Source organism: Marinomonas sp. AWM4_232 (assembly GCF_056158325.1).
The window spans coordinates 2,628,530-2,683,444 of record NZ_JBSWTA010000001.1; the positions used below are offsets into that span (position 1 = coordinate 2,628,530).

69 protein-coding genes, 1 tRNA gene and 2 pseudogenes (1 of these 72 running past the window's edge) are annotated in these 54,915 nt (G+C 43.0%); 53 read left to right on the top strand and 19 right to left on the bottom strand.

Annotated features, from left to right (window positions below):
* A protein-coding gene (locus ACXAC1_RS12410) for an HD domain-containing phosphohydrolase (RefSeq protein ID WP_475061774.1) crosses the window boundary here: on the top strand, positions 1–992 show its 3' portion. It extends 10 nt beyond the left edge of the window; only the last 992 of its 1,002 coding nucleotides appear in the window; its start codon lies beyond the left edge, outside the window; its stop codon occupies positions 990–992.
* Positions 993–1,022: 30 nt separating this feature from the next.
* Here ACXAC1_RS12410 and ACXAC1_RS12415 read toward each other — a convergent pair whose 3' ends face one another.
* Complete coding sequence (locus tag ACXAC1_RS12415; protein ID WP_475061776.1) at positions 1,023–3,299, bottom strand: sensor domain-containing diguanylate cyclase; 2,277 nt, start codon at positions 3,297–3,299, stop codon at positions 1,023–1,025.
* Positions 3,300–3,497: 198 nt separating this feature from the next.
* Between ACXAC1_RS12415 and ACXAC1_RS12420 the strand changes: the two genes are divergently transcribed.
* Entirely contained in the window at positions 3,498–3,815 is a 318-nt protein-coding gene (locus tag ACXAC1_RS12420; protein WP_475061778.1) for a c-type cytochrome, read from the top strand.
* Between the two features lie 26 nt (positions 3,816–3,841).
* Here the strand turns inward: ACXAC1_RS12420 and ACXAC1_RS12425 are convergent, their stop codons facing one another.
* The 4 genes from ACXAC1_RS12425 to ACXAC1_RS12440 all read right to left on the bottom strand — a co-directional run bounded on the left by ACXAC1_RS12425 (position 3,842) and on the right by ACXAC1_RS12440 (position 7,814).
* The gene (locus ACXAC1_RS12425) at positions 3,842–4,822 is read right to left on the bottom strand and encodes an ABC transporter ATP-binding protein (protein WP_475061779.1); all 981 of its coding nucleotides are present in this window, start codon (positions 4,820–4,822) and stop codon (positions 3,842–3,844) included.
* Positions 4,819–6,507, bottom strand: a complete 1,689-nt coding sequence (locus tag ACXAC1_RS12430) for an ABC transporter permease (RefSeq protein WP_475061781.1) — start codon at positions 6,505–6,507, stop codon at positions 4,819–4,821. The genes ACXAC1_RS12425 and ACXAC1_RS12430 overlap by 4 nt, the downstream gene beginning before the upstream one ends.
* A complete protein-coding gene (locus ACXAC1_RS12435; protein ID WP_475061783.1) occupies positions 6,508–7,467 on the bottom strand; it encodes an ABC transporter substrate-binding protein in 960 nt (319 codons plus the stop codon). It lies immediately after the preceding gene.
* A gap of 270 nt (positions 7,468–7,737) precedes the next feature.
* A tRNA-Arg gene (locus tag ACXAC1_RS12440) sits at positions 7,738–7,814 on the bottom strand.
* 181 nt (positions 7,815–7,995) lie between these two features.
* Here ACXAC1_RS12440 and ACXAC1_RS12445 point away from each other — a divergent pair.
* The 6 genes from ACXAC1_RS12445 to aroQ all read left to right on the top strand — a co-directional run bounded on the left by ACXAC1_RS12445 (position 7,996) and on the right by aroQ (position 14,576).
* A complete protein-coding gene (locus ACXAC1_RS12445; RefSeq protein WP_475061785.1) occupies positions 7,996–8,886 on the top strand; it encodes a DUF4394 domain-containing protein in 891 nt (296 codons plus the stop codon).
* Positions 8,887–8,906: 20 nt separating this feature from the next.
* Positions 8,907–9,518: a methylamine utilization protein gene (locus tag ACXAC1_RS12450; protein ID WP_475061787.1), complete on the top strand. Its 612-nt coding sequence runs from the start codon at positions 8,907–8,909 to the stop codon at positions 9,516–9,518.
* Positions 9,518–11,890 (top strand): bifunctional diguanylate cyclase/phosphodiesterase, encoded by a 2,373-nt coding sequence (locus tag ACXAC1_RS12455; RefSeq protein WP_475061789.1) that lies wholly within the window; start codon positions 9,518–9,520, stop codon positions 11,888–11,890. The genes ACXAC1_RS12450 and ACXAC1_RS12455 overlap by 1 nt, the downstream gene beginning before the upstream one ends.
* Positions 11,891–12,015: 125 nt before the next feature.
* Positions 12,016–12,678: a glutathione S-transferase family protein gene (locus ACXAC1_RS12460; RefSeq protein WP_475061791.1), complete on the top strand. Its 663-nt coding sequence runs from the start codon at positions 12,016–12,018 to the stop codon at positions 12,676–12,678.
* 90 nt (positions 12,679–12,768) lie between these two features.
* The gene (locus ACXAC1_RS12465; RefSeq protein ID WP_475061793.1) at positions 12,769–13,989 is read left to right on the top strand and encodes an MFS transporter; all 1,221 of its coding nucleotides are present in this window, start codon (positions 12,769–12,771) and stop codon (positions 13,987–13,989) included.
* A 137-nt stretch (positions 13,990–14,126) separates the two neighbouring features.
* The gene (gene aroQ, locus ACXAC1_RS12470) at positions 14,127–14,576 is read left to right on the top strand and encodes a type II 3-dehydroquinate dehydratase (protein ID WP_133563182.1); all 450 of its coding nucleotides are present in this window, start codon (positions 14,127–14,129) and stop codon (positions 14,574–14,576) included.
* A gap of 53 nt (positions 14,577–14,629) precedes the next feature.
* Here aroQ and ACXAC1_RS12475 read toward each other — a convergent pair whose 3' ends face one another.
* From ACXAC1_RS12475 to ACXAC1_RS12495, 5 genes are all read right to left on the bottom strand, one after another.
* Positions 14,630–14,977 carry a PAS domain S-box protein gene (locus ACXAC1_RS12475; RefSeq protein ID WP_475061794.1) on the bottom strand — a complete coding sequence of 116 codons (348 nt, stop codon included), beginning with the start codon at positions 14,975–14,977 and terminating at the stop codon, positions 14,630–14,632.
* Positions 14,978–15,180: 203 nt separating this feature from the next.
* Positions 15,181–16,119, bottom strand: a complete 939-nt coding sequence (gene pcaQ, locus ACXAC1_RS12480; protein WP_133563176.1) for a pca operon transcription factor PcaQ — start codon at positions 16,117–16,119, stop codon at positions 15,181–15,183.
* 204 nt (positions 16,120–16,323) lie between these two features.
* A complete protein-coding gene (pepQ, locus tag ACXAC1_RS12485; RefSeq protein ID WP_475061796.1) occupies positions 16,324–17,610 on the bottom strand; it encodes a Xaa-Pro dipeptidase in 1,287 nt (428 codons plus the stop codon).
* Between the two features lie 122 nt (positions 17,611–17,732).
* Positions 17,733–17,882 carry an EAL domain-containing protein gene (locus ACXAC1_RS12490; protein ID WP_475063824.1) on the bottom strand — a complete coding sequence of 50 codons (150 nt, stop codon included), beginning with the start codon at positions 17,880–17,882 and terminating at the stop codon, positions 17,733–17,735.
* Positions 17,883–17,978: 96 nt separating this feature from the next.
* Positions 17,979–18,986: a GyrI-like domain-containing protein gene (locus ACXAC1_RS12495; protein ID WP_475061797.1), complete on the bottom strand. Its 1,008-nt coding sequence runs from the start codon at positions 18,984–18,986 to the stop codon at positions 17,979–17,981.
* A gap of 147 nt (positions 18,987–19,133) precedes the next feature.
* On the opposite strand from ACXAC1_RS12495, the gene ACXAC1_RS12500 reads away from it, so the two are divergent.
* On the top strand, positions 19,134–19,796 hold the full coding sequence (locus ACXAC1_RS12500; RefSeq protein WP_475061799.1) for a cytochrome b/b6 domain-containing protein: 663 nt from the start codon (positions 19,134–19,136) through the stop codon (positions 19,794–19,796).
* 31 nt (positions 19,797–19,827) lie between these two features.
* On the opposite strand, the gene ACXAC1_RS12505 is transcribed toward ACXAC1_RS12500, so the two are convergent.
* Positions 19,828–20,265, bottom strand: a complete 438-nt coding sequence (locus ACXAC1_RS12505) for a YebG family protein (protein WP_475061801.1) — start codon at positions 20,263–20,265, stop codon at positions 19,828–19,830.
* Between the two features lie 125 nt (positions 20,266–20,390).
* On the opposite strand from ACXAC1_RS12505, the gene ACXAC1_RS12510 reads away from it, so the two are divergent.
* The 5 genes from ACXAC1_RS12510 to ACXAC1_RS12530 all read left to right on the top strand — a co-directional run bounded on the left by ACXAC1_RS12510 (position 20,391) and on the right by ACXAC1_RS12530 (position 24,393).
* Entirely contained in the window at positions 20,391–21,245 is an 855-nt protein-coding gene (locus tag ACXAC1_RS12510) for a mechanosensitive ion channel family protein (RefSeq protein WP_475061803.1), read from the top strand.
* A 12-nt stretch (positions 21,246–21,257) separates the two neighbouring features.
* Entirely contained in the window at positions 21,258–21,842 is a 585-nt protein-coding gene (locus ACXAC1_RS12515) for a DUF1439 domain-containing protein (protein ID WP_133563161.1), read from the top strand.
* Positions 21,843–21,899: 57 nt separating this feature from the next.
* The gene (locus ACXAC1_RS12520; RefSeq protein ID WP_133563159.1) at positions 21,900–22,379 is read left to right on the top strand and encodes an FKBP-type peptidyl-prolyl cis-trans isomerase; all 480 of its coding nucleotides are present in this window, start codon (positions 21,900–21,902) and stop codon (positions 22,377–22,379) included.
* A 272-nt stretch (positions 22,380–22,651) separates the two neighbouring features.
* Complete coding sequence (locus ACXAC1_RS12525; protein WP_133563156.1) at positions 22,652–23,020, top strand: hypothetical protein; 369 nt, start codon at positions 22,652–22,654, stop codon at positions 23,018–23,020.
* Positions 23,017–24,393: a class II fumarate hydratase gene (locus ACXAC1_RS12530; protein ID WP_475061805.1), complete on the top strand. Its 1,377-nt coding sequence runs from the start codon at positions 23,017–23,019 to the stop codon at positions 24,391–24,393. The genes ACXAC1_RS12525 and ACXAC1_RS12530 overlap by 4 nt, the downstream gene beginning before the upstream one ends.
* A gap of 107 nt (positions 24,394–24,500) precedes the next feature.
* Here ACXAC1_RS12530 and ACXAC1_RS12535 read toward each other — a convergent pair whose 3' ends face one another.
* The 3 genes from ACXAC1_RS12535 to ACXAC1_RS12545 all read right to left on the bottom strand — a co-directional run bounded on the left by ACXAC1_RS12535 (position 24,501) and on the right by ACXAC1_RS12545 (position 26,658).
* Positions 24,501–25,850 (bottom strand): PepSY-associated TM helix domain-containing protein, encoded by a 1,350-nt coding sequence (locus ACXAC1_RS12535; RefSeq protein WP_475061807.1) that lies wholly within the window; start codon positions 25,848–25,850, stop codon positions 24,501–24,503.
* A gap of 58 nt (positions 25,851–25,908) precedes the next feature.
* The gene (locus tag ACXAC1_RS12540) at positions 25,909–26,286 is read right to left on the bottom strand and encodes a DUF2946 family protein (protein ID WP_475061809.1); all 378 of its coding nucleotides are present in this window, start codon (positions 26,284–26,286) and stop codon (positions 25,909–25,911) included.
* 102 nt (positions 26,287–26,388) lie between these two features.
* Complete coding sequence (locus ACXAC1_RS12545; protein WP_475061811.1) at positions 26,389–26,658, bottom strand: DUF3820 family protein; 270 nt, start codon at positions 26,656–26,658, stop codon at positions 26,389–26,391.
* A 712-nt stretch (positions 26,659–27,370) separates the two neighbouring features.
* Between ACXAC1_RS12545 and ACXAC1_RS12550 the strand changes: the two genes are divergently transcribed.
* From ACXAC1_RS12550 to ACXAC1_RS12620, 15 genes are all read left to right on the top strand, one after another.
* The gene (locus tag ACXAC1_RS12550) at positions 27,371–28,156 is read left to right on the top strand and encodes an HNH endonuclease (protein WP_475061813.1); all 786 of its coding nucleotides are present in this window, start codon (positions 27,371–27,373) and stop codon (positions 28,154–28,156) included.
* Positions 28,157–28,252: 96 nt separating this feature from the next.
* Positions 28,253–28,696 carry a GNAT family N-acetyltransferase gene (locus ACXAC1_RS12555; protein WP_475061815.1) on the top strand — a complete coding sequence of 148 codons (444 nt, stop codon included), beginning with the start codon at positions 28,253–28,255 and terminating at the stop codon, positions 28,694–28,696.
* A gap of 84 nt (positions 28,697–28,780) precedes the next feature.
* A complete protein-coding gene (locus ACXAC1_RS12560) occupies positions 28,781–29,059 on the top strand; it encodes a hypothetical protein (protein WP_475061817.1) in 279 nt (92 codons plus the stop codon).
* 112 nt (positions 29,060–29,171) lie between these two features.
* Positions 29,172–29,576 carry a DUF1801 domain-containing protein gene (locus ACXAC1_RS12565; RefSeq protein ID WP_475061818.1) on the top strand — a complete coding sequence of 135 codons (405 nt, stop codon included), beginning with the start codon at positions 29,172–29,174 and terminating at the stop codon, positions 29,574–29,576.
* A gap of 157 nt (positions 29,577–29,733) precedes the next feature.
* Entirely contained in the window at positions 29,734–30,498 is a 765-nt protein-coding gene (locus ACXAC1_RS12570; RefSeq protein ID WP_475061820.1) for a hypothetical protein, read from the top strand.
* Positions 30,499–30,566: 68 nt separating this feature from the next.
* Positions 30,567–30,938 (top strand): hypothetical protein, encoded by a 372-nt coding sequence (locus ACXAC1_RS12575; RefSeq protein WP_475061822.1) that lies wholly within the window; start codon positions 30,567–30,569, stop codon positions 30,936–30,938.
* 89 nt (positions 30,939–31,027) lie between these two features.
* Positions 31,028–31,687, top strand: a complete 660-nt coding sequence (locus ACXAC1_RS12580) for a hypothetical protein (RefSeq protein ID WP_475061823.1) — start codon at positions 31,028–31,030, stop codon at positions 31,685–31,687.
* 32 nt (positions 31,688–31,719) lie between these two features.
* On the top strand, positions 31,720–32,163 hold the full coding sequence (locus ACXAC1_RS12585) for a GNAT family N-acetyltransferase (RefSeq protein ID WP_475061815.1): 444 nt from the start codon (positions 31,720–31,722) through the stop codon (positions 32,161–32,163).
* 84 nt (positions 32,164–32,247) lie between these two features.
* On the top strand, positions 32,248–32,526 hold the full coding sequence (locus ACXAC1_RS12590) for a hypothetical protein (protein WP_475061817.1): 279 nt from the start codon (positions 32,248–32,250) through the stop codon (positions 32,524–32,526).
* A 112-nt stretch (positions 32,527–32,638) separates the two neighbouring features.
* Positions 32,639–33,043, top strand: a complete 405-nt coding sequence (locus ACXAC1_RS12595; protein ID WP_475061825.1) for a DUF1801 domain-containing protein — start codon at positions 32,639–32,641, stop codon at positions 33,041–33,043.
* 154 nt (positions 33,044–33,197) lie between these two features.
* Entirely contained in the window at positions 33,198–33,515 is a 318-nt protein-coding gene (locus ACXAC1_RS12600) for a hypothetical protein (RefSeq protein WP_475061827.1), read from the top strand.
* Between the two features lie 109 nt (positions 33,516–33,624).
* The gene (locus ACXAC1_RS12605) at positions 33,625–34,602 is read left to right on the top strand and encodes an alpha/beta hydrolase (protein WP_475061829.1); all 978 of its coding nucleotides are present in this window, start codon (positions 33,625–33,627) and stop codon (positions 34,600–34,602) included.
* 21 nt (positions 34,603–34,623) lie between these two features.
* Positions 34,624–35,220, top strand: a complete 597-nt coding sequence (locus ACXAC1_RS12610; RefSeq protein ID WP_475061830.1) for a hypothetical protein — start codon at positions 34,624–34,626, stop codon at positions 35,218–35,220.
* Positions 35,221–35,343: 123 nt separating this feature from the next.
* The gene (locus ACXAC1_RS12615; RefSeq protein ID WP_258511003.1) at positions 35,344–35,829 is read left to right on the top strand and encodes a GNAT family N-acetyltransferase; all 486 of its coding nucleotides are present in this window, start codon (positions 35,344–35,346) and stop codon (positions 35,827–35,829) included.
* 155 nt (positions 35,830–35,984) lie between these two features.
* A complete protein-coding gene (locus tag ACXAC1_RS12620; protein ID WP_475061832.1) occupies positions 35,985–36,401 on the top strand; it encodes a VOC family protein in 417 nt (138 codons plus the stop codon).
* A gap of 119 nt (positions 36,402–36,520) precedes the next feature.
* Here the strand turns inward: ACXAC1_RS12620 and ACXAC1_RS12625 are convergent, their stop codons facing one another.
* The gene (locus ACXAC1_RS12625; protein WP_475061834.1) at positions 36,521–36,811 is read right to left on the bottom strand and encodes a type II toxin-antitoxin system RelE/ParE family toxin; all 291 of its coding nucleotides are present in this window, start codon (positions 36,809–36,811) and stop codon (positions 36,521–36,523) included.
* Positions 36,804–37,025 (bottom strand): TA system antitoxin ParD family protein, encoded by a 222-nt coding sequence (locus ACXAC1_RS12630; protein WP_012518669.1) that lies wholly within the window; start codon positions 37,023–37,025, stop codon positions 36,804–36,806. Before ACXAC1_RS12630 ends, ACXAC1_RS12625 begins: the two co-directional genes overlap by 8 nt.
* A 186-nt stretch (positions 37,026–37,211) precedes the next feature.
* On the opposite strand from ACXAC1_RS12630, the gene ACXAC1_RS12635 reads away from it, so the two are divergent.
* The 20 genes and pseudogenes from ACXAC1_RS12635 (at position 37,212) to ACXAC1_RS12730 (ending at position 51,142) form a co-directional block, all read left to right on the top strand.
* Positions 37,212–37,943 carry an LEM-3-like GIY-YIG domain-containing protein gene (locus tag ACXAC1_RS12635; RefSeq protein ID WP_475061835.1) on the top strand — a complete coding sequence of 244 codons (732 nt, stop codon included), beginning with the start codon at positions 37,212–37,214 and terminating at the stop codon, positions 37,941–37,943.
* A gap of 97 nt (positions 37,944–38,040) precedes the next feature.
* The gene (locus tag ACXAC1_RS12640; protein WP_475061837.1) at positions 38,041–39,006 is read left to right on the top strand and encodes a hypothetical protein; all 966 of its coding nucleotides are present in this window, start codon (positions 38,041–38,043) and stop codon (positions 39,004–39,006) included.
* A 228-nt stretch (positions 39,007–39,234) separates the two neighbouring features.
* Positions 39,235–39,908, top strand: a pseudogene (locus ACXAC1_RS12645) (IS91 family transposase); the annotation flags it as partial.
* 298 nt (positions 39,909–40,206) lie between these two features.
* Positions 40,207–40,629 (top strand): gamma-glutamylcyclotransferase family protein, encoded by a 423-nt coding sequence (locus tag ACXAC1_RS12650; RefSeq protein ID WP_475061838.1) that lies wholly within the window; start codon positions 40,207–40,209, stop codon positions 40,627–40,629.
* Between the two features lie 105 nt (positions 40,630–40,734).
* Entirely contained in the window at positions 40,735–41,013 is a 279-nt protein-coding gene (locus ACXAC1_RS12655; RefSeq protein ID WP_475061817.1) for a hypothetical protein, read from the top strand.
* A gap of 112 nt (positions 41,014–41,125) precedes the next feature.
* On the top strand, positions 41,126–41,530 hold the full coding sequence (locus ACXAC1_RS12660; protein WP_475061840.1) for a DUF1801 domain-containing protein: 405 nt from the start codon (positions 41,126–41,128) through the stop codon (positions 41,528–41,530).
* A 150-nt stretch (positions 41,531–41,680) separates the two neighbouring features.
* Entirely contained in the window at positions 41,681–43,276 is a 1,596-nt protein-coding gene (locus tag ACXAC1_RS12665) for a hypothetical protein (protein WP_475061841.1), read from the top strand.
* 100 nt (positions 43,277–43,376) lie between these two features.
* The gene (locus ACXAC1_RS12670) at positions 43,377–43,817 is read left to right on the top strand and encodes an acetyltransferase (protein ID WP_475061843.1); all 441 of its coding nucleotides are present in this window, start codon (positions 43,377–43,379) and stop codon (positions 43,815–43,817) included.
* A gap of 73 nt (positions 43,818–43,890) precedes the next feature.
* A complete protein-coding gene (locus ACXAC1_RS12675; RefSeq protein ID WP_258511003.1) occupies positions 43,891–44,376 on the top strand; it encodes a GNAT family N-acetyltransferase in 486 nt (161 codons plus the stop codon).
* Between the two features lie 184 nt (positions 44,377–44,560).
* Positions 44,561–45,397 carry a macro domain-containing protein gene (locus ACXAC1_RS12680; protein ID WP_475061844.1) on the top strand — a complete coding sequence of 279 codons (837 nt, stop codon included), beginning with the start codon at positions 44,561–44,563 and terminating at the stop codon, positions 45,395–45,397.
* A 55-nt stretch (positions 45,398–45,452) separates the two neighbouring features.
* Positions 45,453–46,007 carry a TIR domain-containing protein gene (locus ACXAC1_RS12685; RefSeq protein ID WP_292570528.1) on the top strand — a complete coding sequence of 185 codons (555 nt, stop codon included), beginning with the start codon at positions 45,453–45,455 and terminating at the stop codon, positions 46,005–46,007.
* A gap of 90 nt (positions 46,008–46,097) precedes the next feature.
* Positions 46,098–46,541 (top strand): GNAT family N-acetyltransferase, encoded by a 444-nt coding sequence (locus ACXAC1_RS12690; RefSeq protein WP_474846762.1) that lies wholly within the window; start codon positions 46,098–46,100, stop codon positions 46,539–46,541.
* Between the two features lie 87 nt (positions 46,542–46,628).
* Positions 46,629–47,408 (top strand): alpha/beta fold hydrolase, encoded by a 780-nt coding sequence (locus ACXAC1_RS12695; protein ID WP_475061846.1) that lies wholly within the window; start codon positions 46,629–46,631, stop codon positions 47,406–47,408.
* 67 nt (positions 47,409–47,475) lie between these two features.
* Positions 47,476–48,225, top strand: coding sequence for a metallophosphoesterase family protein (locus ACXAC1_RS12700; protein WP_475061848.1), 750 nt, complete (start codon positions 47,476–47,478; stop codon positions 48,223–48,225).
* Between the two features lie 142 nt (positions 48,226–48,367).
* Positions 48,368–49,009, top strand: a complete 642-nt coding sequence (locus ACXAC1_RS12705) for a Vat family streptogramin A O-acetyltransferase (RefSeq protein WP_475063825.1) — start codon at positions 48,368–48,370, stop codon at positions 49,007–49,009.
* A gap of 37 nt (positions 49,010–49,046) precedes the next feature.
* Positions 49,047–49,343 (top strand): Dabb family protein, encoded by a 297-nt coding sequence (locus ACXAC1_RS12710; RefSeq protein ID WP_475061850.1) that lies wholly within the window; start codon positions 49,047–49,049, stop codon positions 49,341–49,343.
* Positions 49,344–49,412: 69 nt separating this feature from the next.
* Positions 49,413–49,568: a hypothetical protein gene (locus tag ACXAC1_RS12715; protein ID WP_475061851.1), complete on the top strand. Its 156-nt coding sequence runs from the start codon at positions 49,413–49,415 to the stop codon at positions 49,566–49,568.
* 25 nt (positions 49,569–49,593) lie between these two features.
* Positions 49,594–50,040 carry a GNAT family N-acetyltransferase gene (locus ACXAC1_RS12720; protein WP_475061853.1) on the top strand — a complete coding sequence of 149 codons (447 nt, stop codon included), beginning with the start codon at positions 49,594–49,596 and terminating at the stop codon, positions 50,038–50,040.
* Positions 50,041–50,342: 302 nt separating this feature from the next.
* The gene (locus ACXAC1_RS12725; protein ID WP_475061856.1) at positions 50,343–50,612 is read left to right on the top strand and encodes a type II toxin-antitoxin system TacA family antitoxin; all 270 of its coding nucleotides are present in this window, start codon (positions 50,343–50,345) and stop codon (positions 50,610–50,612) included.
* A complete protein-coding gene (locus ACXAC1_RS12730; RefSeq protein WP_475061858.1) occupies positions 50,609–51,142 on the top strand; it encodes a GNAT family N-acetyltransferase in 534 nt (177 codons plus the stop codon). The genes ACXAC1_RS12725 and ACXAC1_RS12730 overlap by 4 nt, the downstream gene beginning before the upstream one ends.
* A 334-nt stretch (positions 51,143–51,476) precedes the next feature.
* Here ACXAC1_RS12730 and ACXAC1_RS12735 read toward each other — a convergent pair.
* Positions 51,477–51,585: pseudogene (locus ACXAC1_RS12735) on the bottom strand (IS30 family transposase); the annotation flags it as partial.
* A gap of 264 nt (positions 51,586–51,849) precedes the next feature.
* Between ACXAC1_RS12735 and ACXAC1_RS12740 the strand changes: the two are divergent.
* From ACXAC1_RS12740 to ACXAC1_RS12750, 3 genes are all read left to right on the top strand, one after another.
* Positions 51,850–52,302 carry an STM2901 family protein gene (locus tag ACXAC1_RS12740; protein ID WP_475061860.1) on the top strand — a complete coding sequence of 151 codons (453 nt, stop codon included), beginning with the start codon at positions 51,850–51,852 and terminating at the stop codon, positions 52,300–52,302.
* Positions 52,293–52,640 (top strand): DUF1493 family protein, encoded by a 348-nt coding sequence (locus tag ACXAC1_RS12745; RefSeq protein WP_475061862.1) that lies wholly within the window; start codon positions 52,293–52,295, stop codon positions 52,638–52,640. Before ACXAC1_RS12740 ends, ACXAC1_RS12745 begins: the two co-directional genes overlap by 10 nt.
* 219 nt (positions 52,641–52,859) lie before the next feature.
* Positions 52,860–53,486 (top strand): FMN-binding negative transcriptional regulator, encoded by a 627-nt coding sequence (locus tag ACXAC1_RS12750; RefSeq protein WP_475061864.1) that lies wholly within the window; start codon positions 52,860–52,862, stop codon positions 53,484–53,486.
* Between the two features lie 3 nt (positions 53,487–53,489).
* Here the strand turns inward: ACXAC1_RS12750 and ACXAC1_RS12755 are convergent, their stop codons facing one another.
* Entirely contained in the window at positions 53,490–53,753 is a 264-nt protein-coding gene (locus ACXAC1_RS12755) for a Txe/YoeB family addiction module toxin (RefSeq protein ID WP_067210041.1), read from the bottom strand.
* The gene (locus ACXAC1_RS12760) at positions 53,746–54,000 is read right to left on the bottom strand and encodes a type II toxin-antitoxin system Phd/YefM family antitoxin (protein WP_475061866.1); all 255 of its coding nucleotides are present in this window, start codon (positions 53,998–54,000) and stop codon (positions 53,746–53,748) included. Before ACXAC1_RS12760 ends, ACXAC1_RS12755 begins: the two co-directional genes overlap by 8 nt.
* A gap of 435 nt (positions 54,001–54,435) precedes the next feature.
* Between ACXAC1_RS12760 and ACXAC1_RS12765 the strand changes: the two genes are divergently transcribed.
* Complete coding sequence (locus tag ACXAC1_RS12765) at positions 54,436–54,843, top strand: GNAT family N-acetyltransferase (RefSeq protein ID WP_475061868.1); 408 nt, start codon at positions 54,436–54,438, stop codon at positions 54,841–54,843.
* Positions 54,844–54,915 lie beyond the last annotated feature (72 nt).

Genomic DNA, 54,915 nt, shown 5'->3' on the forward strand with positions numbered 1-54,915 from the left:
TAGACAAAGCTCTGCCTAAAATATTGATAGTCGATGATGAGCCTGCAAATTTAAAAGTATTGCGGCAAGTTCTACAGGATTTATATCGTCTATCATTTGCTCGCTCTGGGGAAGCAGCATTGGAGCTGTTACAGAAAGAAGAGATTGACCTGATTCTGTTGGATATCATGATGCCTGATATGACTGGCTTTGAAGTGTGTGAAAAAGTAAAACAGAATCCTAACACAGCCCGCATACCGGTAATTTTCGTGACGGCCTTAAAGGACACCATTGATGAGGAAAAGGGGTTCCAGCTGGGAGCTGTAGACTACATCACTAAACCGATTGTCCCTGCCATTGTTCGCGCCCGTGTGAAAACGCATTTGTCCCTGGTTCAAGCCGATGCGTTAAGAGAGACTCAGATTGATTTGATTCAGCGCCTGGGACGAGCGGCTGAGTATAAGGACAATGAAACGGGCATGCATGTACAGCGCATGAGCCGTTATTCATATGTATTAGCTGTTGCAGTAGGTATCGATGAAATGGCAGCGCATGAATTGCTACTTGCTGCGCAAATGCACGACCTTGGTAAAATTGCGATCCCCGATAATATTCTGCTGAAGCCTGGTCGTTTGGATGAAGGGGAGTTTAAGCAGATGAAGGCTCATGCTCAAATTGGCGCAGATATTTTATCGAATCCAAGATCCCAATTGGTTGCATTGGCACGTTCGATAGCGATTACACATCATGAAAAATGGGACGGTAGTGGTTACCCAAATGGGCTTAAAGGCTATGATATCCCGTTAGAAGGTAGAATTGCCGCCATTGCGGATGTTTTTGACGCTTTAACCAGTGAGCGTCCCTATAAAAAAGCATGGACGGTGGAAGAGGCTGTTGAATTACTGAAGGAACAGTCTGGTAAACATTTTGATCCCGAATTAGTGGAGATCTTTATTCAAGAGCTGCCTAAGATTTTAGATATCAAAATGAAGTTTGCTGAGCAGATACAATAAGCTCACTCGCAGCTTATTGATCCCCCTTCGTTATTTTTCTGCGTACCATTCAATTCGATTACGCCCGTTTTCTTTCGCTGTGTAAAGCGCTTTATCCGCATTGGATAAAGTGTTGCTAGTATCGGAATTTAAAAGTGGGGCGATGCCAATGCTGATCGTCACGGCAGAATTATCCGGCAATGAGAAATCTGTATTGCGTATCACATCCATTAGGGTTGTGAGCTGCTGAGTTGCTAATTCATTTGTTAAACCATTTAGTACGATGGCAAACTCTTCCCCGCCAATTCGGGCAGTAAAGTGAGAGGCGTCAATGGTATTTGTTAAGAGTGTACCTAAAAGGCGGATCACTTCATCACCAATGTCGTGACCGAAGCGATCATTTATGGATTTAAAGTAATCAATATCGATCATAGCGAAATAAGTTGCGCCATCTGTTGGCAAAGATGATAAGTATTCAATGAAAGCCCGTCGGTTATTGAGCCCAGAAAGGGTATCCGTCATAGCCATTTTGAGGAATTGATCCTCAGCCTCTAATCGTGCCTTTTCAAGTTCAACCGCATAGAACAAACCAGCTAGCGCATCTCGTAGGGGGATTAAAAAATCAGCGTCTTCCTCGGTGTAATTTGAAAACTTATTGGCGAGACCTATCATACCTGTAACTTCTCCTTGTAATTGAATAGGTAGCCCCATAAAACGGTATATAGGAGGGTGTCCTTTGGGAGTGCCCACTGACGCAGGGTGAGAGCCCAGCTGGTTACTAATCACGGTTTGTTCAGTCTTAATTGTTTCGCCAAACAAATTATCAAACGAGTCGAAGTACAGTTTACGGCCTTTATAGAGTTCAACTAGCGCTTCACTGGCGCTGTTCCAACTAAGCTCAGAAATAGCATGTATAAACAGTCTGCGTTTGTTGTTTTCAAACACGATCTGGCCAATAAAAGCGAACTGACTGTCAGCAATTTCGATAAGCTCCGGAAGAATTTTCTGACACGCATCAGATAAGTCGTGTGTTTCTAGATAAGCTGCACGAGCTTTGTTTATAAAACTCAAAAGCTGGCCTTGTTTCATTTGATGAATTTCAGCGAGTTTTCGTTCGGTAATATCCCTATGTGTTCCAGCAAGACGAAGTGCTCTACCTGTTTCATCCCTCTCAACCACTCGTCCATAGGTTTCAATCCATACCCAACTGCCATTCTCATGACGCATTCGGTATACCTCGGAGTAAACCTTACTTTCACCTTTGAGATGAGCTTCGATTTTCTTATTCACATATTGAAGATCCGCTGGATGAATACGCTGCCTCCAGAAACGGCTACTTCCGTCGTAGAATTCGTAATCGACACCAATGATGTCACACCAACGCTTGTTAACTTGAGTGTGATCAGTTTCGGTGTAATAGTCCCATGTTCCAAGCTCCGAAGCTTCGAGTAATAAACGCATTTGTCGGTTGGCGTCATTCAAACGCTGTTCGAAATGACGCTGTTCAGTATTATCCGTTGCAATGGCTTGAATAGTTAATAATCGACCACTTTCATCAAAAAAAGCTTTTGAAAGTATACGGACCCATACTTTTCGAGTTGTCTTTTTCAGCTCTAAATGGATCTCAGTCGTTTCCACTCCACTTAGATGATTCTGAATCATAAAGTGGAATTCTTCTTGGCTAGCTTGTGTTAAAAAAGACTCAAAACTTTGTCGGTATGTTGTAAGGTATTCATGACTCAACCCCAGAACATCTTCAACATTGCTGGTGGCACTCTGGAGTACTAAACCGTTTTCATAGCGCCAGCAGAGCATTACCGCCGGTGAATGATCCAACAAACTGTGTTCGTTTTGCAGCTGATAGTGCTCACGTTTTAGAGCAATGTGATCACTGATAAAAGAGCTAAGCTGATGCAGTGTGGCGCACTGTTGTTCTGTTAACTGGCGAGGTTTTGTGTCGATCAAACATACGCTGCCTATGACAACATCCTCAATGACTAGTGGCGTGCCAGCATAGAAGCGAAGTCCTGGGCGTTTTTCTATAAAATGGCTCTCGGTATAGCGTTTATCTTCTAGCAAATCAGAGATAACGACCTGTTTCTCTTCGTTTAGCACTAATACACACAAAGCATCTTCAAGTGGCGATGTGTCTATCTCTAAACCATATCGAGACTGAAAGACAAAGTGTCCTTTTTGTGCTATAGCTGTCATTGCAATAGGGACATCAAATAATTGAGCGATACTTGAAACTAAGTTATCGAGTGTTTCATCTGTTTTATGGTTTAGCCCATATTTATCGATCAATGCTTGGCGTTTTAGATGCGGCATTTTAACCCCTAGCCCTATAAAGTTGATTGATTAAAGCTTAGCTTGTACTGAGCATTTTTCAGATCCAGCTGTAACGAATTTCTACAAAACTAATCATGATCCTTACAGGTGGATAACGGAATCATTGAATATTAGACTGCACTAATGGCGTATGCTTTTGAGGAGCAGTATGAACTAAAAATAGCATAAGGTGGCCACATGAAAAGTATCTTCATGTTGCTAGGGATAGCTTTATTGACCGGGTGTTCAGATCAAAATACAGAGATATCAGATTTACAGAATGGCAAAGCACTTTATGGTCAGTACTGCGCTAGCTGTCACAAAGACTCAGGACGAGGCCAGTTTCTACTTGGGATTCCTCGAAATAAAGATACTCAGCTGAGCATTAATGAAATTGCCCACCTTATCCGCTCAGGCCACCCAAGCCTAGAAAAAATGCCTACTTTTCCACAATTGAGACCCTCGCAAGCTTACGCCATTGCCTCGTACCTAAAGCACAAACTTGGGGACCCATAAAACAGCCATTGTTAACTGATCACCAGTTAGTGTATCCAGTAGACGTCTTCTTTTCGGAAACTCATTTTAACGGTCGTTCCAGGAAGCAGGGCACGGTCTAAATAGGCTGTTATACCTACACCCTTAAAATCAATTGAAAGTTCGTATCGGTCACCATAGAACAGAGACTGCTTAACAGTTGCTTCAAACTCTCCGCTATCGCTTATTGCGATGCTGTTTCGTGGAATCATGGCAAATCCCTGTTTTTCACTGTCAATTAATTGAGCAGGAAGGATATTACCAGCATCAACAAACGACGCTGCCCAATAATCAATGGGTTGTTTAAACAGTTTTTCCGGTGTGCCAAGTTGATGAATGACCCCATCTTTCATCAGAGCAATTTGATCGGATAGTTGCTGAGCTTCTCTGCGGTCATGGGTGACGTTAATACATGTTAAATTTAGTTCTTTGGTTAGAGAGCGTATTTCTGCACCCAGTTCTTCACGTAGATTTGCGTCGAGGTTAGAAAGCGGCTCATCCAGCAAAATAAGTTCTGGTTTAGACGCGATGGCTCTTGCGATCGAGACTCGTTGTTTCTGGCCACCAGAGAGTTGGTTTGGTCGTTTCTTTGAGTGCGCGGTTAGTTGAACAGTCTCAAGAACCTCGGCCACTCTCAATCGTATGTCGGCAGACTGCCATTTAGCCATTTTTAGCGGGAAGGCGATATTTTCTTCTATCGTCATATGTGGCCACAAAGCATAGTCTTGAAAAACGAAACCAAGTTTTCGTTTTTGAGGCGGTTCAAATTTACAGTTGTTGTGATCAAAGAATAAGGTGTGTGCGGAGCTGACTTTACCAGCATCAGATGATTCAAGGCCGGCAATAATTCTCAATAGTGTTGTTTTACCGCATCCAGAGGGGCCAAGTAAGGTAACAAAGCTGCCTTTATCTATTTGCAAATTAATGTCTTTCAGAACGGGTGTTTTATCGAATCTTTTACAAACGCCCTCGATTTTTAGAAAACTCATTGTTTATAAACCTTACTTTGAAGTGTCTGGCCTAAGGTGATGATCGTTCCGGAGAGCACAATGACAAAAATACTCATGGCCATTCCCTCATTAATAGAGCCTTGATCAAATTGTGAGAAAACAAAAGTAGCGACAGTGGATACCCCCGGAGGAGCCAGCATTAAACTACTTACCAGTTCCCTCGTGCTGATAGCAAACACAATAAAGCCCGCAGCAAGCGCAATCGGCATCAAAAGAGGCAATAGTATTTTGGAGATGACTTTTATCTCAGAGGCGCCATTCATATAGGCTGCCTCATCAAGTGACTCGGGCAACTGCTTAAGTGCCGCTGACAGCATTCTGATAGGGTACGGCAGCATTAAACAGATGTAGGCAATCAGTAAAACCCAAATAGTGTTGTAGGGTGAGATAGGCCAGAAGCTTAAATTCCAAGTCAGAATTAACCCAACCGCGATGGCCATGCCTGGAATGCTGTTTGGCAAAATGGATAGGAAATCTAATATGAAGGCCCCACGCGGACGAAGTCTGATCAGAACAAATGTGACTATAAGCCCCAAGACAACAGTGATCAATGAAGCGCCAAGCGCCAGTGACAGGCTTGTATAAACGGCATTTAAGCCATCTGAGCCTTCTCTGAAAATAGCCTCGAAATTGGACCAGCCAAAGTTTCCTGAAGTGAGCCCGCCTGATACTCGCAACATAAACGCGCTTAGCAAGATGGAGATGATGGGCAATCCTACGGCCACGATTGCAACGATTAACAGGGGAAGATGATAGATCAGGCTGAAGTGGCTTGTTTGAGCATTATTGTTAGCGATCGATTGGCTATCAAGTTCCGTATTGAAACGACGACTCAGCACGTTTTGTATCTGAAGAGCACAAAACGCAATGAGGATTAGCAGCAGACTTAAAACGGCCGCTCCAGATAGGTCTATTGGCCAGTTAGTGAATTTGTCATGAATCGAGGTCACCATGACTTCTAGGCCAAAGCGGCGGCCTAAAATTTCAGGTGTACCAAACTCTTCGATCGTTAAAATAAACACTATTAATGCCGTCGAAAGAACGGCAGGCATGATCATAGGGAGTTCAATTCTCAAAAAGAGATTGAGCTTTGAGGCACCAAACACCTTCCCGACTTCGGAATAACGGCTACCAACCATTGCAAAGGCTTTGGATGCACTGAAGTAGATGAGAGGAAATAAATGTAAACTCATTACGACGACCAGGCCCATAAATGAGTACAGCTCGTCAGATAAGTTAAATCCTAAAACTTGTTCAACAAAGCCATTCCTTTGCAGCAACTGCATCCATGCAAGTGAGCCTATATAGGGTGGAATGAGAAACGGCACAAGAAATAAAAGATCCCAAATTTTCCCATATTCATTGCCAGCTTTTGCCCTCAAGTAACCCAGTTTAATACCCAGTAGAGCGCTTATTAGAGTGACTAGTGTTGCTAATTTTAGTGAATTGAATGTAGCTTCGGATAAGTCAGTGTCGTTAAAAATTGAAATAATTCGACTAAACGGTGCGGCAAATGATGACTCGTTAAGATTTGGGAAAATTGCGTAAAGAGCAATCGCCACTATGGGTAGCCCGATAATGACGCCCATGCTAACACTGGAAAATATAAAAAGAGGCAGCCTTAACGACTGCCCCTTGCTTTGTTTTACTGAGTTAGATTTCAACTACAGCCCCATTACTTCTGTAAATTTAGCTTTATCAACCGTTGCTTTTTTGGCTGCTTGAACTTGATCGAAATTGATGATGTTTAGCTCGTTGTAGCCAGGACGCTGCGCTTTGATGTCGGTGCGCGCTGGAAGAATAAGTTGATTGGACACCATGGTCTGACCTTCTTCACTTAGCACAAAATCGATAAACTGCTTAGCAGCATTCTGGTTATCTGAAGACTTAAGAATCATCATTGGACGTGGCGCGAGAACAGTCCCCTCAGAAGGGTAGATTACATCAATTGCTTCGCCTTTTGCCTTAGAGCCTAACGCAATGTAATCAACTGCCCCAAACACCACGCCTTTAGCCCCTTGTAAAACTGGGTTTAGTGCTGCTTTGTTCGCACCAGGGACGATCATGTCGTTGGCTTTCAATCCTTTGAAAAGGTCCCAAGCCGCATCACCGTCTTTATTCAGTAGGCCTTGTAGAAGGGTGAGTGCTGATCCTGAGGCTGATGGGTCAGGCATTGTTACCTGTCCTTTAAATTCTGGTTTAGTAAGATCGCTCCAGTTCGACGGTACTGGAAGATTAGAGTTGGTGTTGTAAGCGATAGCCAGTGCAGCAGCTCCTTGCGCTACATAATTCTCTGTTTTAAGGCTATCAGGAACATTTACAGCATTCGAAGAGGTGTAAGAAACTAGCTCATCTTTTTCTGCAAGAGTGATTGCATGGCCCCATGCAGCTGAAACGATGACGTCAACCTGTGGGTTGGATTTTTCAGCTTCGTATCGTGCCATAACCTTACCCGCAGTCGACTGAAATAGATCTACGTCGATGCCAGTTTTAGCCGTAAATGCTTTAGCTAATGCGCCTGATAGAGGTTTAGGACCAGCGCTATAAACGACTAAGTTATCAGAAGCAAATACAGGAGATAACATCGACACAGCAAGTGCTGCAGCCGTAATAATTTTTTGCATGATACCCTCAACAAATATGTATTTAATTTAAAATTATTACAGCAGAGGTATGTGTCACTTTAATGACGTACGCGTACACGAAGTGGGTGATACATATCGTTCGAGCTACATATGAACGTGACAGACTCAGCAAATCGGATCATGAAAACCTAAGTAAAATGAAGAGGCTATCACGAGTGAATATTTGGTTAACTGAACGCTAACTTGGATTTGGGATTCTTGGACAGATCAGAGTATATCTAAGGTGGAAGATTAGAAATTACTAGAAAATGGTACACCCGAAAGGATTTGAACCTTCGACCTCGCCCTCCGGAGGGGCGCGCTCTATCCAGCTGAGCTACGGGTGCATCACTTAGGCGGCGCATTATAAGGGGTTCGGCCGTAACTCACAAGAAGGATCGTTTCTCATCTTATAAAACTAAAGCAATTGCGTAGTTTTCATGTATAACTCTGTAGAATGTGGTAATTCTGAGAGCAAGCTTTACGCTAAGCTGAGTTCATATAAAAAGTTAAAAATTGTGGGGGATTATGTCTATCTTAAATTGGAAGAAAGCGCTGTGCTCTGTTGTTGTATCTGCTGCATTCGTATCTACAGCATCTAATGCGGCACCAAAATTGTCTAAACTGCCCACATCTGTGTGGGGGGTAAGTGATCAACATGTGCTATTCAATGTGAACCCTTACCAGCCAGACGTGGTCAAAAAGTCAGTATCGTTAACTGGATTAAAAGATAACGATCAATTAATCGGTATAGACTACCGTGTAGCGAGAGGTGACCTATATGGTCTTGCCAATTCAGGACGAATTTATGTAATTGATACATCTACGGGTAAAGCATCTTTAGTGCCTGGTTCAAGTGTGGTGCAGGAAATGGCTGTGGGACCTTATGGCTTTGATTTTAATCCCGCTGCGGACAAATTACGTGTCGTAGGAAACAAAAATCGTAATTTGCGGTTAGATCCAGACAGCGGTGCAATAGTAGATTTTGATACCCAAACAGCAGGCGTCCAAACCGACCCAGATTTAGCTTATGATCACCAAGATTCTGCAGCAGGAGAGCTTCCTGACATTGTTGCCGCCGCTTATACTTATAATCCAAATGATAGTAAGCTCACAACAAATTACGCTATTGATAGGCGCACTGGAAAACTTCTAATTCAAGGTACAAAAGAAGGTGAAGTGCCAGCTGTATCACCGAATTTAGGCGTGTTATACACTGTTGGAGAGTTAGGGTTAGGTCCATTGAAAGATGCATCATTGGATATTAGTGACATAAGTAATACGGCATTTGCGGTTTTACTTCCAGCTTCTGGCCAAACTACGATTTTGGTTGAAGTAGATTTAGCGACCGGGAATGCATCGGAAATAGGAACATTTGGTAACGGCTCGCATGTGGTAGGATTTGCAATTGAGCCATAAAATTTGGAGTGAAGTCCTTAATGGCATTAAATCTAAAGAAAATTGCTTGTTTTAGTTTGTGCTTAGCGCCGGTACTGGCATGGTCGGATATCGCTGTCCAAGTTACAGACTCTTCTGGTCAACCTTTAAGTGATGCGGTCGTTTTTTTAAAATCGCCTAGCATTCTTGCTGCAAGTAAGCCAATGTCGAATGTGGAAATGGCGCAAAAAGATCGTCAATTCATACCAGGCGTACAAATAGTGACTGTTGGTACTGCAATAGAGTTCCCCAATCTCGATGATGTCAGACATCATGTGTATTCTTTCTCTCCTGCTAAGATATTTGAGTTAAAGCTCTATGCTCAAAAACCTGAATCCCCTGTTGTTTTCGAAGAGACAGGTATTATTGAGCTTGGTTGTAACATCCACGATAGTATGCTCGGTTGGGTCTTGGTGAATGATTCTTCTGTCTTTGCGACAACTGATGGTCAGGGGCAGGCGACATTCTCTGGTTATAAAGCGGGAAATTATTCTGTTGATGTGTGGCACAAAAACTTTCCTTATGGTGCGCCGTTCGAGAGTTTTGAATTCGAAAACGCGGATTATAATAGCTTTCATACATTGAAACTAGAAACGCAGGGAGTTTCCTTTTAATGATGGCTTTGCCGCGTTGGGTACACGCTCGTTTGTCTGTCCGATTTATCCTCATGACATTGTTGCTTCTGTTGTTAATCCAGGCAATTGGCTTTTTGATTGTTCAAGGAGCAGTGGATCGATATGTTAGGGAGGATATTCAGCATTCCATTTCAGTGTCAGAGCGAGTTTGGAATAAGCTGATTATTCAAAATCATCAGCAATTAGTGGAAGGGGCTGAGTTATTGGCGTCGGATTTTGGTTTTCGCTCAGCTGTCGCGTCACAGGACGAAAAGACTATTTCGTCGGCGTTAGCGAATAGTGCCAAGCGTATTGAGGCTTCGGTAGCTATTTTGGTTGATCAGCAATGGCAAATCAAAGCAGCTTCAAAAGATATCCTGATGCGAACAGGCTCTGTCCCTAAACTCATAGAAGACTTAGCCTTAACACGAAAAGAAAAAGGGGAAAGTGCTTATCTTACGGCCTTGTATAATGCGGTACCAACACAGTTTGTGGTGGTACCTGTTAGAGCTCCAAGATTAGTAGGCTATGTCATTATGGGGTTTGCCATTGAAAGAGACCTAATTGCTGAGGCCAGCGACTTATCTGGTATCGATGTGGTCTTAATGTCTAATAACGGCAGCGCTCCCATTGGTATCCTCGCAAGCTCAAAACGCTTAGAGCAGCATTTCTTACAGGGTATACCGGGGAATTTTTTCCTTGATAGTTTAGCATTTGATATGCGTGTGGCAGAGGATACTTATGTCAGTGTTATTCACGGGCAGGAAGTCATTGGTGGCTTTTTAAGCTTGGCGTTTATGAAGTCTCTTGAAGAAGCGGGCACTCAGTTTGATGAGCTATTTCATCAATATTTAGTCATCACTTTAATTGGTTTGGTTGTCTTTGCTGTTACCGTTACTTGGCTATCTCGTCGTGTTACTCGGCCATTAGAGCGTTTAACAGATGCCACTGGGGCACTAGAGCAAGGGAATTATGATGTCGAAGTGAGCGGTGTTCGTCGAACCGATGAGGTTGGCGAGTTGGCGCGAAGCTTTGATGTCATGCGAAGTAGCATCAAGCAGCAACAAGAAACCATCACCAAACTGGCATACAACGATGCCTTAACAGGGTTACCGAATCGTCTCAGCTTTCGCAGCAAAGTGGCAAAAATGATTCAGTCTGGTGAATATGATGCCTTGAGTGTGATCACCATTAACTTAGATCGCTTCAAGCAGATCAATGATGTTCTAGGTTATGAAATGGGGGATGAAATTCTTAAGGCCACGGCAACTCGACTGTTGGGGGAAAGTTGCTCAGGTCATGAGAAACTAGCACGTGTCAGTGGTGACGAATTTTCGGTGTTAGTGTTGCCAAATGAAGACTCCGCAAGCCATGTGGCTAGCTCTTTATTGGCTCGACTGAATCAACCATTAGAAATTGATAATAACCTAATTGACCTCAGTGCAAGCATCGGTATTGCTACATGGCCGTTGGATGCTTCTGGCTGCGATGATTTGATCAATGCATCTCAGGTGGCGATGTATACAGCGAAACGACGCAGTGAAGACATTGTTGTCTATAAGAGCGACTTTGTGACGTCGACACCAGAGAGCTTGAGCTTATTATCAGAATTGCGCCGAGCGGTAACAAACAATGAGCTTCGAGTTTACCTTCAGCCGAAGGTGTCCACGGCCAATCATAAGGTAGTGGCTGCGGAAGCCTTAGTGCGTTGGCAGCATCCTGAAAAAGGTTTAGTACCTCCTTATAAATTTGTGCCCTTTGCAGAGCAAACAGGGTTTATACGTGAAATTACCAAATGGATGATTAGTGCGCTCGCGGAGCAATGGCAGACTTTACAGCAAGAAAATGGGCTATTTAGAGTCTCTGTGAATTTGTCGACGCGTGACTTGTTATCGCCGTCTTTCCCTGATTATGTTCGACAAACGCTGGATACTTTTGACGTGCCAACGTCGGGTGTGTGCTTAGAAATCACAGAAAGCGCCATCATGGATGATCCGGCTTTTGCGGAACAAACCTTAGCCAAGCTTTCGAATATGGGGTTTCGTCTGTCGATCGATGACTTTGGAACTGGCTACTCTTCGTTAGGCTATCTGAAACGGCTTCCAGTCAATGAATTAAAAGTAGACCAGTCTTTCGTATTCGGCATGATGGATGATGCTAATGACAGAACCATTGTGCAATCTACCATTGATCTGGCCCATAACTTGGGGCTGGATGTGGTCGCAGAAGGTGTAGAAACCGCGGAAATGTATAAAGTATTAGGAGAGCTTGGCTGTGAAGAAGCACAGGGGTACTTTATAGGTAAGCCGATGCCAATTGAAGCGTTTTTAACTTGGCGAGAACAGTGGCAAAAAGAGCACGTTGAAGCTTAATTTTGGGATCATAATGTACTATTTTAAAAGCGCTGCCTAACATGAAGGGAGCGCTTTTTTAATGTCTAATACAATCCGTTCATCTTCACTCATCGTATTCACTGAGAAGTACAAGGAGAAGATCAATGTTGCTACTACACCATTTGGAAAACTCGAGGTCACAGCGAATTGCATGGGCTCTTGAAGTACTAAAACTCGAATACGAAGTTAAGGTTTATCAAAGAACCTCTGGAAATACCGCACCAGAATCTCTCAAGCGTGTACACCCACTTGGCCATGCGCCCGTTTTACAGGATGAAGAGCTGACGATTGCCGAGTCTGGCGCCATTCTGGAGTTTTTGGCGGATGAGTACGATACGAACAATCAGTTAAGGCCAGTAGATAAAATAGCCCTAAGGAAATACCGCTATTGGCTTCACTTTGCCGAAGGCTCTTTTATGCCGCTGTTAGTCATGATGCTCGTGTTTCGCAAGATTCCAACTCAGCCGATGCCTTTCTTTGTGAAGCCAATAGCAAAATCCCTTTGTAATAAAGTGATTGATAGCTTCATCATGCCGCGTTTAGAAGATGTGCTCGCATTGGTAGAAAAACACCTTCAGGCAAATGAATGGTTTGCTGGCGAGGCTAGGAGTGCTGCTGACATGCAAATGAGTTTCCCCTTATTAGCAATGCGATCCGTTTCGGCAATGGATCAATACCCAAGTATTGAGCGCTGGCTTCAGATGATTCGTAAAGATTCGGATTATCAACGTGCGGTGGAGCGAGTAGGAGAATTTAAAGCGTTTTAGAACAATATTGCGCTTCTGCTACGCGGCTATTGTGATGGCACAAGAATTGGCGTAACGTCAGATTTTGCTTATTTCACACAAGGATTGACCGTGTCACAGCCTGTTAAGCTTCTCAGCATTGCCGTCGCATTTGCCTGCGTCCTATTGGCGCTCAACTTTGGTTTACGTTCATCAATGGGCTTTTTTATGGCCCCGATATCTGATGAATTTGGCTATGGTCGAGAAGTGTTTGCCATGTCTTTGGCTCTACAGAATTTATGGTGGGGGCTAACACAGCCGATTGCAGGGGCAATCTCGGACCGATTTGGTACCTTAAAAACAGTTTTGGCCGGCACGGTACTGTATGCTCTAGGATTGTATGTCACAGCGAATGCCAGTGGGGCAGCTGAACTGCATATAGGTTCTGGTTTCCTGATGGGAATGGGGATTGCTGCGACAGGTTTTGGCGTTGTGTTACCTGCGATGGCACGTATGGTCGCGCCAGAAAAGCGAGCGTTTGCTTTAGGGTTAGGCAGTGCGGCGGGCTCGGCAGGGCAGTTGTTGGTTGTGCCAGTTGCTCAGTCATTCTTATCGGCATACGGCTGGAGTTCGGCATTATTATTACTGGCGGCCTGTGCCCTGTTAATGATTGTGTGTGCTTTACCTTTAGCGCGTGATGGGGCGACTAGCAATAACACTGAAAGCAATTCCGGGCAAACCGCTAAACAAGCGTTACAAGAAGCGGGTGCTTACTCACATTATTGGCTGTTGGTGGCAGGCTTTTTTGTCTGCGGTTTCCAATTGGCGTTTATTACCGTACACATGCCAGCGTTTTTATCCGATAAAGGCTTCGAGCCAGATGTAGCGGTGATGAGCTTGGCACTCATTGGTTTGTTTAATATCTTCGGTTGCTTGCTCTCTGGTTCTTGGTCGGGTAAGTACTCTAAAAAAACAATATTAGCCTATATATATGGCATACGAGCCATTGTGATCGCCGTTTTTATGCTTTATCCGATGACAGCTGGCAGTGTTTATGTATTTGCTATCGCGACCGGTCTACTGTGGTTGGCGACAGTGCCGCCAACGTCTGGCCTTGTGGGGCAAATGTTTGGCCTTAAGCATATGGGCATGCTGTATGGCATCGTCTTTTTAAGTCACCAAGTGGGATCCTTCTGTGGCGTATGGTTAGGTGGCTACTTGTACGATACAACCGGCTCCTATGATGTTGTCTGGTGGGCCGCTTCTGCTATCGCTATGGTGACAGCCATCATTCATCTATTCATCGATGAGCGACCTGTTGCGCGCTTGCGCTCTGAGACATCACTGGCTTGATACTTAATTATTGAGCCAATTTTCAAATAAAAAAATCATATGAAAAATGAACGGCATCGTCCAGGTAAGTGATATATTTACCGCCTATTTTACAATCGATGCACTGCGTCAGGGTGCAATGTTATTTGGGAGTAAGTATGTCTACCATCATGGTACTAAACGGGCCAAACCTTAACTTGTTAGGGCAGCGAGAGCCACAAACCTACGGACATGAGACGTTGGCTGATGTTGAGGCAATGTGTCAGGAAGAAGCGGCTAAGCACGGTTTTAAAGTGGACTTTCGCCAGTCAAATCATGAAGGTGCGCTGGTAGATGCTATCCATGAAGCTGGTCAATTGATCAAAGCAGGTAAAATGTTAGGTGTTGTGTTTAACCCTGGTGCATACACGCACACGTCAATTGCCTTACATGATGCGATTAAAGGTGCCGAAGTTCCTGTGGTAGAAGTGCATATTTCTAATGTTCACGCACGAGAAGCATTCCGCCATCACTCTTACATTTCCCCTTGTGCGGTTGGAATTGTCATCGGCATGGGTGTTCAGGGTTATGTTTTGGGCATGCAAGGCCTGATTAAAAAGCTTTCTTAAAATACGCGGTCTCTGCAGCGTTAGTGACTTCTAACGCTGCAGAGCTTTAGGCTTTAATGTTTCTCAGCGCGTGCGACCAATTCGCCAATGCTTTTATAGGCTTCATTAGCGCCTTGTAAATCGTAAACCGGGTTATACGTCGCTTCGATCCATACATTATTGCCGTCTCGATCTCTGCGAAGAAATAGCCCTGATTTTGTTTGTCCAGAAGCAAGCTCCTGCCAAAAATGAGGGTGCTCTTGATAAAACTCATCATGGCAAAACATACGATGGTGCTTACCTTGTATGTCTCGAACAGAGTTATAGCCAAGTGTATCGATAAAGTTTTTATTAGCCGTGATGATGGTCCCATCCGGTTGAAACTCAATGGTCGCATTAGAGCGATCGATAGCGTTGAGCAAGGCATCCTGAGCTTAGGTACGTACTTTTTCAGCGGTTATGTCTAATATTAGACTACCCCTTGGCGAGTGAGGTGAAAGTAATGAATTGTTTCAAATGTGACTATTTTATGTATCAAGCTGTAGCGCTATGCGCTCGTTCGCTAATTTAATGTGACTAAGGTCAGTCAATAAAAACAGCGTGGGAACATACTCGCTGCTCTGACTTAGTGGGCTGGGTTGTAGTAGCTATCTAGCTTAGCGGCGGTTTCTGTTACCGCTTTGCTAAATAGTTGCAGTGCCATGGAGGCATTGGTGTCCGCTCTCACGCTTAGACCAACGGCACTGAGCGTTTCTTTTGTATTGACAGGGAGTTCTGCTAATTCACCGTCTGCGATCTCTCGGGCAACAACACCACGGGAAATAATCCATATAGCATCCGTATGACGGATAAATTCCTTACCAAACGAGTCAGACACTGTATCAATACGATCGCGAATATTGCTCACACCTTCAGCTAGTAGAAAACGATCAACCGTTGGGCCGGTGATGGATTCTTCAGGCGGATAAAGCACAGTAAAGCCTGTGATTTCATTGAGCTGGAAGTCTTCTTTATCCAGCAGGGGATGACCTGGACGAACAGCAAATACGACTTGCTCAGAATAAAGATGTTGAAATGAGATGCCCGCCATGGCTTCTGGAACCCCCATACGCCCGACAACTAGATCTAGTTCGCCCACACGTAGTTGGCTCATGAGAAGGGAGTTAGGTCCAGAGACAAGGTGTAACCGAACGTCCACATTATTGGCGCGAAAACGCTTCACCGCTTCTGGCAGTACACTGGTAGCGACGGTAGGCAATACGCCAATGCTCAGCTTTTGTTGACCCGTTACTAGAGCTTGATTGACCCGCTCGGCACCTTCTCGCAATGCTGCCACACTGGTGCTGGCATGTTCTAAAAATAAATTGCCGTAATGAGTTAGTTCAATGCCTTTTTTGCTACGCTCAAGTAATCGTACTCCGAGAATCTCTTCAAGCTCTTTGAGTTTTTTAGAGACAGCGGGCTGAGTTAAAGAGAGAACGTCGGCCGCTCGGACAACGCTGCCTTGACGGATGACTTCTAAAAAACATTCTAGATGGCGATATTTTATACGGTTTTCCATCATAGTTGATTTCTCCATAACCCAGTTATTTTGATGGTGTGTATTACAGCGCTGTTTGACAGTATTGAAAAGTAAAATATACGACTTTTGATATGTTTTTTTTAGGAAAGCTATAAAAAATATAGAAATAAGCCCTTTTTAATCATGAAAATGCGATTTTAAGGGCTTATATATCTATCGATGAAGTGTCATATATCGAAAATGGTATTAATTGATTTGCGAAAATGCTTCACGGGTTAGGTTTCTGGGGGTCTTTGTTTGGATGATAATATTGTCTTCTATACGAATACCACCATAGGGAAGTAGAGACTCAATTTTCTCCATATCACATCCGTGCTGAGGTTGTTCGGCACGCATTTTGTCCAACAGCATGGGAATAAAATACAGCCCCGGCTCGATGGTAATGACCATATTTTCTTGCAATGGGCGTGTTAGTCGAAGGAAAGGGCTTTCCTTAGGGGAGTCGACAATATCGCCTTTTGCTGAGTGTTGCTTACCGCCCACATCGTGCACCTGTAATCCCAAAAAGTGCCCTAATCCGTGAGGGAAAAAGTACTGCGGGATATGTTTAGTCAACTGCTCTTCCACGCTTAGGCGGCAAATACCATGATGATTAAGAAGACGAGCGACCCCTGCTAGTGTTTGGTAATGCAGCTCGACAAATGACGTCCCAGACACCGCCTGACTAACAATGTGTTGCTCCAGCGTATCCATGCCTTCGACCAAGGCTGCGAAGTCATCATTTAATAATGTTGTGGTTCGAGTGATATCACTGGCATAACCATGATGACTGGCACCTGCATCGACTAATAATGTTAATGGGCGAAATGGTCGCTGGCGCGACTTTTGTTCGTAATGCAGCACTGCCGCGTGTTCATTAATTCCAACAATATTAGGGTAGGGCGTTTCTGATGCGTCTTGTTGTGTAGCAGCCAAGTAGGCTAAATGCACTTCAAATTCACTGGCTCCCTGGCTAAATGCTTGTTGTGCCGCATAATGTCCAAGTGTGGCAATACGCGTGGCTTCTTCGAGGCAGGCAATTTCGTAGGGCGTTTTAATCGCTCTATCGAATGCTAACCAAGTGTAGAGCGATTCATCTTGAGTGTATTCGGGTAACGTGGTGGGGCCGAGGTATGCCACTTTATTAGGCAGGCTGCTGGTCCAAGCATTGCTGTCAGCTGGGGTAATTTGCCAATGATGTTGCCATTCACCTTCAGGAATAGCATTGAGCATATGCCAGAAGTCTTGTTTGGCTGGCCAGATCAGTTCCGGTTTGTCTCGTCTGATGACGACGTAGCTACCTGCTGGTAAATCAAAAGGGAGCCACTGCTGAGCAAAAGAGAACGCTTTAAAAGGGTGGCTATTATCGTCTTTAAAGTAATAGCTAAGCGTTCCTGCTGCGATGATGATTGCATCAAGTTTAAATTCGTCGAGGGCCACTCGATAGCGGCGTAGTAGAGTTTCTAAATGACGTGCGTATAAAGCGTTTTCCATGGTCTCTCCACTCAGTCAAAAGGTTTGGCTTTTTGAGCATCGTTATTAGTTTAGACGGCAGGAAGTGATCGGGTAAATTTCAACATTGCCGAAAACTTATCTTCTGGTATTGGCGGCGAGTATTAGTATTCCTGCCCATAATGACAGCCGTTCTTATCCATATCGCGCACAAAAGCGCGATCTATTTTGATGGTATCAACGTTTGAACGACTAATATACGCCAGAGAGCTCATTCCTGTACCAAGGTCGCCAATGGATAACTTTACACCGATTTATTTAAAAGCATTAAGGTTTTGTGGAATGGTTTGTAGGTTTAAGTTTGGTTTGATCATGATCCACTTCCCTAACGTTGATGCTTAAAACTTAATTTACAGGATTGGTAGGTATAAAACCGTAACAAATTGCAAAGCATTCGCCGTTTCTCTCGGAGAAACTTCGTAAACCTCAAGGCTAGTGCGTCGGTTAGCTGGGCGCAGACCATGAATACGGCAATAGGTATGCAATGTATGCCAAGCCAACCAGAGGTGTTGATAGCTACCTTGGTATTTTAAGCTCATGTATTTGCCGACAAAAGTGAGTCGCTCAGGCTGAGCTTCGCAGGCACTCAAGCATTGAATCGGAATGCCAAGTTTTCCTGTGAAATAGTGTTGGCGGATGTCTGCGTCCTCATAAAGGGCAAAACTAGGACCTGCGGGACGATTTTCAGGTCCGAGGCTAATGATCAGATCCCTAAAACCTTGTTCCATTTGTACCGACATAGGGTGATCACTAACGATAAAAGGGCGAGTCACGGCATCAACATTCGGTAATTTATGACATCCGTTGTGTGTTAGCTGTACGTTAGCATCGTTCTCTGGAACCAGTTGGGCTTTAAGCCTCAGTAGCAACAAACGCATATCAGCATGAAGTGATTTTTGAAAACGGCCGTGGACAATACGCTGCCACATGTTCAATTGGCTACTGGCATGAAGTTGCATCATGCCTTGCTCTTTTTCCGTTGAAGTCCAAGTTATCTTGACCTGAATCGGAGCTGGATAAAAATAATCGCTGACGATTGAAAAAGACAGGCCATCCTTCAGGTCTAAAGCAGTAACATGGCATGATATGGTTTTTAAATGAGGCCCTTTAAGGCGAATACTGGCTCCGATAGTCTCATTGTCTTGAGCCGGTGAGACTTGGACAGCCGTTTCATCATCGTAAAGACTCCAAGGTAGCCAACTGGACCAGAACTCAATTTCTTTAACCTTATCAATAAGGGCTTCGGGAGAATTAGAAAGCAAAAGAGAGTGCTGTACGTATACGTATTTCTGCGTAAACAGTAGGTACCCCACAATGGCGATTAGCAGGGCAAGACAAATCATTAGCCCGATGATCATGGTTTATGCTCCTTACTGTCATAACGACGGACAGAAGTGAAAGCTTTTTTAACATCACTGTCACGGATAAAAAGGCGAACCTTATGGTCAGTATAGTGACATATTGTGGTTTACATCAAAGATGGCGCGTCATAAAAGGAGAAGGAAATGGCAAACATCATGATTTGGGATTGGCCAGTCAGGCTACTCCACTGGTTGATGGTTTTATTATTTACAGGGTTAATCGTCACAGGTAAAGGCGATGGGGACTACATGGACTGGCATTTCTATATGGGCTATGGATTGTCAGCGGTGATCATCGCACGAGTGCTGTATGGCGTGTTGGGGTCTGAATATGCGCGCTTTAAACAGTTTTTGTATCAGCCACAAACAGTCTTACGCTATGCAAAGGCATTATTGGTTGGTAATGCTAAACATTATTTGGGACACAACCCCGTGGGGGGACTGATGGTCGTCGCTTTGTTGTTAGCTCTGTCACTGCAATGGGGAAGCGGCCTGTTTATCAGTGATGAAATTTTCCTATTTGGGCCTTTTTATGGCGCTATCTCCGATGATTGGACTGAGCAACTTGGTGCGATGCATCATAGCCTTCCTGATATTTTACTGATCCTAGTGGCGACTCATATCTTCGCTGTGCTGTATCACGAGCTTCGCTTTAAAGAGCGTCTTGTTGCTGCGATGCTGCATGGTAAGAAGGCCACCCATGACCCAAGTGCTGCGTTGACAGTTAAAACGCCACGGATCGGTGTAATCGTATCTATGGTTTTTGCTTTAGCTTGGCTAGGCTGGCTCTGGAGCATCCCTGTTTAAAGCATAACGAGCTGTAGCGAAAGCGATGCCATTAAGCGGCATCACTTTCGTTGTAGATATCGTCCTTGTTGTAATCGACATCATCGTTGGCGCGATATTCTTCAGTGTCATCGATGTAAGAGTTTTCATCTGGCTCTATGACCAATTCTTCCACTGATGTCGCTTCTACTTCACTGGATGCTTGCGACTCGTTTTTAGACGGAGGCGTAGCTTTTGATGCGGGTTTCCTAGCCGCTTTTTTGCGTTTGTTCCCTAATGCTTCTAATACGTCTTCCTTGTTTTCCGCTAAGAACATGGCGAGCTGACTAATGTCATTAGCGTCGGATAAGGTACCGCTTTCTTGCAGCAGATCCTCTAGGTTTTCAGCCGTCTCCAGCAGTTTGTCATAATGGTCTGCTTCTGCTTTAGAGGAGAAGGTCATCTTTTCAACACCGTTTCGTTCAACAACATACTTAATTACGACAGGCATAAATCGCACCTCATTTAAAATACTGTATAAAAATACAGTATTTATTTTAATCTTGTCCAGCTTTTTATTTGGCTAACGACACCTAGATTGGTAAAGTTGCGCCACTAAAATAAGGTAAAAAAGTTATGTCTGATTTTGAATGGCCAGATGTCGATACGGCATTTATTACAGAAAATTTTGAGTTTCTAGCAACCTTGCTATGGTTGCTGAGTATTTTTGTTATTCGCCATTTTGTAAAGCGTGCTATAAGAGCAAATGATAAGCAAGATGTAGACCGTAAGCGGCGTCGTCTAAATGCGGCTGACAATGTTTTTAACCTGATATCATTTGTCGGTTTGATATTGATCTGGTCTACGGAATTGCAAAATATTGCGATCTCCATTGCCGCATTTATGGTGGCGTTGGTCATCGCTACGAAAGAGTTTATCTCATGTATTGTGGGGGCCTTTTATAAAGCCAGTACCCGTCCTTATCAGGTTGGAGATTGGGTGAAGATCGGGCATTTTGAGGGTGAGGTAACGGACAGTGATTGGTTGTCAACAACCCTGTTTGAAGTTGACTTCAAAGGTGGTAGTTATGCCTATACAGGGCGAACCACCGTGGTACCGAACAGTGTGTTACTGACTAACTCCGTGCAGAACTTAAACTACATGCGTCGTTATGTTGAACACAGTTTTTCGATTTCTAGACTGACAGATGACGTAAACCTGTTTGAAATCAAGGAGCCCATTCTTGCTAAAATACGTGAGTATAGTGAGCACTTTCACGAAGTTGCCATTCGTTATAACAGTTTGATAGAGAAACGACTCGATATCAAAATCGCAGGCCCAGAACCCTCTGTTAGAGTGAAGACCACGGTAGAAGGCTACAATGTTTTTACTGTATCGCTCTTTTGTCCGACCGATGAAGCGGCAGAGATCGAGCAAAAGGTTACGGAAGACTTTATGCGAATTTGGTATGAGAAAAAGCGTCAGCATTAGGAGGCGCAGAAAATGTTAAAGCGTAAGTTATTAGGTTGGGTGACGATTGCATCGACGGTATTGTTGACCGGTTGTGCTGACATGAGTGTGACAGAGCAAGAGTTAAATCAGGAAGTTGCACAAAGATTAAAGACTACTCAACCTGATGTCATTAAATTGACCCTAGAAGAGTCGACGCTCAATCTGGATCTGCTGATTAAGCAAGCCGATATCGACCTGACTGAGCGGGATGGCGGGTTAGTGATGGTGGACATGAAAACCGATATACGTGGCGTGCTGAATGTCTTTGGTCAGGAGATGACCATGAAAGCCGAGCTTGATCCATCGTTTGAATCTGGGCTACGTATTGAAGAAGATCGTATTTATTTAGTTGGTGCGAAATTGACTCAGGTAACCGTTCAGGGCTCCAGTATCAGCGATCAAATGTTACGTAATACACTGGGATCACTGCATGATGAGTTCGAAAGTGCCTTGGCACGTTATTTCGATACGCATCCGGTCTATGTTCTGAACCACTCAGCGGTGGAAAAAGCGGCTGCTAAGATGGTGAAAAACATCGTGATCACCGACGATACCATTGAATTCATGATTTTTTAAATCTATCTTGCCGCTAATTATTCAACTGAGCGGCAGCTTTATTAATGAGGAAAACCTATGTCTATTTCAGACAACACAGTTGTGCAGTTTCACTACACTTTACGTGAAGGCGACACGTTAATCGAAACGTCTGCAGGAAGTGAGCCTTTGGCTTACTTACACGGCCATGGCAACATTATCCCAGGTTTGGAAAAGGCGATGGTTGGCAAAGCGGCGGGTGATGAGTTTGATGTAACGGTACCTTGTTCAGAAGGCTATGGTGAGCGACAAGACGACAAAACTCAGCAGATCCCAGTAAAACATTTGCAAGGCGCTAAAAAGTGGAAGCCAGGCATGGTGGCAACGGTTCGCACCGATCAAGGCCTACGCCAAGTAACGATCGTAAAAGCAGGCTTGAAGCATGCTACAGTGGACTTAAACCATCCTCTTGCTGGTAAAGAGTTAACCTTCTCAGTACAAATTCTTGAGACGCGTGACGCAACAGAAGAAGAAATCGCACACGGCCATGCCCACGGTGTTGGTGGTCATCACCACTAAGATTTTTCCAGCTGCCGTTGCTAGACGGCAGCTGTCTCTTTCCGCCTTCTTATTTCTCTTTGTTTCCCCCAGATTTATTCTGTTCTTTTATTCCCAACAAAAGCTACTTCATCTTTACTAAAGCTTTATCCGCTTCGCTATCGTGTGCCTGTACAGTGTTTCAGTATTGCCGATGATCAAGACTTTAAATTAAATGAGAATCATTACTTGACAATGCTGGTATGTGGTGTTTAATTGATAACTGTTATCATTTGCATCAAGGGGCTTGAGCTATGACGAATCACATTGTTCCGTTTTCGGTAATTGAGCAGACTATAAAACGTGGTGTGGCGTCAGATTCACCAAATGTTTTGTATCATTATTTAGACACCAGTGAGGCTTATGCTGAGCAGCTGGGCATCTCTGAATCTTACAATCTATACAAACGCGTCTATCAAGTCCTGCTTGAGACAGTGTGCGATGCGGCAGTACCAATGCACTGGCGTGAGCTTTGTTTAAATGCGATCAATCGCCCTTTGTTGCAGTTGAAGCGTTTTGTGATTACCGACCAAGACGCCGTTGAATACTTTCGGTTAGAACATGAATTGCGAGCATTGAGCCATTATTTCATGGCGGGGATGCCGTTTGGAGTGAAGCAATGAAAACTCGAATTGAAGCGGATAGCATGGGCCAACTAGAGGTACCAGAAGACGCTTTATACGGTGCGCAGACACAGCGTGCGATCAACAATTTCCCTATCAGTGGCCAGCCTCTGCCTGAGTCTTTTATTCGTGCCTTGATTCAATTGAAACAAGCCGCGGCGAGAGCCAATCAATCATTGGATTGTATTAGTTCTGATATGGCAACAGCCATTGATGGCGCTTGTTCAGAGTTACTTGAGTCATCGGATTTGATGACGCATTTTCCTGTCGATGTATTTCAGACAGGCTCAGGCACCAGCTCAAATATGAATGCCAATGAGGTGATTGCCACATTAGCGACGGCAAAATTGAATGACAAGGTTGGCGCGAACGACCATGTCAACTTTGGCCAAAGTAGTAACGATATTATCCCAAGCGCAATCCATGTCAGCGCGGCCATTGAGGTGACAAAGCGATTGATCCCTGCGCTTGAACACCTGACGCAAACCGTGCGCGAGAAAGGGCAGTCACTACAGGGCTATACTAAAACGGGACGCACCCACTTGATGGATGCCATGCCCGTGCGTTTGGATCAAACCTTCAATGGTTGGGCGGCGCAACTGCAAGACAATATCGATAACTTGAAAGCTATCCTGCCTAAAGTGACCAAACTTGCTCAAGGTGGCACAGCGGTAGGAACCGGTATCAATGCTCACCCTGAATTTTCAGGCAAGATCTGCCAAGAACTATCGGCTTTGACTAACGTTACCTTTGCGCCAGGTGACGACTTCTTTGCGCTGATCGGTTCCCAAGACACCGCCGTCGCCTTGTCTGGCATCCTTAAAGCAACGGCAGTGACCTACATGAAGATCGCTAACGACCTACGTTGGATGAACTCAGGACCATTGGCGGGGCTAGGGGAAATTACTCTAGAGGCTCTACAACCGGGCTCTTCGATCATGCCAGGTAAAGTTAACCCCGTGATTCCAGAAGCTACAGCGATGGTTGCGGCACAAGTGATTGGCAACGATGCAGCCATTACCATTGGTGGCCAATCCGGAAACTTCGAGCTAAACGTCATGCTTCCTGTGATCGCTAGTAACTTGCTGAACAGCATTCAACTACTGAGCAACAGTGGTCATCTATTGGCGGACAAAGCCATTGCCACGTTAACGGTTAATGAAGACAAGCTGAACGAAGCATTGGCGAAAAACCCAATACTAGTGACTGCATTGAACCCGATTATTGGTTATCTAAAAGCCGCAGAGATTGCGAAAAAAGCGTACAAGGAAAAACGCCCAGTGATTGATGTGGCGGCAGAAGAAACCGACTTAACGCGTGAAGAGCTGGAAACCTTGCTGGATCCTGCGAAGTTAACCAAAGGCGGTTTATAGTATTTGGAAGATTCATCAAGGACGATGAAGCAGGCTGGGATGGTACGCAAGCCACACCCCAGCCTTTTTTATGGGTTTCGCACTGTCTTAAATGACAGACGTCCGTTTTATGTCCAAGCTTTTCGTAGCGTTGGAGCAGAGAAGGACGCGATCCAATCCAGTGCTAAAATCGCCACCATGCCGATAGTTGCCATAGGGAAGAGCAGTGAGATGGGTAATAGCATCCATACGGCATGCTTCCAGCGCTTTAGGTCTTTCGGTAATGGCGGTGCTGCCAGCGCTTTCGCAGGACGGCGTTTCCACCACATCACAACGCCAGACACACACAGCAGCATCACAGCCAAACAAAATAGCGTACAAGCGACCAAGTTCCAGACACCAAACTGTCCCATATGCAAGGCAATGCCGAACGCCATCGACTTGGCAAACCAGTTGTAATCCATAAAGCCAACATCAGCGATCACAGAACCAGAATAGCGATCATAATGTACGGTACGGTCGTCTAAAGCATTATTGATATCACGTCCCATAGTGCTTGCTGTTGCGGTGAAAACCCCTGTCTCGCCTTTCGGAAAATGCACTTGGAAACGAGTAAAGCCCATTGCTTTAGCATCCGCAACCACTCGGTCCAGCGTAATCGTATCTTGGCCAAAGACTGGCGCACCTGACTCCGGTAAAGGGGCTTGCTCAAGATTCCAAGGTACCTGTTTTAAACCTTTTACGTTCAGGTCTTCGTGAGTCAACGTTGACGAGACATTCTTAGCGCTTTGCTCAACAGGGAAAGTGCTCCAAGCTTGTACCATCTTACCGCCCCAGACACTGGCCCAAGCCAGTCCAGAGATGCAGAAAAACAGCAAAATAACCGCGACCCAAATCCCCACAACACTGTGCAGATCGCGCCATAAACTACGGCCTTTACCATTAATACGCGTGGCGGCTTTCCATAGAGATTGGCCAGATTGAGGCCACCACATATATACACCAGTCAAAATAAGTAGGATCGTGAAGCTTACGGCGATTTCAATTAACCAATCACCGGTAAGGCCGATCATAAAGGTGCCATGGGCATCATCCGCCCAAACATACCAAGAGTCAGTAATGCTGATATCGCCGCTGATTTGTCCTGCGTATTGGTCAACAAACACGGAGCGAGTATCATCACCGACTGCTACCTGAAAGCGTGTCGCATCGGTTGCATCATCGGAGACATACAATCGCTTAATGGTGCTATCTGGGTATTGGTCAGCGACCAACTGATAACGCTCTTCATAGGGAATAGGGGAGTCAGTGACTTGCGAGACTTTGTACAAATCATCGTGCAACACTCGCTCGATGATCGGGTCAAAAATCATCACCAGGCCAGTGATGGCCAACATCATTAAAAATGGAACAACATACAAGCCAGCAAAAAAGTGCCAGCGCCAAACGGAACGGTAAAAGTCCTTCGTGCCAAACATTAGAAATCCTGCAACTAATCGGGCATAAAAATAAGATGCCCCAACAGTCGTCAGGGCATCATGCTAGTTTTTGATCTTTACTCAACGCAGGATTAAAGGGTGGGGCGCGAGCTTGAACGGTACGTGGGGTAGCCGTTAGCAAAGCGGAAGTCGGCGCAATGGAATGATCGAACGCCTTAGTCGGAGCATGGAATGCCATCGCCGTGACGGCGATGTCCATAAAGAAATGGGTACAAGGACAAGAATGCGAACTGCTGTGTTGGCTCGCTTTGTCGTTATCTGAAGAGTCACCACTGTAGACGTAATAACTTTCTACACCCAGCGTGGTACAGATCTCGATCCGCTGCGCGCCCGTTTGACCAATGCCATTCACTAGCGGTACGGCAAAGTACGCTAGCCAGCATAAAATCAAAAAGAAATGAGAGCGGCGTTTCACAGTCAATATGGATCGAGTTTATTAAAAGTGGCGCAACTTTACGAAAGCTGCACTAAATGAGCAAGCAATAACTGAAAAGCACTTGTCGCAAATCAGCGCTAATCAGTCCATCTCATCAAAGCGAATTTGAACTTTAGGCTGCTTCGGCTTCGCTGTTTCTGGCAGCTTCAACGGCTCAACAATCTTCTCCAAACCATTCACCTTAACCTCCAACGCCAACTGCAACCAACGACCTAACTTACCCTCCGGCCAGCCTTTATGGTTAAACCACAGCAAATACTCCTCCGGCAAATCCACAATCAACCGACCCTCATACTTACCAAACGGCATCTTCTGCCGCGCAATATCCAGCAAACCCTGCTTCTCAATCATAACCAACTACCTCCCAAAACAAGCCCCGCATACTACCACACAACCGCCCCGTAGGAGCGGGTTGCACCCGCGACCAAACTCGCATAGCTACGATAAATCGAAGCCCCAAAGCAGTACGACCTCTGGTTTTTGTAGGAGCGGGTTGTACCAGCGACCAAACTCGCAGCGCTACGATAAATCGAAATCCCAAAGCTGTATGACCGCTGGCTTTTATCGGAGCGGGTTGCACCCTCGACCAAACCCGCAGAGCTACGATAAATCGAAGTAACAAAGCTGTAGGACCTCGGTCCCCGAGGGATCAGCCTGCAAACTAGGCAATCTTTCTAGGATGCAACTAATCCGCTTCAGTTCTCCCGTACGAGCCGACTCCTCTCGGCGATAAGACTAGCAACTCAGCAGGCAATGAGAAATCTCAGCTTGGCGATAGATGAGATTAGGTAAAAAGCAAGTCAGGTCATAAGGCTTGAGGGAAGCACTTGCCTTGCTTGTTGAATCACGCTACAAAAGGGTACATTAAGAACCAATATAGCGGTTGATCAAAGACGATTTGATGCGGAATAGACCAGAGGATCTTTGGTTTTAGCGAGTTATACAGCAGGGAAGTCCCACCATGAAAAAAGCAAATCCCCTATGTAGAACGCAGCCGTTCAACAGTGGGTTATAGCCGCAACTACGCTGCTGTATAACCCTTAATTGTTAAATGGAATCAGGAATGAATCAAATTCTTCAGAAATGTCATGTTTTTAATTTTAGTGAGTCATATTCCTATGCTGACAAAGTTAGGAGGGCAATTTTTGAAGATGATTTTTTGGCTGACCCTATTGAAGTAGCAAGTGATCTTGATAATCAAATATTAAAGCCTCAAAAGTGGTCGCTGTTACATGATTATATTGACTATGTTGTTCGCGATGATTTGAACTTCTATTTTCGCGGTGGCGGCTGGGATTACGAAGATGTTAATCCATTATTTTCTATGCTTGAGGCACACAGTGTTGGATATCTAACTCTAGAGCAATATATCGAAGAGCATTTTCGTGATGATGAAACAGGAGAAACAATAGTAGTAACCGAAGAGCACATGGAAGAATATAAATACGAATATGCTTTGAATTATCTAGAAGATATCGTGTTAGATAATCTACTTTCTATGATTGTTCCCGAGGTTTTTACACTGCTATTTTCTGATCGTGAAGCAATGAAGGCTTTCAATCTAAAGGTAGCTGATACTCTTGGATCTAGAACGCCTAGGTGCACTTATTGGCCCAAATGGCTGGAGCGGGCGCTATTTTGTAGAGAGAAAGGCCTGTGTGCATTATGCAAGGCCGATTTAACGTCACTACATCATGTGAATGGAAAACTTGCGATTGATCATATAGTCCCTATCGCCCTCAATGGTGTAAATGATCCAACCAATCTACAAATACTTTGCGAAGCCTGTAATGGAAAGAAGAGCGGTAAAGATGTGGTTACTTCAAATGCGTTGCCGGTATTTTGGTAGCCAATCATTTAACAAGCGCAAGCACGCGGACCAATTTTCCGCTGCGCTCCAAATTGCCCGGTGTTGCGGGCGTTATACGGTTAGAGGAATCGTCAAGTGATAGAAGCAGTATCAAGTAAGAACATCGAAGAAGCGCTCCCGCTAATTAGAAAATATCAGGAGTTCTATAAAGTTCAGGGGATTGATGATGATAAAAACAGAGCATTCTTTTCACAGTTCAGCGAGCACGGAAATGATGGCTGTCTTTTCCTGTTCAGGAATAAAGCTGGAGAGGCCGTGGCTTTCGCAACTGTATATTTTACGTATGTCTCCAGTATCCCAGCTCGGGTAGGCATTATGAACGACCTTTACACATTACCGAATCATAGAGGAAAAGGGATAGGTAAGCTTCTTATCAATCATTGCCTTGAATTTGCCCTGAAAAATGGTGCAGTCAGACTGCAATGGCTTACAGCTCAAGACAATCATCAGGCTCAAAAACTTTACGACTCTCTTAATACAAGTAAAAGTACTTGGCATGTCTACACATACAGCGCATAACCAAGCAAAGCAGTTCGGCCCTTCGGGCCCGGACGTCGCTTTGCTCCGCCGCTGTTTGCGGCGTTATGTTTTTAGGAGAAGTTTGTGAGCCACATTGAAGGAAAAAGTAAAAATGAGATTTTAGAAGATCTCGTCAGAGTTGCTCAGCCAAATAGTGCGGTTCATGAACAGCAAAAATCTGCAATAACTGTTAGGTGCACAGAAGACATTCAATCCTCAATTCAGTCTCTAGAAACTCAGTTGGCTAAAAATGCAGAGTCATCTGATAAAGTGGGCAATAGAATTTTTTGGTTAAATGTAGTTCTGGCAATTGCAACGCTAGTCGGAGCCGCCGCTACTGTTGTCATTGCAGTAAAAACATAACAAGTAACTAAAGCGAGACAAATAAAGCTTGGCTTTGTCACTGCGTTCCTAATTTTAGCCAAGCTAATTTTTTGCCACTTAGCTTTGGGCGTCATGTGAATAGGAGGTTCCAGTGAACAAGGTAGTCAAAGAAAGCTTCGATAAATATCCGGAAAATGCTCGTATTAGGCTAGAGGAGCTACGAAATCTAGTCTTTCAAATCGCATCTGATTTGGAGTTGGGTGAAGTCGATGAAACTCTAAAGTGGGGTGAACCTAGCTATAGTGTAAAAACAGGCAGCCCGCTAAGAATAGACTGGAAGCTGAAATCTCCTAACAATTATTACCTGTTCTTTAATTGCCAAACTAAGTTAGTCGATACATTTCGAGAATTGTATGGTGATGAACTGTTGTTTCAGGGAAACAGAGCAATAGTTCTGTCCTTATCAAAAGCGTTACCAGAAACAACAATCAAGTCCTGTTTAGAGTTAGCTTTAACCTATCAACAGCGTAAAAATTTACCTCTTTTGGGCGCGTGAAAAAATTCACATAACAAAGCGTTCAAGAGGGATTCCCAACGCTCGGCATTTTGGGTTTGATTCAGCTTGAGTGATTACGGCACAATGGTTTAGGTTGGGTGGTCTGCGTTGCTCACCCCTTAACGCGGCGTTAGGCCAATCAGAGGAGGATAGATTAATGGTATGGTATAAAAATACTTTCGGTTGGAGCGCAATTTTGTCAGCTATAGCAATTGTTTTGTCCCAATCTCCTCCCGTAAAGGACTGGTTTCCAAATGATTCTCTCATCATAAAATATGGGGATCGTATTGGTATAAACAACGCCATAGGCCTAACGGGCTATCATGTCACTATGGAACTAGAAAACAGCGGTAATACGACACTGCCTATTGAATCGGTAAAACTAACGGTAGTTGACCCTAATGCAACAACTAAAATATATACCGCAGAAACATTGTCCACTCCATCTTCCTCTGGGGCTGTTTTGAATCTACCGGTAGCGTCTTTGGCTTTAGAGCCTGGTCAGAGGTGGTCTGGAAGTGTTTTTTTTAACAAAAACATCTCACCAAATGAAGAAGAGAATTTTAACTCAATTAGGCTGTTAATATCTCAAAATATACAGGAAAAAATACAAAGGCAAACGTGGGATGAGTACAACCCTAACTCCAACATGCCCGCAGACGAAGATGTATTTAAGCAGGCTGTAGATTTCTTTAATTCTAAGTTTGACCTTGAAAAGGGACTTCACAGAGCATCTGTGGAAGTAAAGATTAGGAATAAAGATTCAGTCATTGAACCGTTTGAGTTTACTTTATTTGAATATCATTTTGAAATGATAAAGGCACAGGTATCTGACTACAAATATGGTTTCGGAATCTATTTACCTCATCTTCCGAACAAGCAGTTTAGTGTCAAATTACAGCCTAACAAACACGTCAATTAGGACGCTCGCAAACTCGCGCCTATTACGTGGGCGTTACCTGTCCTTCATCATTAACAACGGAGTAAGTTATGAGTGACAATGAAAATGAAGTAGTACCTTTCAACGAGATTAAGACAAACGGAATTAACTTAGATGCTGCTGTAGAGCAAGGCCAAAAAATGACAGCCATGCTTAAATCAATGGGCATCAAGGAAGCTACATTTGATAGTGGTGCCCACTTTACTCATGATAACGAGAGTCAAACTAGCACTCTTGCTGCTGACGGTATTGTAATGCAGCAGAGAGAACATACCACTACAGTAACCTTCCGAAATGCTGGAAGCACAGCAGAGCAAGCACTTGAAGAAGTAAAAAATAGCGGCTCCACGCAGAAAACGCTTGGTGCGTTTTCGGGTACATATCAGCAGCGCATATCTCAAATTCTGGCGGATGACGAGTAAACAGGTAACAAGCAAAGGCAGCATCGCCCTGCGGGCTGGACGCGCTAACGCGCGCCGCTGCTTTGGGCGTTAACCCTTAAGGAGATGTCGTGGCATATATTGCCGGAATGGACTTTCATATTGATCTAGACATCAGTGAGATCGAAATAGAAAAAACAGAGCAATATCTAAAAGATATTGTACGTAAGTACTCTGATATTATTTTTCGTCAAGATACCGAAGTGCTAGTAAGGCTCGAAGATGGTAGTCTTAAAGTAAAGCTTGCAATAGTTGGTGCCATTTACATAGGTATCGGCCAATATGGTTCTTTTCGTTCAGGGATTGACTACCTCATTAAAGATGCCAAATCTCTTAAAGAAATTGTTACTAGTGAGATTGTTAGAAATGGCCTTAATGAGTCAGATATCATAGATAGCAAAAGAATTTACTGTGATCCCGACAGAATACGCCGAGTACTTCTAGCAATTGATCGGCTTGAATCTAAAAAAGAGGTCTCTGAAGGTGAGCTACTTAAAGAGATCTCAAAAATTAAGAGCTCAATTCGAAATATCTGTGATTCAATCGGCGAAATAGACGCTGGGTTCTTCGCCTCATCAGTTTCAAAAAGATACTGGCCAGATGACCGGCGAATTCCGGAATATGTTCGCAGATTTCAGATCGTCGCTAGAGAAGAAGATATCGTGCCGCCCCCAGTCGATAGCTTAAGCTCACCTGGGGTTAACAAAGCATTGCAGCGGACAAGCCGCTGAATGCGGCGTTATACGGTTAGAGGAATCGTCAAGTGATAGAAGCAGTATCAAGTAAGAACATCGAAGAAGCGCTCCCGCTAATTAGAAAATATCAGGAGTTCTATAAAGTTCAGGGGATTGATGATGATAAAAACAGAGCATTCTTTTCACAGTTCAGCGAGCACGGAAATGATGGCTGTCTTTTCCTGTTCAGGAATAAAGCTGGAGAGGCCGTGGCTTTCGCAACTGTATATTTTACGTATGTCTCCAGTATCCCAGCTCGGGTAGGCATTATGAACGACCTTTACACATTACCGAATCATAGAGGAAAAGGGATAGGTAAGCTTCTTATCAATCATTGCCTTGAATTTGCCCTGAAAAATGGTGCAGTCAGACTGCAATGGCTTACAGCTCAAGACAATCATCAGGCTCAAAAACTTTACGACTCTCTTAATACAAGTAAAAGTACTTGGCATGTCTACACATACAGCGCATAACCAAGCAAAGCAGTTCGGCCCTTCGGGCCCGGACGTCGCTTTGCTCCGCCGCTGTTTGCGGCGTTATGTTTTTAGGAGAAGTTTGTGAGCCACATTGAAGGAAAAAGTAAAAATGAGATTTTAGAAGATCTCGTCAGAGTTGCTCAGCCAAATAGTGCGGTTCATGAACAGCAAAAATCTGCAATAACTGTTAGGTGCACAGAAGACATTCAATCCTCAATTCAGTCTCTAGAAACTCAGTTGGCTAAAAATGCAGAGTCATCTGATAAAGTGGGCAATAGAATTTTTTGGTTAAATGTAGTTCTGGCAATTGCAACGCTAGTCGGAGCCGCCGCTACTGTTGTCATTGCAGTAAAAACATAACAAGTAACTAAAGCGAGACAAATAAAGCTTGGCTTTGTCACTGCGTTCCTAATTTTAGCCAAGCTAATTTTTTGCCACTTAGCTTTGGGCGTCATGTGAATAGGAGGTTCCAGTGAACAAGGTAGTCAAAGAAAGCTTCGATAAATATCCGGAAAATGCTCGTATTAGGCTAGAGGAGCTACGAAATCTAGTCTTTCAAATCGCATCTGATTTGGAGTTGGGTGAAGTCGATGAAACTCTAAAGTGGGGTGAACCTAGCTATAGTGTAAAAACAGGCAGCCCGCTAAGAATAGACTGGAAGCTGAAATCTCCTAACAATTATTACCTGTTCTTTAATTGCCAAACTAAGTTAGTCGATACATTTCGAGAATTGTATGGTGAAGAATTGGTGTTTCAGGGAAATAGAGCAATAGTTCTGTCCTTATCGAAAGCGTTACCAGAAACAGCAATCAAGTCCTGTTTAGAGTTAGCTTTAACCTATCAACAGCGTAAAAATTTACCTCTTTTGGGCGCGTGAAAAAATTCACATAACAAAGCGTTCAAGAGGGATTTCCAACGCTCGGCATTTTGGGTTTGATTCAGCTTGAGTGATTACGGCACAATGGTTTAGGTTGGGTGGTCTGCGTTGCTCACCCCTTAACGCGGCGTTAGCCATTTATAAGGATATAGAAATGACAATACTTCGGATAAGTCGTGACAGCGGCTTTGCGGATAGAACCAGAGACTACACAGTCATTGCCAATGGCAGCACCTTGGGAAAGATAGGGAACGGAGAAACCAAAGATTTTAAAATTGATGCAAATGAGCAAGAAATCTATTTAAGTGTAGATTGGTGCCGTTCAAATAAACTCACTGTCGTTCCCTCAGAGGGTGGGATGATTCACCTTACAGCCGAATCATCATTGCGTGGTTTTAAATTGTTTTTGGCACTTGCATACATAGTGTTAATGCCAACCAAGTACATAAGGTTGTCTCAGGCTCATGGCTAACAAAACGCTGTTGCCGCTCACTTCGTTCGCTGGGACGCAAACACGCAGGGCCGCTTCGCTATTATGCCCTACGTGCCTGCGCCCCAAAGCTTAGCGTTAGGGTTTCAAAATGAATTTCCGAACTATATTTTTAGTTTTTCTTTTTTTTGCTGGTTCTGTGAATGCTCAAAGCGTAAGCACTCATACTATCGGCAGGTCTGATGGCTCAAAAATTACTTATTATCTACTTCATCAATTAAATACACCGCTAAACGATACGTTATTACTAATTCTTCAAGGTTCTGACTGCAACAGCGTATTACATATCGAATCAGTATTTACAGATTATAAGAATGTTTGGCCAGAAGCAGATGTCCTTCTAATAGAAAAATACGGTATTGATGGAGGGTTAAGCTTTAGTTCAGATGCTGAACGTAAGGACTGTCCAGCTAAATATATTCATAATGATAGCCCAGAGCAGCGAGTAGCGGATATTCAAGCGGTTCTTGATGCTGTCCGCAAAGATCGTAAATACCCCAACCTCATTGTACTTGGGGGGAGTGAGGGGGCTGTTATTGCCAACTTAGTTACTACAAGAATTAATGATATAAATGCAACGATTTCTTTCAATGGTGGTGGCCGAAAATTTATTGATGATGTTATACATAATATTAAGTCAACATCTGTAAATAGTAGTGAATTAGAAGAGAGCGTTAAGGGGTTTCGAGGCTTTTCAAATCATATTATCAATAGTAAGTCATCCGAACTTGAGGTAAGTGGGCATGGTTACAACTGGTGGTATCAAATGCTGACTATTGACCAATTTGAAATTCTTAAAAAAGTGAACACTCCATTGCTTGTCATTCAGGGAGGAAGGGATTTAGCTGTTTCACCTCAAAAAGTCGATGAAATGATGCGGGCACTTGTGAAAACAGGAAAAGGCAATATTGAATACCGAACATACGAAAAACTTGATCATGGATTCGTGAATATACACGGAGAAAACAACCGTGAATTGGTTGTAAAGGATATAAATGTTTGGTTAAAGTCAAAACTCAGACCCCCTAACAAGTCAATGCAACCGACCGCTGAAGCGTCGGTTGATTGAAGCGATATAAGCCTCAAAGATATGATTGAAGAAATTGAAGGAAAACTCACTCAAGTTCGTGCTAGTGGAATAGCCGATCTACTTGCAGTAGTAACAGAACAATTCGTATTCCACTGTAACACTGTGAGCCAAGTGTACGAAAAATATGGGAAGATACCTGAGGATGAGTGCCTAGTTCAGGATAATTTGACTGCAAAGAACCAAGCAATTGTTTCACAAGTTTTTTCGGCAATGATAATAGAAGCTTTTTACTTTGATTACTATCATGGTAAAAAGTCTAAATCCAAGGCTGAGGAGTGGTCTAAGCAAAGCCCGGTAAAACAATTCATGTCTCTTGCACAAGAGTTTTGGGGCATTAAGAATGTCGAAGAAACTGAACTTTATAGCCAGCTAAATGATTTGAATAAAGTTAGAAAAAGATGGGTTCACAACCAAAGTACTCAACTAGGTAAGTATGTTAAAGATCTAAATTACCTTTCAGCGGACGGTTGCATCGATTTTCTTAGAAGGTTTTTCAAATTTATTAATGAGCAAGATCCTTCATACAAAGCTGCAAAATTAATTTCAGAGCACTTGTCATCTTTGCAGTTACAAATGAAAGGTTACACCGGCTTATAACAATCAAATTAAGTTGCTCGCAGGCTCGCTGGGACGCAAACACGTGGGCTGACTCGCTTCGCTCGGGATTTTAGCCCACGTGTTTGCGTCCCCTTATTTGGGTGTTGTTCTAGGAGGAAATTCATGATTAGGGAAATCACAAAAGCCGATTTTGAGTCGTTTTGGCCAACATTTTCAGCGGTAATTCAGGCACAAGAAACTTATGCCTTTGACCCAAATATGACGCTAGAGCAAGCATTCGCTTTATGGTGTGAATCTCCCCTGAAAGCTTTTGCTTTCGTAGAAAATGACGTTGTACTGGGCTCTTACTACATCAAACCGAATGCAATGGGGCCAAGTAGCCATATATGTAATTGTGGATACATGGTTTCTAGCGAAGCTAGAGGTAAGGGCATTGCACGTCTTATGTGTGAACATTCTCAGGAAACAGCTCTAAGACTTGGCTTTGATGCCATGCAATTTAACAGCGTGGTCTCTACCAATGAAGTTGCGGTGAAGCTTTGGGAGAAGCTAGGGTTTCAAATCATAGGTACAATTCCAAAGGCATATAAGCATGCTCATCTAGGGTTAGTTGATAGCTACGTCATGTACAAATGGCTACGAACATAACAAGCAATTTAAGAGGGGTTCACAACGCTTGGCATTTTTGCTTCTACTTCAAATTTAGTGCTTATGGCACAATGCTTTAGGTTCGGGTGGTGGCGTTGTTCACCCCTTAATTGGGCGTTATGCCTACTCAAAGTCGTAAGTAGTTAAGGATAAATATGAAACAAAGCATTGTTCACATCGCTTTAGTTGTAAAGGATTATGATGAAGCGATAGACTTTTACGTGAATAAGTTAAAATTTGAACTTATCGAAGATACATACCAACCAGAGCAAGATAAGCGTTGGGTTGTTGTTTCACCTCCAAATTCAAATGGCGTCACTTTGCTTTTAGCCAGGGCATCAAAACCAAAGCAAGAAGAGTTTATCGGCAATCAATCGGGCGGACGAGTATTCTTATTCCTAAAAACAGACGACTTTTGGCGTGATTATGAGTATATGAAGTCTGTTGGCGTAAAGTTCGCAAGAGAGCCATCTAAACAAGAGTATGGAACAGTTGCAGTATTTGAGGATTTATATGGCAATCTATGGGACTTACTTGAGTTTGAAGCCGAACATGTTATGGCGAGTAGGTAGGCATAACAAGGCGCTTAACACGTATGCCACTGCGTGTCATACTGGGACAAATACGCGGCGCGGCTTCGCCATTGTAGCGCCGCATATTTGCCCGTTAGCTTAGCGTTATACGCAATTGGTCAGAACAACTTTTTAACATCGCGGTAAAAGTTTTCATGTGAACCAAGAGCTATTAATTCAAGAATTACAGTGCCGTCTTCGTAGCTGTAACCTAATAAAGTTAACTGCTTAACCATCTTGAACTTGTACACGCGAAGAAAAGCTAGGTCGCCTTTTTTCTGTTCTCCTAGAAGAGGATCGTCCATCAATCCCTTTACAGCTTTATCCAAGTCTTTTTTCTGATTCTCATGTAACCTCTTTACTGCTCTCTTAAAATTAGCTGTCTGTAAAACACTCGTAATCTTAGCCAAAATCGTAAGGCTCCAATTTGCCTGCCTCTTTTTCCGCTTTGGAAATAATTGCTTGTTTCACGAATTCGTATGGTAAATCAGGATTATCTTCCATCATTTCACCTATTTTTGCCCAATGCTCAATCTGTTTTGGCATCGTTCGGTTTAGTGCTTTACCCATAATGGTAGCTTTCTCAACTAGATCTTGGTCTAGTCTTACGCTCGCGGTTGCCATAATATGTCTCCTTATAGTTCATTATCACATTGTAGCAATGCGCTACAGGTGTGGCAAATTGCGTATAACAAACACATCAACTCAGTCGCTAGCGCTCCTTGGGACAAAAACACGTAGGCTCCCTGCGCTTCGCTTGGTATTGTAGCCTACGTATTTTTGCCCGTTATGCGGGTGTTAGGAATACATATGCACTCCGACATCAAATGGAATGAATTGAAAAATTATGTTTACGCTTATGTAGACCCAAGAAAAGATGAGGTCTTCTACATAGGGAAAGGGGTTAACAAAAGGGCTTTATCACACTTGCGAGATCAAAAGGAGTCTGACAAAGTCAAACGAATCAAAGAGCTAAATAGCTTAGGGCTAGAACCGCGCATAGAGCTAATTCGTTATGGGCTTGAAACAAGCCAAGAAGCCGAACAAATCGAGGCATCATGCATTGATATCATTGGAATAGAAAACCTAACAAATGAGGTTAGAGGAAAGGGATCTAAAGCAGCAGGGAGAAAGACGCTTGAAGAGGTTTCAGCTTTAATATCAATGCAAGATGTTGAGGTAGATGACCCAGCAGTTATCATCCTGATAAATAAACTATTCTACTACGGTATAGATGAATTAAGTCTTTACGAAATTACACGGGGTTGTTGGAATAGGCTACCCAAAAACTATAGAAATGCAAAATACGCACTAGCAGTTTATGACGGCATAATTCAAGAGGTCTACGAAATTGCGGGTTGGTTTAGTGCAGGATCTACTCAATATTTCAATCGAAAACTTAAACATGAAGCGGCCGATAGAATGGAGTTCGTTGGAAAAATAGCGAACAACCCAGTCCGAGAAAAATATAAGAACAAATCCATAAGAAATACCGTAGGTCGCAGTTATGGATATAGTACAAAATGGCTAAACCTTGATTAAGCTCCTAACAAATCATCAACTACGCGCCTACGGCGCCGGACGCGGCAGAACCGCGCCGGTTATTGAGGCGTTAACTCAACCACAAGGAGACCATATAGTGAAGAGAATTGAATTTTCGATACCCTTTTCAGTCGAGCTTACAGAAGAGGGGGCATGGGAGGCCCTTAACGAAAAACAAACGTCATTTGGAATAGTTCGTTGCCATTTTCAGTTGAACGAACGGTTTTTGGATGAAACCCATAAAGTTGGAGATGCATTAGCCGTGTACAAGTCTCCTAAGGGGGTTGGATCACAGCATGTAATAGCATCTAGTTTTGAGCTGGAGAAAATAAATCAAATCTCTTCCATCAAGAAGTTTTTGATAGAAAACGAATCTACAGCGACATTCGCTACTGAGCTCGCGGCCAAAATGGGATTTTCTAAAAGAAACGAATTGTCTGCTAGGGTTAAAGCTGAGCTTTCAGAGAAGTTAAAAACTAATATATCAACAACAAATGAACTCCACGAAAGCCAGAAAATTCGAGAAGCTATATCGTTTGAAATAACAAATACTATTGATCCGGAAATAACAGATCCTATTGTTGCAGTTCCTGTCTATAAACGTAAGGCTTACGATCTTCTCTTAGGGTACGTCGATTTCTTACGTGTGGATTATGAAAGAAGCCTCTTTGGGCTCAGAAAAAAAGCAAAAAAGAACCCGCCAATTGTCGATTTTAACAATCATCCAAATATTATTAAGTTTGGCCTTCCTATATCCACAATCATGTACTGGGAGTTTCTTCCAAAAAGTTCAGCATTAATGCTTGAGTCAGAGCACAAGGTTGAGGTTCAAGATGCAGAGCAGGTCACGGTTGACTACCCCCAATGTGAAAAGGTCAAGTTTATTAAATTTCCTGATGTCCCAAGCTTGTACCAAATTGCCAATGCAGCGTTTCCAAAAAGATGGATATTGAGAAAGTCCGAAGATCAAAATTGGACTGAGGAAGAACTAAAGAAAATTGAACTGGAAGAAGTAAAAAGTGTAAAAAATGGCTGGTGGGGACGGCATGGAAATCAGAGTTAACAAGTCAATCAACTACGCGCCTTCGACGCCGGATGCGCTAAAGCGCGCCGGTTATTGAAGCGTTGAACTAAGCCGCTTCGCGGGTCTTTTCTCAGTTTCCCCAATTCCCTCATTTAGAGCCAGACTTAATCTTCCACTCAACAACGGAGAATTAAGTTATGACCCCTTTACGCCAGCAAGTCATAGACAGGATGACCCTAGAAGGTTTTTCTGTGTCTACGCAAAGAGCCCTCTGGCGTGTATAGAGATCAAGGCTGGCATAGTCTGAGGAAACACTATTTTCTTCCAGTAAAGCTGTTATCAAATCGTTTTAGAGGGGCTATGGTCAGTCAACTAAGAGCCGCTTTTAGCAAAGGGTTATTGCCAGCATTATCCAAAGCGGAGGTGGGGCAGCTACTGAATGTTTTGATGCAAAAGCCTTGGGTGGTCTATTGCAAATCGGCGCTTGAATATCGCTCGACCTTGGTGACGTATTTAGCACGCTATAGCCATCGTATTGCCTTATCTAACAACCGCTTCCAAGTGTGGAACAACGACAAAATCAGCCTCCAATATCGAGACTATCATTCCGGCAAGCAATCGCTTTTAACACTCACGCCACAAGAACTGGTAAGGCGTTTTTTACTGCATGTCTTACCCAAAGGATTTATGCCTTTCTCATAAATAAAAAGCGGCATTATAGCTGTTTGTCCAATGCCATAAGAGCCAAGGTGAAGAAGTGGGTAGATAAGCAATTAGACAGGTACGAGTGACGAACCAATGAAGACAGTGAAAAGACGGCTGAATCAAGCTGTTCATGCCCTGTTTGTGGAGAACGAACTGTTACTTACCTTGGTGATGTCTCAGAGAGTAAAGTGACAGAGAGGCTTCGCGTTATGCTGCCATGGGACAATGGCAGTTAGCGTTAGCACATAGTGAGATCAGAGTGTAAATACAGATCAGGTCATAAGGCCTGAGGGAATCGCTTGCCTCTCTGGTCAAATCACGCTACAAATGGGTACATTAAGAACCAATATATCGGTGATCAAAGACGATCTGATGCGGAATAGACCAGAGGATCTTTGGTTTTAGCGAGTTATTTAACAGGGAAGTCCCACCATGAAAAAAGCAAATCCCCTATATAGACAACGCGGCCGTTCAACAGTGGGTTATAGCCGCAGCTACGCTGCCATATAACCCTTAATTGTTAAGAATTAGCTCATGGAATATCTAGTATTTGTATTTGGAACTTTGAAAGAAGGGTTTCCTAATTTTAAATCAAATAAAGGCGTTCGATTGCCTGGCGACTTTATAACCAAGAACAAGTTTCCCTTGGTGTTGGTCGGTGAGAGGTTCTCACCATGGCTAATTCTTGATGAGGGGAATGGGCATTACGTTAAAGGTCAGGTGTTTCAAGTTAATGAGAGTGCATTCACCGAAATGGACACCTTGGAGCGTATTGACGAGCCGGATGGGTATAGAAAAGTTCAGATTTCAGTCGTTGACACTGAGAATGGTCATGAGGAATTAGTATATGTATATGGAAAAGAACCATTCCAATTGCAGGATGCTGATGTACGTAAGAGATTAAACGGTGAATACCTGCTGGAGCACTCTAAACTCTATCGTAGTCGGTATTCTTAACAAACAGCAGCATCGGACTGGCAAACCTGTCACTCAAATTGCTGCGCAATTACGTACCAGCTCTGCCATCCGCTGTGCTGAACGTTATGTTTTTAGGAGAAGTTTGTGAGCCACATTGAAGGAAAAAGTAAAAATGAGATTTTAGAAGATCTCGTCAGAGTTGCTCAGCCAAATAGTGCGGTTCATGAACAGCAAAAATCTGCAATAACTGTTAGGTGCACAGAAGACATTCAATCCTCAATTCAGTCTCTAGAAACTCAGTTGGCTAAAAATGCAGAGTCATCTGATAAAGTGGGCAATAGAATTTTTTGGTTAAATGTGGTTCTGGCAATTGCAACGCTAGTCGGAGCCGCCGCTACTGTTGTCATTGCAGTAAAAACATAACAAGTAACTAAAGCGAGACAAATAAAGCTTGGCTTTGTCACTGCGTTCCTAATTTTAGCCAAGCTAATTTTTTGCCACTTAGCTTTGGGCGTCATGTGAATAGGAGGTTCCAGTGAACAAGGTAGTCAAAGAACGCTTCGATGAATATCCGGAAAATGCTCGTATTAGGCTAGAGGAACTACGAAACCTAGTCTTTCAAATCGCATCTGATTTGGAGCTGGGTGAAGTCGATGAAACTCTAAAGTGGGGTGAACCTAGCTATAGTGTAAAAACAGGTAGCCCGCTAAGAATAGACTGGAAGCTGAAATCTCCTAACAATTATTACCTGTTTTTTAATTGCCAAACTAAGTTAGTCGATACATTTCGAGAATTGTATGGTGATGAACTGTTGTTTCAGGGAAACAGAGCAATAGTTCTGTCCTTATCAAAAGCGTTACCAGAAACAACAATCAAGTCCTGTTTAGAGTTAGCTTTAACCTATCAACAGCGTAAAAATTTACCTCTTTTGGGCGCGTGAAAAAATTCACATAACAAAGCGTTCAAGAGGGATTCCCAACGCTCGGCATTTTGGGTTTGATTCAGCTTGAGTGATTACGGCACAATGGTTTAGGTTGGGTGGTCTGCGTTGCTCACCCCTTAACGCGGCGTTAGGCCCCAAGAATAAACTATGAACGAGTCACCAAGTATGGCAATAGACGCACTTAAGATAATTACCGAATTCCTTTCGGATAACTCGCTTACTATTGTTTTCCTGATTCTACTAATTATATGCAGAGACGCTATATCAAGCTTCATTTCTAGGCTTACGTCATTTAAATATAAGGCTGGGGAATCGGAGCTTGGCATGGAGGCAGCGGCGCCCTCAGAAAACAAAGAAAAGGATAATGGCATACGTACCGCAGATGAAAAACCATCCCCCGAAGATAAAAAATCAGAAATAGAGAAAAAAGAGGAGAGCTGGTTTCCTGAAATGCACAAGGCGTTTGATGAAGGTCGCATAGACGATGCTGAGGTCGCATTTAAAAAATATGCCTTAGACGAGAAGGATGAAGTACAGCTAGAAGAAAATAAAGCCTTTTATCTATATCTTAGATTTGAAAAAGCTCAAGATAACGCAGCAATAGGTGAGCTAGAACAGCTATCTCGGACAGCCAAGACAGAGGATTCCAAATTTAACACGCTAATGTGGCTTTCTTTCTGTCTTAGGGACGGCATGCAGTATCGTAAGGAGATTCAATTGTGGCAATCGACTGTAGAGGAAACACAGTCGGAACCTTTAAAGATAAGAGCTATTGTCAATCTTGCATATGCACTTAATAGAGAGGGCTCTTCGGTCGAAGCCAAGAAGCTTCTGACTGATTATTTATTGATTGCAAAGGAAGAGGAGCAAAAAGCATCGCTATATGAAACCCTATCCAAGGTAGAAGATACTTTAGGCAATAAATCGCTGTCGATATATTGTAAAGATAAGTCACTGGAGTTTGACCCAAATAATAGGGACGAGCTTTTTAACTCTGCTTATGCGGCAAGCGACGAAGATATTGATGAAATATCAATAAGTAACTACATAAAGCTTATCCGAATTGACGGAGATAACTCGACTGCGTTGAACAATCTTGGGGTTCGGGCTCAAGAAGCAGGCCTTAAAATTAAGGCGATCGATCAATACAAGAAGTCATCTAAGCTCAATAATACGCTGGCAATGGCTAACCAAGGTTATTTACTTCTAGGGGCAGGCTTTACTGACGAAGCGGAAAAAATTGCTAAAGAGGCATTAAAGCAAGACGAACCTCACCAAAATGTCCATAGCTTACTCGCTGAGATCAATGAGAGAAAAGAGAAGCAAAATAAAGATTGGGAGGAATTAAGCCAAAAAGCACTTAGCAGGCAAAAGGTGATTCGTGAATATACTGAGCAATTCTACCTCGGTAACCCGAAGTTACTTGAAGGAGACTGGAACGTCAGAGGCACTTATCCGGTGACCATTAAAATCGACAATGACTTACTTAAGGCTAGCTGGGTTGAAGCAGCAGGTGCTTTAGGTGGGGGCACACATACAGTAGAGCTTACTGGCAAGGTATCTGGCTCTACCTTTGATGGAACATACACTCGAAAGAGAAATGAAAGTAGCCCAAATACGCTTCTAGGATTAGGCGGAAATACTAATCAGGCGTGTATTGGCTATTTCTCCGAAAAAAACAGGGAAATCATGGTGGTTTCTAAAAAGCTAAAGGATAACTTTAGCCTATGCTTATCCCGGTAGAAGGCCTAACAAACGCAGGCTGTCGGAAAGCCTTTCCGCTCCTTCGTCACTACAAGTCGTCCGCAGCTGCGGGCGTTAAATTTATTATTCGAGTTTAGTTATGAAAATTGAGAACTCAGAAAAGAAAGATCATGAAACTTTGATAGCAATCTGGGAGGCCTCAGTTCGGGCTACTCATGACTTTCTTCAGGAAGAAGATATAACCACTTTAAAGCCTCTGATTTTAGAGCAACATTTCGATGCTGTAGATTTGAAATGTGCCAAAGATGATGAAGGAAAAATTCATGGATTCTGCGGTGTTCATGAAGGGAATATCGAAATGCTTTTCATCTCTCCAGAATCCAGAGGTAAAGGGGTGGGCTTCCAATTAATGGAGTATGCCATCAAATATCAAGGCGCTACTAAGGTAGATGTCAACGAACAAAATAAACAAGCATTAGGCTTCTATGAGCATTTGGGGTTCAATGTTGTAGGTCGTTCTCCACAAGATGGTCAGGGCAAGCCATACCCGCTACTGCACATGGAGCTAGGAAAAATTTAACAAGGCGCTCAAGCGGGACAAAGTGCTGCGCACTTCGCCCCTTAGCTGAGCGTTATGTTCTAGGAGGAAATTCATGATTAGGGAAATCACAAAAGCCGATTTTGAGTCGTTTTGGCCAACATTTTCAGCGGTAATTCAGGCACAAGAAACTTATGCCTTTGACCCAAATATGACGCTAGAGCAAGCATTCGCTTTATGGTGTGAATCTCCCCTGAAAGCTTTTGCTTTCGTAGAAAATGACGTTGTACTGGGCTCTTACTACATCAAGCCGAATGCAATGGGGCCAAGTAGCCATATATGTAATTGTGGATACATGGTTTCTAGCGAAGCTAGAGGTAAGGGCATTGCACGTCTTATGTGTGAACATTCTCAGGAAACAGCTCTAAGACTTGGCTTTGATGCCATGCAATTTAACAGCGTGGTCTCTACCAATGAAGTTGCGGTGAAGCTTTGGGAGAAGCTAGGGTTTCAAATCATAGGTACAATTCCAAAGGCATATAAGCATGCTCATCTAGGGTTAGTTGATAGCTACGTCATGTACAAATGGCTACGAACATAACAAGCAATTTAAGAGGGATTCACAACGCTTGGCATTTTTGCTTCTACTTCAAATTTAGTGTTTATGGCACAATGCTTTAGGTTTGGGTGGTGGCGTTGTTCACCCCTTAATTGGGCGTTAGGGCTCAAGCCTGTGAATACAACTCGAGTATGTGGATGTATAGAAATACTAAGGACATAAATTAATGACCAAGGTTAGCTTTTTTGATCGAAGAGTAATTGAGAACTTTCTCAAGGTCACAGCTTTCATAAGCACTGCTTTATCATTGATTGTAATTTTCGTTGATATACCAAAAGAGTGTAAGGAAGTATATGGGGGGATTTTCTTAATAAGCTTGTTGCTGATCTATTTTGGGATATGGGTCTGGTCAAATAAACTTACTAAGATCAATGTCACTATCGAAGGGAGTGATGTGACAATTAAGGTAGGTGATATTTTTCAAGAGCCTGACTTTAAGGTTATTGCTTTCAATGAGTACTTCGATACACAGGTAGATAATAAAATAATTTCAGAAGGCTCGTTGAATGGAGTATTTATTAAAGAGCATCTTGATATTGCTGTTGCCGATCTGGATGAATACATAGCTACTTATGATTTTGATAAAGATGAAATCTTGGGTGCTAATGAGAATAGAACGAAAGGTAAGAAACTTAGGTACCAAATTGGTTCTATTTGTATTTACAAAGACTATCTGCTGACGGCTTTTTCCAAGTTTGACAACACAAACAAAGCATTGATTACAATGCCAGAGTATTTGGAGTTTTTGATTAATTTCTGGGACCGAGTGAACAGAGTTTATGCACAAAAAAATGTGTCAACCCCCATATTCGGCTCAGGCATAACACGAATTCAGGGACATAAAAATATAAGTGATGAAGACCTACTTAAAATCATGCTTTGGACCTTCAGGATTAGTGAAATGCGTTTTAAATATCCAGCCAGACTTACCATTATTATCCACAAGGACAAAATTGATAAAATTAATCTTCTGGATATAAAGTCGGCTAGAAATGGCATATAAATATAGTGAGCAGCATCTTTGTAAGATTACATAAGCGTATTATTTGGAGCTAAAGATGGCATATCGTAACGGAACGTATGTGGCCTTTCATGCAGGCGGAACCACTGACCCAACCAAGTCAGATATAAAGTATTACAATACGATGAAGATGTGGGATGCTAGCAAGCATATAGAATTTAGCCTATGTAATAGCCACGAAAAAACTTCGTCAGTACGAGACTCTTCAAAAAAAGAAACCCTAAAAAGAAGCTTGATTACAAGGCTTAGAAATTCTAAGCAATTTCTATTGATACTCACAAAAACCACAAAAAATGATACAGATTGGGTTCCTTTCGAGATTGCCTATGCAGTCGACACTTGTGAGTTGCCATTAATACTGGCATATCCTGATTACGATTCAATCATGGCTCCGGCTGAATTATCCGATTATTGGCCTCCGGCGCTAAAAACCAGAATCGAGAACGGTTCAGCAAGAGCTATTCATATCCCTTTTAGAAAAGCACCCGTTTTAGATGCCTTGAGTCAATTCGATATAACCAACAAAAATTATCCTACAAATGGGTATGGTTACTACACTCGCGAAGCTCATCAAGAATGGGGTCTGGTATAGCCCTAACAAGCGCATGTTGCCGGACTGGTTTTCCGCTGCGCTCCAAACCAGCCGCAAATGCGGGCGTTATACGGTTAGAGGAATCGTCAAGTGATAGAAGCAGTATCAAGTAAGAACATCGAAGAAGCGCTCCCGCTAATTAGAAAATATCAGGAGTTCTATAAAGTTCAGGGGATTGATGATGATAAAAACAGAGCATTCTTTTCACAGTTCAGCGAGCACGGAAATGATGGCTGTCTTTTCCTGTTCAGGAATAAAGCTGGAGAGGCCGTGGCTTTCGCAACTGTTTATTTTACGTATGTCTCCAGTATCCCAGCTCGGGTAGGCATTATGAACGACCTTTACACATTACCGAATCATAGAGGAAAAGGGATAGGTAAGCTTCTTATCAATCATTGCCTTGAATTTGCCCTGAAAAATGGTGCAGTCAGACTGCAATGGCTTACAGCTCAAGACAATCATCAGGCTCAAAAACTTTACGACTCTCTTAATACAAGTAAAAGTACTTGGCATGTCTACACATACACCGCATAACCAAGCAAAGCAGTTCGGCCCTTCGGGCCCGGACGTCGCTTTGCTCGCGCCGCTTATGGCGGCGTTAGCCCTATATAAGGAACATAGATGGAATACATACAAGAAGGTAACGGAGAGTATCTCATTTTAGTACATGGCGCACTTACTGATGGCTCTATGTGGCTTGAGCATATAGAACACTTGAAATCTGATTTCGATGTTATCTCTGTAACTTTGCGCAACTTTAATGAATCTGACTTAGAAGGGTTTGGTTTAAATACTCACGCTGATGATTTGTCTGCTTTGATACAAGAGCTTACAAAAATTAAGCCCGTCAATATTGTTGGCTGGTCTTATGGTGCGGATGTAATATTGAATGCACTTGCAAAGAATGATCTACCCGTATCTAAGGCTGTCGTATACGAACCGGGGTTTCCGGGCTGTCTACAAGAACAAGACATGAGTACCTGGCAATCCGACGCTAACAACATGTTCGGCCCAGTCTTTGAGCATTTTTCAGTCGGCAACCTCAATATGGCTGTCGAATCACTTATAGATGGCTCTAGTAATAAAAAAGGTTATTTCAAATATCAAAAAAAAGAGGTACAAGAACTACAGCTTGCTAAAAAAAACACTTTGAAAAATCAGCTGAATCAGCAAGAAGAACCTGCTATTAGCCAAACTTCAATTTCTAAAATACAGCACAAAGTTGTCTTAAGTTATGGTCAAAATACCAGAGATATATTCAAGCTAGTAACTGTTGCGACAGCCAAACTAATAAAAAGCTCTGAGCTAAAAATCATACCTAATGAAAATCATATGCTGCCTCAAGAGAAAGCTGAAAAATTTTCAAATTTTATTCATAAAGAGCTTTCACAAGAGGGCTAACAAGCAAAAGCAGGTGAACGCATAAATGCGCCTCTGCTAAAGGCGTTATAAGCGCAAGGAGTGCATAGTGGAAAAATTCGCAATATTGTCAGATATCCATAGTAATATTTTTGCGCTTGAGGCAGTGGTTAAGGATGCTAGAGCAAAAGGTTTTACGGCTTTTATTAATCTAGGTGATATTTTATATGGTCCAATAGCTCCGAGGCAGACATACGAATACTTGCAGTCATTGAATGCTATCACTATATCGGGCAATCAAGATCGTCAGATATATGAGGCTACGGAAGCTGAAATAGAATCGAATCCTACAATGCAGTTTATACTGAGTGAGCTGGGGCAAGAGCCATTGACTTGGATGAAGCAATTACCATTCGATTTGCAAATCACGACTGATATTTATGCATGTCATGGAACGCCTAGTGATGACCTAGTGTACTTGTTGGAAGACATTAGTACTGGAAGACCAATAGTTCGGCCTGATGCTGAAATCATTGAAAAATTAAATGGAATATCTTCTCCAATTATTATATGTGGGCATACTCATACCCCAAGATGCGTAGAACTATCCACCGGACAAATCGTCATAAATCCTGGTAGTGTCGGTTTGCAGGCTTATACGGATGACGAGCCAAATGTTCATTCGATGCAAAACTATTCGCCAAAAGCATCCTATGCCACATTGCAGAAAGCCTCTGAAGATAAGTGGGACATTGTTTTTCATAAAGTAACTTATGATGTTGAAAGTGCGGTAAATGCAGCCAAAAAGCGAGGCAGGAATGACTGGGTTCATTTCCTATCCACTGGCAGGTGCTTATAACAAAGCGTTTAAGACAGATTCCCAACGCATGGCATTTTTCATTCCATCGTTGGGTTTTGTGTTTACGGTGGTATGGTTAGTTTTCGTGGTAGCGTTGCTCACTACTTAACGCGGCGTTAAAAATCACAGATGTATTGGAGGCATTTTGAAAGGTCCAAGTCCTGAAGATAAAGAACCCATGAAAGGCTTTCCCCAAGTAGGATATTTGAAGAATTACATTTCTTCTGAAAATATCATCGTTGGTGACTACACCTACTACGACGATCCTGAAGGCCCAGAACGATTTGAGAGTAATGTGCTTTATCACTTTCCATTTATTGGAGATAAGCTCTTAATAGGGAAGTTTTGCGCCATCGCAAAAGGCGTGAAATTTATTATGAATGGCGCTAATCATAAGATGTCTGGATTTTCTACATACCCATTCCAAATATTTGGTAATGGCTGGGAGAAGGTCATGCCTAAAGAGGACGAGCTACCCTACAAAGGCGATACGGAAATTGGGAATGATGTTTGGATCGGCTATGAGGCCACAATCATGCCGGGAGTCAGAATTGGCAATGGTGCTATAGTAGCGAGTAAGTCTGTTGTGACAGCAGATGTACCGGCTTACAGCGTTGTGGGTGGCAATCCTGCCAAAGTTATTAAATATCGATTTGACGACCGTACAATTAGTGAGCTTTTAGATATAGCATGGTGGAATTGGAGTGCAGAAAAAATTACTGAAAATCTTGAGGCAATAGTTGGCTGTGATCTTGTTGCACTTCAAAAAGCAAGTGACTTTTGACAAAGCATTTCAGCGGACAAGCGCTAGGAAGTAAAAAATGATTAGGCACATTTTATTAATCAAATTCAAAGAATCATCACCGCTCTCAGAAGTCGAAAAGCTTAAGGGATTATTCGAAGCTATGCCTGAAAAAGTCGAGGGTTTTGTGTCTGTCGAATGGGGCATAAACGATAGTCCTGAGGGCAAAAACAAAGGTTACACGCACTTGGTCTTAATGACGTTTGCAAACGAAGCCGGGCGTCAAAACTACTTACCGCATGTCGAGCACGAAGCGCTGAAGCAAGTTTTTAGTCCTTTGCTTGAGGATATCGTTGTATTCGATTATACGTTCTGATTTGAGAGCGCAGCTAATTGCTAAACCACACACGACTCACACTCGAAGAAACCGGATGTATCACCTTTAATGTTATTTAAAAACCCAGAGAACACTCTTGGTTTTGACGTTTACGAAGAGTTTGCGGATAAAGAATCATTCGAACTCCACCAGCAACGGCTGAAAGCATCGCATTGGGGGAAGGTGACGGTAAACGTTGATCGGTACTATGAGGTTTTAGAGTAAAAGCGTTATGCCTACGAAAGAGAACATGCAATATATCGAAGTAGATAACAGTCAAATCCCGCTAGAGTTGCTACTGGAAGCCGATCCTTATGAAGTCAGCATTAATACATATTTGTTCGATTCATGGTGTTTCGCAGCACTTCATAATAGGAATGTCGTAGCGGCTTGCATAGTACAGCCGCAGACTAACTGTACTGCTGAGATTCTCAACGTTTCTGTTTATCCAAAGCTACAAGGTCAAGGCATTGGCTCTGACTTGCTTAAAGCTGTTTTGTCTCAGTTATCTTGTAAAGGGGTAACACGTGTTGAGCTGGGGACTGGTACCTTTGGTTATCAGTTGACATATTACCAACGCCTTGGTTTTCGAGTTGATTCAGTCGTCAAAGATTATTTTTTGTTGAATTATCCAAATCCAATCTATGAGAATGATATTCAACACAAAGATATGCTGAGATTGTACGTAAATATTTAGTGCGCACATGATAAAGCATTTAAGAGTTATTCAGCATGCTTGCCGTTACCGCTTCGCGGGTCTTCTGTCAGTTTCCCCAACTCCCTCATTTAGAACCAGACTTGATCTTCCACTTAACAACGGAGAGTTAAGTTATGACGCCTTTACGCCAGAAAGTCATAGACAGGATGACCCTAGAAGGTTTTCCTGCATCGACGCAAAGAGCTTATCATTCCGTAATACTTCCGTACAAATTGAACGCGCTTAAAGGTTGCACTATAATCACCCATAATTACGGAATACATCCGTACGTAGGAGGGGTTATGGCAACGGCACGTTTAGATATCCGTCTTGATGAAGAGATCAAGGCAAAAGCCGAAAAAGCATCGGCTTTACTTGGTTTAAAAAGTCTTACTGAATATGTTGTGAGACTTATGGACGAAGATGCAACACAGGTTATTGAAGAGCATGAAAGTATTATGGTTAAAGACAGTGTCTTTGACGAATTTATGGCTGCGTGTAATAAAGCGAAAGCTCCGAATCAAGCTTTGCTTGAAGCTGCCAAATTTACAGATGAAAGTGGCATTAAGTGAGTTGGGGTAAAGAGTTCGTAGAACTTAGCAAATCTAAGCATGATCGCAGTTCATTTGATTGTGGTGAGCAAGAGTTAAACACGTTTATCAAAACTCAAGCAGCAAAGCACATGCAAGCAGGCATCAGCCGAACCATGGTTTTACCTAGTGCTCAACCACTGTTAAATCAAAAATTCGCTATTTGTGCATTTTATAGTGTTGCACCGAGTTCCATCAGTCGAGAGACATTACCGGCTCAATTAGCAAAGAAACTTCCTAAATACCCAATCCCTGTTTTTCTTTTGGCTCAATTAGCTGTACACAAAGAGTTTCACGGCTCCGGACTCGGAAAGGTTAGTCTTATTCGTGCTCTTAAATACCTGTGGGAAGTCAATCATCACATGCGGGCATATGCAATTGTTGTGGACTGTCTTACAGACTCCGCTCAAGCGTTCTATACGAAGTTCGGCTTTGAAGTATTGTGTGAACATAATGAGCGTGTTCGTATGTTCTTACCCATGAAGACGGTAGAACAGCTTTTTAATCAATAAGCGAATATAACAAAGCGTTTAGGACAGCATCCCAACGCTTGGCATGTTTCATTCCATCGTTGGGTTTGGCGTTTAAGGAATAATTAGGGCCAGATAAAAATAACTGAAATCTAATCCTTATCACGCCCTCTAAACTGCCCCACAGACCTTGCCAAATGCTCTGAATTTGCAGGTGATTCGAGTAGATAAAGCGTTTCCATCAAGCTGTTGTAATGATCTGTCTGGATAAAAATGGTCCTCAGTAAAACACTGGATTAAAGATGTCTGGATCGAGGAAACAAAATCCTTCTAACAATCACAGCAACGGCTACTACATTGCAACTTCGCAATCTCATACCGTGTCAACTTCCCAATCACCAAAGCGCTGCTTGGTATCGCCTGCCGCTATGCCGTAATTGCTTATACAACTTACCACGGTGATGTCTGTCTCTTCGCACATAGCCATCGATCAACTGCTTATAGCCTATTGGTTATACTCTAATTGTTTGGCGACGTTAGAATACCACCTATGGGTAGCTGATCTCTCGCCACCTACTCAACCATGAGTGGTGCACTTATTATCTAAAATTTGCGGCTTACTTCGTGTTTGTAAGGTTTGTGTATGTCTGTTAGGAGTAAATAGTAAATCTTGCTTTCTTGAATTGATCTATTTTTTGCTTGATGGAATGCTTAAAAGCTGTTTTTTATTGGACAAGGAGTGGTTTTACATGGAGTCTACTACCAAAGATCAAACCTACAAATTTCAAGGAAAAGAAGGTTTAGCAGCTACTGAGCTATTGTTTTGGGTATTTGTTGATCAGGCATCTGATCATTTTGGAACAGATGAAGTAGCCGCAATAGTAATGGTCTTAAGTGGACGGAATAATATTCCAACTCGACAAAAGCCTAGAGGAGCAATTGATAGAACTTCTATTGCAAGTTTAGCTTCTAGGAAAGCCTTGAAAGGAAAAAGGATTCCGGGAGACATAAAGCTACCTACTTTAGTAGGAGCAAATGTATTTGACCTTAGAATTAGAATGGTTAGAAACCTTGGCGCATTTGTTGGCCGAACGATCCCTGTAATAGGGTGGTTGTTGGCAGCTGATGTTGGCGCAATTTCTTACAAATCGATCAGAAGGTACAATCAAATAGCAATAGGGGATGATAAGATTTGGGATTAGATTCTGTTGATAAGGCTGTAATTCTTTTTTTCGAAAGAAATAGCGGAAAGTGGTTTCTCAAAAAAAAGCCTGAAATTACTTTAAATTCTAAACTTGATGGAGACCTCCTTATGGTTTGGGAAGATGTTGTTGATCTTGCGGAGATGTTTTTCGAAGAGTTTAATGTTGATGGAAGTGAGTTTGATGCTTTCGAATACATGGGAGAGGGACCACCTCTAATAACTAAGCTATCTTATCACATTAAAGGTGGGGAGATAGTTAAAAATGCTAAAGCTCAACTTACAGTTGGTATGTTCTCTGATGCTGCAAAATCTGGGGTATGGAGCGGAAATAAGTAGGCAGAGATCAAATAATCGACATTTGCTTACTAAATAGGCATTTTTATTGTACAAATTATGTTCATGCGTTTGCCCTGGGTTTAGAGCTTCCACATTTACATCCTTTAAATGTTAAAAATTATCAATCATTTATAGTAAATAAGCATTCTGCTAAACAGTGCTTCAATTTAAGGTAAATGCGAAGTTGGCTTAAACGACTCACCACCAAGGAGCACATGGATGTACGTCCCAAACCACTTTAAAGAAGAAGACCAAGAAGTACTACACCAATACATTCGCGAGTATAGCTTTGGTAGCTTGATTATCTCTGATGCTGAAGGCATTGAAGCGAATCACGTCCCATTTTATTTAGTGATCGATGAAGGCAGCTCTCTCGGTAAACTACAATGTCATCTAGCTCGTGCTAATCCGGCATGGCAGCGTATTCAGGATGGCGCTCAGGTGCTTGCGATTTTTCAGGGACCTAATGCCTATATCTCGCCATCTTGGTATGCAACAAAGGCGGAAATGGGGCGTGTGGTGCCAACATGGAATTATCTTGCAGTACATGTAAAGGGGGAAGTTCAGGTTATTCAAGATCCTGATTGGCTTAAACAGCACCTAAGTCAGTTAACTGATCAGCATGAAGCTACCATGGACGAGCCTTGGTCTGTAGCGGATGCTCCAACCGATTTTACCGACCGTTTAGTTAAAGCCGTTGTCGGAATAGAGATAGCGATCGAGTCACTCGCAGGGAAGTTAAAAGCCAGCCAAAACCAGCTTCAGTCGAATAGGGAAAGCGTAAGATCCAGTTTGAAAGGGCAGGGTGGCGTTAATGCCGCAGCGGTTGCGAAGCTTATGGATTGAACATTAATAATGATACCGACACGACAATATCGTCACTGCTTCATCATCCACGGCATAAACCAGCCTGTTGGTATCATCAATCCTTCTAGACCAAAAGCCTGAAAGATTCGCTTTTAAAGGTTCTGGCTTGCCCATTCCTTCAAATGGCGATCGCTTGATATCGGTAATCAGTTTATTAATTCGCTTGAGTGTTTTCTTATCTTGGGTCTGCCAGTACACATAACTTTCCCAAGCCTCGTCGGTCCATGACAAGAGTCGTTCAGTCATCGAGTAAATCCTTTTGTGATGTTTTGCCTGCTTTATACTGCGCGATTGAGCGATCTAAGTGCGCAGCATTAGCCGGTGAGCGAAGTAAATGCACGGTTTCCATTAGGCTGTTGTAATGCTCAAGTGACATAACTACTGCATCGTCTGCATCTCGTCTTGTAATCACAGCGGTATCAGCATCATTTACAACGGTGTCGAGTACTGATTTTAAGTTATTGCGCGCCTCAGTAAAGGATACGATTCGCATGGTATCTCCAATATGTACAGTTTACGGTACAAGTATAGGTGTAGTTTTATAGTTGTACAACATATGGGACATGTAACTTAAGCGATTTTATTTAACAACCCGTTAATACCCCCACGCCACTCTAACTGTTACAACTTACCTCTGTTGGAAACACAATAAGAGGAAGCATTATGTCTAATAAGAAAATCTTAATGATCACTGGTGATTTCACGGACGATTACGAAACCATGGTGTCATGGCCGAGCTTTGTTCAGTAGCGAACTCCGCTTCTGACTTTACCGGCTGTTTAATGATAGGCATTGTCGGGATAGGAGTTACGATTGAGTCACTTACTGGTAAGCTTAATCTATTAATTCAGGTTAAAGTGTTAACAAGTCAGTTCAAGCGACGCCTATGGCATCCCTGATTAAGGCATTATTCAAAACAGAGGTAAATATGGATATTAAAATTGAACTCAACGGCGAGATCGAAGAGGCCGAAATCGTAGAGTTATACCGGGCTAATCACTGGTCTTCAGCTGAAAAGCCTGAACAGCTATTGCCTGCTTTGCGTAATTCTCACACGTTGGTCACAGCGCGTATTGATGGAGAGTTGGTTGGTGTAGGCAACGCAATATCCGATGGGCATCTGGTGGTCTATTACCCTCATATGCTTGTTCACCCATCCAAACACGGCAGAGGTATCGGTCGTAAAATGATGGAAGCTATGCAATCTATCTACGGTGGCTTTCACCAGCAAATGCTTACCGCTGACGGTGAAGCTATAGAGTTCTATAAAGCCCTAGGCTTCGAGCGCGCCGGTAAAACAGAGCCAATGTGGGTATACGCAGGCACGGAGCACTAAGTGTAAAACAGGTAAAGTAAGCATCTATGTCTCTCTTTAACGCGGTATTTGACGAGGAAAAACCATGGAACA

What these genes read in the sequence shown, in the direction of transcription:
- ACXAC1_RS12760 (WP_475061866.1), bottom strand. Translation starts at nt 54,000, where the DNA reads ATGCGAATCGTATCCTTTACTGAGGCGCGCAATAACTTAAAATCAGTA.
- ACXAC1_RS12765 (WP_475061868.1), top strand. Translation starts at nt 54,436, where the DNA reads ATGGATATTAAAATTGAACTCAACGGCGAGATCGAAGAGGCCGAAATC.
- ACXAC1_RS12635 (WP_475061835.1), top strand. Translation starts at nt 37,212, where the DNA reads ATGCACTCCGACATCAAATGGAATGAATTGAAAAATTATGTTTACGCT.
- pepQ (WP_475061796.1), bottom strand. Translation starts at nt 17,610, where the DNA reads ATGGAAAACGCTTTATACGCACGTCATTTAGAAACTCTACTACGCCGC.
- ACXAC1_RS12685 (WP_292570528.1), top strand. Translation starts at nt 45,453, where the DNA reads ATGGCATATCGTAACGGAACGTATGTGGCCTTTCATGCAGGCGGAACC.
- ACXAC1_RS12435 (WP_475061783.1), bottom strand. Translation starts at nt 7,467, where the DNA reads ATGCAAAAAATTATTACGGCTGCAGCACTTGCTGTGTCGATGTTATCT.
- ACXAC1_RS12755 (WP_067210041.1), bottom strand. Translation starts at nt 53,753, where the DNA reads ATGACTGAACGACTCTTGTCATGGACCGACGAGGCTTGGGAAAGTTAT.
- ACXAC1_RS12450 (WP_475061787.1), top strand. Translation starts at nt 8,907, where the DNA reads ATGGCATTAAATCTAAAGAAAATTGCTTGTTTTAGTTTGTGCTTAGCG.
- ACXAC1_RS12420 (WP_475061778.1), top strand. Translation starts at nt 3,498, where the DNA reads ATGAAAAGTATCTTCATGTTGCTAGGGATAGCTTTATTGACCGGGTGT.
- ACXAC1_RS12675 (WP_258511003.1), top strand. Translation starts at nt 43,891, where the DNA reads ATGATTAGGGAAATCACAAAAGCCGATTTTGAGTCGTTTTGGCCAACA.
- ACXAC1_RS12695 (WP_475061846.1), top strand. Translation starts at nt 46,629, where the DNA reads ATGGAATACATACAAGAAGGTAACGGAGAGTATCTCATTTTAGTACAT.
- ACXAC1_RS12495 (WP_475061797.1), bottom strand. Translation starts at nt 18,986, where the DNA reads ATGATCATCGGGCTAATGATTTGTCTTGCCCTGCTAATCGCCATTGTG.
- ACXAC1_RS12530 (WP_475061805.1), top strand. Translation starts at nt 23,017, where the DNA reads ATGAAAACTCGAATTGAAGCGGATAGCATGGGCCAACTAGAGGTACCA.
- pcaQ (WP_133563176.1), bottom strand. Translation starts at nt 16,119, where the DNA reads ATGATGGAAAACCGTATAAAATATCGCCATCTAGAATGTTTTTTAGAA.
- ACXAC1_RS12500 (WP_475061799.1), top strand. Translation starts at nt 19,134, where the DNA reads ATGGCAAACATCATGATTTGGGATTGGCCAGTCAGGCTACTCCACTGG.
- ACXAC1_RS12600 (WP_475061827.1), top strand. Translation starts at nt 33,198, where the DNA reads ATGACAATACTTCGGATAAGTCGTGACAGCGGCTTTGCGGATAGAACC.
- ACXAC1_RS12460 (WP_475061791.1), top strand. Translation starts at nt 12,016, where the DNA reads ATGTTGCTACTACACCATTTGGAAAACTCGAGGTCACAGCGAATTGCA.
- ACXAC1_RS12670 (WP_475061843.1), top strand. Translation starts at nt 43,377, where the DNA reads ATGAAAATTGAGAACTCAGAAAAGAAAGATCATGAAACTTTGATAGCA.
- ACXAC1_RS12725 (WP_475061856.1), top strand. Translation starts at nt 50,343, where the DNA reads ATGGCAACGGCACGTTTAGATATCCGTCTTGATGAAGAGATCAAGGCA.
- ACXAC1_RS12665 (WP_475061841.1), top strand. Translation starts at nt 41,681, where the DNA reads ATGAACGAGTCACCAAGTATGGCAATAGACGCACTTAAGATAATTACC.
- ACXAC1_RS12525 (WP_133563156.1), top strand. Translation starts at nt 22,652, where the DNA reads ATGACGAATCACATTGTTCCGTTTTCGGTAATTGAGCAGACTATAAAA.
- ACXAC1_RS12740 (WP_475061860.1), top strand. Translation starts at nt 51,850, where the DNA reads ATGGAGTCTACTACCAAAGATCAAACCTACAAATTTCAAGGAAAAGAA.
- ACXAC1_RS12575 (WP_475061822.1), top strand. Translation starts at nt 30,567, where the DNA reads ATGAGTGACAATGAAAATGAAGTAGTACCTTTCAACGAGATTAAGACA.
- ACXAC1_RS12720 (WP_475061853.1), top strand. Translation starts at nt 49,594, where the DNA reads ATGCAATATATCGAAGTAGATAACAGTCAAATCCCGCTAGAGTTGCTA.
- ACXAC1_RS12425 (WP_475061779.1), bottom strand. Translation starts at nt 4,822, where the DNA reads ATGAGTTTTCTAAAAATCGAGGGCGTTTGTAAAAGATTCGATAAAACA.
- ACXAC1_RS12550 (WP_475061813.1), top strand. Translation starts at nt 27,371, where the DNA reads ATGAATCAAATTCTTCAGAAATGTCATGTTTTTAATTTTAGTGAGTCA.
- ACXAC1_RS12515 (WP_133563161.1), top strand. Translation starts at nt 21,258, where the DNA reads ATGTTAAAGCGTAAGTTATTAGGTTGGGTGACGATTGCATCGACGGTA.
- aroQ (WP_133563182.1), top strand. Translation starts at nt 14,127, where the DNA reads ATGTCTACCATCATGGTACTAAACGGGCCAAACCTTAACTTGTTAGGG.
- ACXAC1_RS12680 (WP_475061844.1), top strand. Translation starts at nt 44,561, where the DNA reads ATGACCAAGGTTAGCTTTTTTGATCGAAGAGTAATTGAGAACTTTCTC.
- ACXAC1_RS12570 (WP_475061820.1), top strand. Translation starts at nt 29,734, where the DNA reads ATGGTATGGTATAAAAATACTTTCGGTTGGAGCGCAATTTTGTCAGCT.
- ACXAC1_RS12455 (WP_475061789.1), top strand. Translation starts at nt 9,518, where the DNA reads ATGATGGCTTTGCCGCGTTGGGTACACGCTCGTTTGTCTGTCCGATTT.
- ACXAC1_RS12535 (WP_475061807.1), bottom strand. Translation starts at nt 25,850, where the DNA reads ATGTTTGGCACGAAGGACTTTTACCGTTCCGTTTGGCGCTGGCACTTT.
- ACXAC1_RS12715 (WP_475061851.1), top strand. Translation starts at nt 49,413, where the DNA reads ATGTTATTTAAAAACCCAGAGAACACTCTTGGTTTTGACGTTTACGAA.
- ACXAC1_RS12710 (WP_475061850.1), top strand. Translation starts at nt 49,047, where the DNA reads ATGATTAGGCACATTTTATTAATCAAATTCAAAGAATCATCACCGCTC.
- ACXAC1_RS12620 (WP_475061832.1), top strand. Translation starts at nt 35,985, where the DNA reads ATGAAACAAAGCATTGTTCACATCGCTTTAGTTGTAAAGGATTATGAT.
- ACXAC1_RS12445 (WP_475061785.1), top strand. Translation starts at nt 7,996, where the DNA reads ATGTCTATCTTAAATTGGAAGAAAGCGCTGTGCTCTGTTGTTGTATCT.
- ACXAC1_RS12610 (WP_475061830.1), top strand. Translation starts at nt 34,624, where the DNA reads ATGATTGAAGAAATTGAAGGAAAACTCACTCAAGTTCGTGCTAGTGGA.
- ACXAC1_RS12415 (WP_475061776.1), bottom strand. Translation starts at nt 3,299, where the DNA reads ATGCCGCATCTAAAACGCCAAGCATTGATCGATAAATATGGGCTAAAC.
- ACXAC1_RS12520 (WP_133563159.1), top strand. Translation starts at nt 21,900, where the DNA reads ATGTCTATTTCAGACAACACAGTTGTGCAGTTTCACTACACTTTACGT.
- ACXAC1_RS12605 (WP_475061829.1), top strand. Translation starts at nt 33,625, where the DNA reads ATGAATTTCCGAACTATATTTTTAGTTTTTCTTTTTTTTGCTGGTTCT.
- ACXAC1_RS12510 (WP_475061803.1), top strand. Translation starts at nt 20,391, where the DNA reads ATGTCTGATTTTGAATGGCCAGATGTCGATACGGCATTTATTACAGAA.
- ACXAC1_RS12750 (WP_475061864.1), top strand. Translation starts at nt 52,860, where the DNA reads ATGTACGTCCCAAACCACTTTAAAGAAGAAGACCAAGAAGTACTACAC.
- ACXAC1_RS12650 (WP_475061838.1), top strand. Translation starts at nt 40,207, where the DNA reads ATGGAATATCTAGTATTTGTATTTGGAACTTTGAAAGAAGGGTTTCCT.
- ACXAC1_RS12615 (WP_258511003.1), top strand. Translation starts at nt 35,344, where the DNA reads ATGATTAGGGAAATCACAAAAGCCGATTTTGAGTCGTTTTGGCCAACA.
- ACXAC1_RS12545 (WP_475061811.1), bottom strand. Translation starts at nt 26,658, where the DNA reads ATGATTGAGAAGCAGGGTTTGCTGGATATTGCGCGGCAGAAGATGCCG.
- ACXAC1_RS12505 (WP_475061801.1), bottom strand. Translation starts at nt 20,265, where the DNA reads ATGCCTGTCGTAATTAAGTATGTTGTTGAACGAAACGGTGTTGAAAAG.
- ACXAC1_RS12630 (WP_012518669.1), bottom strand. Translation starts at nt 37,025, where the DNA reads ATGGCAACCGCGAGCGTAAGACTAGACCAAGATCTAGTTGAGAAAGCT.